At 65.2% G+C, this 57,137-nt stretch carries 51 protein-coding genes and 1 other RNA gene (2 of these 52 only partly in view); 24 read left to right on the plus strand and 28 right to left on the minus strand.

What is annotated here, in order from left to right; genetic code table 11:
- Both BM190_RS11610 and BM190_RS11615 read right to left on the minus strand, forming a co-directional pair.
- A protein-coding gene (locus BM190_RS11610; RefSeq protein ID WP_018318732.1) for a TauD/TfdA dioxygenase family protein crosses the window boundary here: on the minus strand, positions 1-403 show its beginning. 485 nt of this gene lie to the left of the window's left edge; the window shows 403 of its 888 coding nt (coding positions 1-403); it begins with the start codon at positions 401-403; its stop codon lies beyond the left edge, outside the window.
- 97 nt (positions 404-500) lie between these two features.
- Positions 501-1,280, minus strand: a complete 780-nt coding sequence (locus BM190_RS11615) for an SDR family NAD(P)-dependent oxidoreductase (RefSeq protein WP_177237035.1) — start codon at positions 1,278-1,280, stop codon at positions 501-503.
- Between the two features lie 97 nt (positions 1,281-1,377).
- Here BM190_RS11615 and BM190_RS11620 point away from each other — a divergent pair, with 97 nt between their 5' ends.
- Together BM190_RS11620 and BM190_RS11625 are read left to right on the plus strand one after the other, a co-directional pair.
- On the plus strand, positions 1,378-2,115 hold the full coding sequence (locus tag BM190_RS11620) for an SDR family NAD(P)-dependent oxidoreductase (RefSeq protein ID WP_026202063.1): 738 nt from the start codon (positions 1,378-1,380) through the stop codon (positions 2,113-2,115).
- A 131-nt stretch (positions 2,116-2,246) separates the two neighbouring features.
- Entirely contained in the window at positions 2,247-2,618 is a 372-nt protein-coding gene (locus BM190_RS11625) for a CsbD family protein (RefSeq protein WP_018318729.1), read from the plus strand.
- A gap of 190 nt (positions 2,619-2,808) precedes the next feature.
- Here BM190_RS11625 and BM190_RS11630 read toward each other — a convergent pair whose 3' ends face one another.
- Positions 2,809-4,524, minus strand: coding sequence for an SGNH/GDSL hydrolase family protein (locus BM190_RS11630; RefSeq protein WP_092254453.1), 1,716 nt, complete (start codon positions 4,522-4,524; stop codon positions 2,809-2,811).
- A gap of 171 nt (positions 4,525-4,695) precedes the next feature.
- Entirely contained in the window at positions 4,696-6,081 is a 1,386-nt protein-coding gene (locus tag BM190_RS11635; RefSeq protein ID WP_177237036.1) for a lytic murein transglycosylase, read from the minus strand.
- A gap of 219 nt (positions 6,082-6,300) precedes the next feature.
- Between BM190_RS11635 and galU the strand changes: the two genes are divergently transcribed.
- Positions 6,301-7,176, plus strand: coding sequence for a UTP--glucose-1-phosphate uridylyltransferase GalU (gene galU, locus BM190_RS11640; RefSeq protein WP_092254459.1), 876 nt, complete (start codon positions 6,301-6,303; stop codon positions 7,174-7,176).
- A 194-nt stretch (positions 7,177-7,370) separates the two neighbouring features.
- On the opposite strand, the gene BM190_RS11645 is transcribed toward galU, so the two are convergent.
- The gene (locus tag BM190_RS11645; protein WP_092254462.1) at positions 7,371-8,867 is read right to left on the minus strand and encodes a sensor domain-containing diguanylate cyclase; all 1,497 of its coding nucleotides are present in this window, start codon (positions 8,865-8,867) and stop codon (positions 7,371-7,373) included.
- A 156-nt stretch (positions 8,868-9,023) separates the two neighbouring features.
- Here BM190_RS11645 and BM190_RS11650 point away from each other — a divergent pair, with 156 nt between their 5' ends.
- Positions 9,024-9,287 (plus strand): DUF7662 domain-containing protein, encoded by a 264-nt coding sequence (locus BM190_RS11650; protein WP_026202061.1) that lies wholly within the window; start codon positions 9,024-9,026, stop codon positions 9,285-9,287.
- A 333-nt stretch (positions 9,288-9,620) separates the two neighbouring features.
- On the opposite strand, the gene BM190_RS11655 is transcribed toward BM190_RS11650, so the two are convergent.
- The gene (locus tag BM190_RS11655; protein WP_018318723.1) at positions 9,621-12,497 is read right to left on the minus strand and encodes an EAL domain-containing protein; all 2,877 of its coding nucleotides are present in this window, start codon (positions 12,495-12,497) and stop codon (positions 9,621-9,623) included.
- Between the two features lie 140 nt (positions 12,498-12,637).
- Positions 12,638-13,636, minus strand: a complete 999-nt coding sequence (locus tag BM190_RS11660; RefSeq protein ID WP_092254465.1) for an NAD(P)H-quinone oxidoreductase — start codon at positions 13,634-13,636, stop codon at positions 12,638-12,640.
- Positions 13,637-13,745: 109 nt separating this feature from the next.
- Here BM190_RS11660 and BM190_RS11665 point away from each other — a divergent pair, with 109 nt between their 5' ends.
- Positions 13,746-13,937 carry a DUF1192 domain-containing protein gene (locus BM190_RS11665; protein WP_018318721.1) on the plus strand — a complete coding sequence of 64 codons (192 nt, stop codon included), beginning with the start codon at positions 13,746-13,748 and terminating at the stop codon, positions 13,935-13,937.
- A 574-nt stretch (positions 13,938-14,511) separates the two neighbouring features.
- Entirely contained in the window at positions 14,512-15,021 is a 510-nt protein-coding gene (gene rcdA, locus BM190_RS11675; RefSeq protein WP_018318720.1) for a protease adaptor protein RcdA, read from the plus strand.
- 208 nt (positions 15,022-15,229) lie between these two features.
- On the opposite strand, the gene rpmE is transcribed toward rcdA, so the two are convergent.
- Entirely contained in the window at positions 15,230-15,457 is a 228-nt protein-coding gene (gene rpmE / locus BM190_RS11680) for a 50S ribosomal protein L31 (RefSeq protein ID WP_007599895.1), read from the minus strand.
- A gap of 197 nt (positions 15,458-15,654) precedes the next feature.
- On the opposite strand from rpmE, the gene BM190_RS11685 reads away from it, so the two are divergent.
- Positions 15,655-17,505 carry an ABC transporter ATP-binding protein/permease gene (locus tag BM190_RS11685; RefSeq protein WP_092254472.1) on the plus strand — a complete coding sequence of 617 codons (1,851 nt, stop codon included), beginning with the start codon at positions 15,655-15,657 and terminating at the stop codon, positions 17,503-17,505.
- Between the two features lie 93 nt (positions 17,506-17,598).
- On the opposite strand, the gene BM190_RS11690 is transcribed toward BM190_RS11685, so the two are convergent.
- The 4 genes from BM190_RS11690 to BM190_RS11705 all read right to left on the minus strand — a co-directional run bounded on the left by BM190_RS11690 (position 17,599) and on the right by BM190_RS11705 (position 20,546).
- Positions 17,599-17,814, minus strand: a complete 216-nt coding sequence (locus BM190_RS11690; protein ID WP_020508691.1) for a hypothetical protein — start codon at positions 17,812-17,814, stop codon at positions 17,599-17,601.
- An 88-nt stretch (positions 17,815-17,902) separates the two neighbouring features.
- Entirely contained in the window at positions 17,903-18,349 is a 447-nt protein-coding gene (locus tag BM190_RS11695) for a GNAT family N-acetyltransferase (RefSeq protein WP_018318717.1), read from the minus strand.
- Complete coding sequence (locus tag BM190_RS11700; RefSeq protein ID WP_092254910.1) at positions 18,349-19,377, minus strand: peptidoglycan -binding protein; 1,029 nt, start codon at positions 19,375-19,377, stop codon at positions 18,349-18,351. The genes BM190_RS11695 and BM190_RS11700 overlap by 1 nt, the downstream gene beginning before the upstream one ends.
- A gap of 146 nt (positions 19,378-19,523) precedes the next feature.
- The gene (locus BM190_RS11705; protein ID WP_177237037.1) at positions 19,524-20,546 is read right to left on the minus strand and encodes a flagellar motor protein MotA; all 1,023 of its coding nucleotides are present in this window, start codon (positions 20,544-20,546) and stop codon (positions 19,524-19,526) included.
- A 168-nt stretch (positions 20,547-20,714) separates the two neighbouring features.
- Here BM190_RS11705 and BM190_RS11710 point away from each other — a divergent pair, with 168 nt between their 5' ends.
- From BM190_RS11710 to BM190_RS11725, 4 genes are all read left to right on the plus strand, one after another.
- Positions 20,715-21,734 (plus strand): SAM-dependent methyltransferase, encoded by a 1,020-nt coding sequence (locus tag BM190_RS11710; protein ID WP_092254475.1) that lies wholly within the window; start codon positions 20,715-20,717, stop codon positions 21,732-21,734.
- A gap of 231 nt (positions 21,735-21,965) precedes the next feature.
- Positions 21,966-23,159, plus strand: coding sequence for an efflux RND transporter periplasmic adaptor subunit (locus BM190_RS11715; RefSeq protein WP_018318713.1), 1,194 nt, complete (start codon positions 21,966-21,968; stop codon positions 23,157-23,159).
- Positions 23,160-23,165: 6 nt separating this feature from the next.
- Positions 23,166-26,327 carry a multidrug efflux RND transporter permease subunit gene (locus BM190_RS11720; protein WP_092254478.1) on the plus strand — a complete coding sequence of 1,054 codons (3,162 nt, stop codon included), beginning with the start codon at positions 23,166-23,168 and terminating at the stop codon, positions 26,325-26,327.
- A gap of 158 nt (positions 26,328-26,485) precedes the next feature.
- The gene (locus tag BM190_RS11725) at positions 26,486-27,628 is read left to right on the plus strand and encodes an AAA family ATPase (protein WP_092254481.1); all 1,143 of its coding nucleotides are present in this window, start codon (positions 26,486-26,488) and stop codon (positions 27,626-27,628) included.
- A 25-nt stretch (positions 27,629-27,653) separates the two neighbouring features.
- On the opposite strand, the gene BM190_RS11730 is transcribed toward BM190_RS11725, so the two are convergent.
- The 8 genes from BM190_RS11730 to tkt form a co-directional block, all read right to left on the minus strand.
- Entirely contained in the window at positions 27,654-28,445 is a 792-nt protein-coding gene (locus tag BM190_RS11730; protein WP_092254484.1) for an inositol monophosphatase family protein, read from the minus strand.
- A gap of 97 nt (positions 28,446-28,542) precedes the next feature.
- Complete coding sequence (locus BM190_RS11735) at positions 28,543-29,619, minus strand: tetratricopeptide repeat protein (RefSeq protein WP_092254487.1); 1,077 nt, start codon at positions 29,617-29,619, stop codon at positions 28,543-28,545.
- A gap of 8 nt (positions 29,620-29,627) precedes the next feature.
- Positions 29,628-30,317 (minus strand): thiamine phosphate synthase, encoded by a 690-nt coding sequence (locus tag BM190_RS11740; protein ID WP_092254490.1) that lies wholly within the window; start codon positions 30,315-30,317, stop codon positions 29,628-29,630.
- Positions 30,318-30,320: 3 nt separating this feature from the next.
- Positions 30,321-31,346, minus strand: coding sequence for a class I fructose-bisphosphate aldolase (locus BM190_RS11745; RefSeq protein WP_092254493.1), 1,026 nt, complete (start codon positions 31,344-31,346; stop codon positions 30,321-30,323).
- 270 nt (positions 31,347-31,616) lie between these two features.
- Entirely contained in the window at positions 31,617-32,684 is a 1,068-nt protein-coding gene (fba, locus tag BM190_RS11750) for a class II fructose-bisphosphate aldolase (protein ID WP_018318707.1), read from the minus strand.
- Positions 32,685-32,740: 56 nt separating this feature from the next.
- Positions 32,741-33,937: a phosphoglycerate kinase gene (locus BM190_RS11755; protein ID WP_092254497.1), complete on the minus strand. Its 1,197-nt coding sequence runs from the start codon at positions 33,935-33,937 to the stop codon at positions 32,741-32,743.
- A 141-nt stretch (positions 33,938-34,078) separates the two neighbouring features.
- Positions 34,079-35,086 (minus strand): type I glyceraldehyde-3-phosphate dehydrogenase, encoded by a 1,008-nt coding sequence (gene gap / locus BM190_RS11760; protein ID WP_092254501.1) that lies wholly within the window; start codon positions 35,084-35,086, stop codon positions 34,079-34,081.
- A gap of 148 nt (positions 35,087-35,234) precedes the next feature.
- The gene (gene tkt, locus BM190_RS11765; protein WP_092254504.1) at positions 35,235-37,220 is read right to left on the minus strand and encodes a transketolase; all 1,986 of its coding nucleotides are present in this window, start codon (positions 37,218-37,220) and stop codon (positions 35,235-35,237) included.
- 383 nt (positions 37,221-37,603) lie between these two features.
- Between tkt and BM190_RS11770 the strand changes: the two genes are divergently transcribed.
- From BM190_RS11770 to BM190_RS11790, 5 genes are all read left to right on the plus strand, one after another.
- The gene (locus tag BM190_RS11770) at positions 37,604-37,924 is read left to right on the plus strand and encodes a DUF4164 domain-containing protein (protein ID WP_018318703.1); all 321 of its coding nucleotides are present in this window, start codon (positions 37,604-37,606) and stop codon (positions 37,922-37,924) included.
- Positions 37,921-38,304: a cell division protein ZapA gene (locus BM190_RS11775; protein WP_018318702.1), complete on the plus strand. Its 384-nt coding sequence runs from the start codon at positions 37,921-37,923 to the stop codon at positions 38,302-38,304. Before BM190_RS11770 ends, BM190_RS11775 begins: the two co-directional genes overlap by 4 nt.
- A 296-nt stretch (positions 38,305-38,600) precedes the next feature.
- Positions 38,601-38,761: non-coding RNA, 6S RNA (ssrS, locus tag BM190_RS11780), on the plus strand.
- A 192-nt stretch (positions 38,762-38,953) separates the two neighbouring features.
- Positions 38,954-39,550: a 5-formyltetrahydrofolate cyclo-ligase gene (locus BM190_RS11785; RefSeq protein WP_018318701.1), complete on the plus strand. Its 597-nt coding sequence runs from the start codon at positions 38,954-38,956 to the stop codon at positions 39,548-39,550.
- On the plus strand, positions 39,528-40,352 hold the full coding sequence (locus tag BM190_RS11790) for a TIGR00282 family metallophosphoesterase (protein ID WP_177237038.1): 825 nt from the start codon (positions 39,528-39,530) through the stop codon (positions 40,350-40,352). Before BM190_RS11785 ends, BM190_RS11790 begins: the two co-directional genes overlap by 23 nt.
- Before the next feature lie 208 nt (positions 40,353-40,560).
- On the opposite strand, the gene BM190_RS11795 is transcribed toward BM190_RS11790, so the two are convergent.
- The 6 genes from BM190_RS11795 to BM190_RS11820 form a co-directional block, all read right to left on the minus strand.
- Positions 40,561-41,904, minus strand: coding sequence for a c-type cytochrome (locus BM190_RS11795; protein ID WP_092254510.1), 1,344 nt, complete (start codon positions 41,902-41,904; stop codon positions 40,561-40,563).
- Positions 41,901-44,069: a xanthine dehydrogenase family protein molybdopterin-binding subunit gene (locus BM190_RS11800; protein ID WP_177237039.1), complete on the minus strand. Its 2,169-nt coding sequence runs from the start codon at positions 44,067-44,069 to the stop codon at positions 41,901-41,903. Before BM190_RS11800 ends, BM190_RS11795 begins: the two co-directional genes overlap by 4 nt.
- A gap of 8 nt (positions 44,070-44,077) precedes the next feature.
- Entirely contained in the window at positions 44,078-44,542 is a 465-nt protein-coding gene (locus tag BM190_RS11805; protein WP_028142020.1) for a (2Fe-2S)-binding protein, read from the minus strand.
- A gap of 182 nt (positions 44,543-44,724) precedes the next feature.
- Complete coding sequence (locus tag BM190_RS11810) at positions 44,725-44,967, minus strand: hypothetical protein (protein WP_092254516.1); 243 nt, start codon at positions 44,965-44,967, stop codon at positions 44,725-44,727.
- Between the two features lie 317 nt (positions 44,968-45,284).
- Positions 45,285-46,709, minus strand: coding sequence for a methyl-accepting chemotaxis protein (locus tag BM190_RS11815; protein ID WP_092254519.1), 1,425 nt, complete (start codon positions 46,707-46,709; stop codon positions 45,285-45,287).
- Positions 46,710-46,887: 178 nt separating this feature from the next.
- Positions 46,888-48,633 carry a methyl-accepting chemotaxis protein gene (locus BM190_RS11820; RefSeq protein ID WP_177237040.1) on the minus strand — a complete coding sequence of 582 codons (1,746 nt, stop codon included), beginning with the start codon at positions 48,631-48,633 and terminating at the stop codon, positions 46,888-46,890.
- A 210-nt stretch (positions 48,634-48,843) separates the two neighbouring features.
- Here BM190_RS11820 and BM190_RS11825 point away from each other — a divergent pair, with 210 nt between their 5' ends.
- The 7 genes from BM190_RS11825 to BM190_RS11855 all read left to right on the plus strand — a co-directional run bounded on the left by BM190_RS11825 (position 48,844) and on the right by BM190_RS11855 (position 54,277).
- Entirely contained in the window at positions 48,844-49,590 is a 747-nt protein-coding gene (locus BM190_RS11825) for a YebC/PmpR family DNA-binding transcriptional regulator (RefSeq protein ID WP_092254526.1), read from the plus strand.
- A gap of 230 nt (positions 49,591-49,820) precedes the next feature.
- Positions 49,821-50,348, plus strand: coding sequence for a crossover junction endodeoxyribonuclease RuvC (ruvC, locus tag BM190_RS11830; protein ID WP_092254529.1), 528 nt, complete (start codon positions 49,821-49,823; stop codon positions 50,346-50,348).
- Positions 50,345-50,962, plus strand: a complete 618-nt coding sequence (ruvA, locus tag BM190_RS11835; RefSeq protein ID WP_092254532.1) for a Holliday junction branch migration protein RuvA — start codon at positions 50,345-50,347, stop codon at positions 50,960-50,962. The genes ruvC and ruvA overlap by 4 nt, the downstream gene beginning before the upstream one ends.
- 151 nt (positions 50,963-51,113) lie before the next feature.
- Positions 51,114-52,148 (plus strand): Holliday junction branch migration DNA helicase RuvB, encoded by a 1,035-nt coding sequence (gene ruvB / locus BM190_RS11840; protein WP_177237050.1) that lies wholly within the window; start codon positions 51,114-51,116, stop codon positions 52,146-52,148.
- A gap of 129 nt (positions 52,149-52,277) precedes the next feature.
- Entirely contained in the window at positions 52,278-53,198 is a 921-nt protein-coding gene (locus BM190_RS11845; protein WP_092254535.1) for a metallophosphoesterase, read from the plus strand.
- 68 nt (positions 53,199-53,266) lie between these two features.
- Entirely contained in the window at positions 53,267-53,716 is a 450-nt protein-coding gene (gene ybgC, locus BM190_RS11850; protein ID WP_092254538.1) for a tol-pal system-associated acyl-CoA thioesterase, read from the plus strand.
- Positions 53,717-53,809: 93 nt separating this feature from the next.
- Complete coding sequence (locus tag BM190_RS11855) at positions 53,810-54,277, plus strand: nuclear transport factor 2 family protein (RefSeq protein ID WP_092254541.1); 468 nt, start codon at positions 53,810-53,812, stop codon at positions 54,275-54,277.
- Between the two features lie 403 nt (positions 54,278-54,680).
- Here BM190_RS11855 and BM190_RS11860 read toward each other — a convergent pair whose 3' ends face one another.
- Positions 54,681-55,388, minus strand: coding sequence for a type 1 glutamine amidotransferase (locus BM190_RS11860; RefSeq protein ID WP_092254544.1), 708 nt, complete (start codon positions 55,386-55,388; stop codon positions 54,681-54,683).
- A gap of 23 nt (positions 55,389-55,411) precedes the next feature.
- Positions 55,412-56,338, minus strand: coding sequence for a LysR family transcriptional regulator (locus BM190_RS11865; RefSeq protein WP_092254547.1), 927 nt, complete (start codon positions 56,336-56,338; stop codon positions 55,412-55,414).
- Positions 56,339-56,489: 151 nt separating this feature from the next.
- On the opposite strand from BM190_RS11865, the gene BM190_RS11870 reads away from it, so the two are divergent.
- Positions 56,490-57,137: the 5' portion of an N-carbamoyl-D-amino-acid hydrolase gene (locus BM190_RS11870; RefSeq protein WP_092254550.1), read on the plus strand. Its footprint extends 309 nt past the window's final position; 648 of the gene's 957 nt are visible here — the first part of the coding sequence; its start codon is at positions 56,490-56,492; its stop codon lies beyond the right edge, outside the window.

A 57,137-nucleotide genomic window follows, 5' to 3' on the forward strand; every position in this document is an offset into this window, starting at 1 on the left:
CCACGCGCGCCGACAAAAGCGAGAACTTTGCAGGGATAGGCCGGAACGAGCTGTCGGAGTGCCACAGGCAATTGCCGAGGTTGAACAGATTGGCGCGGCTGTCCTTCGGCAGCGGCTTGCCGTCCTTGCCGAGATTCGAAACATCGTTCAAGCCCGAGTTGAGGCGGTGTTCGCTGGCCTTGGTAATGTTGCCGCCACGCGCATCCTCACGCTGACCAAAGTTCAGCGCAAAAGCCATCTGCTGCTCGTCGGTGATGTCCTGGTCGTGGAAAACCAGCACGGCGTATTTGTCCATGGCGGCCTCGACCTCGCGCGCCTCGACCTCGGTGAGGGGCTTTCGCAAATCGAGGCCGGAAACCTCGCCGGCAAAGTGCTTCTGAAGCTGCCGGATGGCGATCGTCATGGCGTTTTCTCCCGCATGTGCGAGCGGTTGGTCCCGCTCTGTCGGCGAAAAAGCTACTCCCGCACTCGCCGTTGTCAACGCTCGGCGCGCATGGCTCTCACGCATTCCGTGCCATCAACCCGCCGTCGACCGGGATCACCGCGCCGGTGAGGAAGGATGCCGCCGGCAGGCACAGGCTCAGCGTCATATGCGCGACCTCTTCCGGATCGCCGTAGCGGCCAAGCGCGGTGCGACGCTTGGCATAGATCGTCTTGTGCTCCTCCGAGATGCGGTCGGTGATCCCAGTGCGGATCGGGCCCGGGCAGATGCAATTGACGGTGATGCCCTCGCGGCCGAGCTCGACGGCGAGCGAGCGGGTGAGGCTCGCCACGCCGCCCTTCGCCGCCGAATAGGGGCTGTGCAATGCGGTGGCGCCGAGCGCCTCGGTCGAGGCGATGTTGACGATGCGCGGGCTCTTCGATTTGCGCAGGTAAGGCAGTGCGGCGCGGATGATGCGCGGATGCGCCGTCAGCATCACGGCGATGCCCTTTGCCCAGGCGTCCTCATAGGCCTCGTCGTCGATCGCGACGCGCACGGAGATGCCGGCATTGTTGACGACGATATCGAGCCCGCCGAAATGTGCCGCGACATCATTCACCACGCGCCTGATCTCGGTGCCATTGGCAACGTCGAGCTTCCAGGCTTTTGCCGAACCGCCGCTCGCCGCGATCTGCTCCGCGACGGCGAGCGCGCCTTGCTCGTCATAGTCGGTGACGGCAACGTTCGCGCCCTCCGCGGCGAACAATTGGGCCGTGGCGCGTCCCATGCCGCTAGCCGCGCCGGTGACGAGAACGGTCAGGCCCTTCACGGACCGGCTGAGCCGTTTGAACTCGGACATGCTGTTTCCTCGCGCCCTGCTTGTTCTTGTTATGATTGACAAGGCTGGCATCGATCCGCAGACAGGTCAAACAAGCAAGACAAAAGGGGAGGCCGCGATGGCGAACGAGCTCGATTTCTCAGGCAGGCAGGTGCTGGTGGTCGGCGGTTCCAGCGGTATCGGCAACGGCATCGCGCAAGCGTTTCGCACGAGGGGCGCGCATGTCGCAGTCTGCGGCACGCGTGCGCAGCCAAAGGATTATTCGATCGAGGAAGGTTCTGATCTCACGGGCCTGTCTTACGCGCAGCTCGACGTCAGCAACCCCACTGCGATCGAAGCGTTCAAGCCGTCCTTCGATCGGCTCGACGTGCTCGTGCTGGCGCAAGGCGCGGTGCTCTATCGCCGCGGCGAGTTCGAGATGAGCGGTTTCCGCAAGGTGGTCGAGGTCAATTTGATGAGCCTGATGGCCTGTGCGACGCGATTTCATTCCATGTTGCGGGATTCGAAGGGGTCGCTGATCATGGTGTCCTCGACCGCGGCCTATCATTCCACCATGGGCAATCCCGCCTATAACGCCTCGAAGACCGGTGCGGTCGGATTGACGCGGACACTGGGCGAAGCCTGGGCGGAGGACGGCATCCGCGTCAACGGCATCGCGCCCGGACTCGTCGACACCAAGATGACCAAGGTGACGACCGACAATCCCAAGCGGCTCGAAGGTGCATTGTCACGCATTCCGCTGCGGCGGCTGGGCACGCCGGCCGACATGGCGGGCGCGGCTCTGTTCCTGGCTTCGCCGCTGTCGTCCTACATCGTCGGACAGACGCTGGTCGTCGATGGCGGGCTCATCCTTTAGCTGGCCCGTAGCCCGGATTACGCTGCGCTCCATCCGGGCTACACACTTTCGTAGGAGCTACACTTTCGCAAACACTTGGAACTGGGCCGCGCCTGATCGGTTACTTCGGCTGACCACCGAGGAGGATCATCATGGACACGGATCGGATTGTTGGATCGGCCAAGGAATATGCCGGACGCGCGGAAGGCGCGATCGGAGACATGGCAGGCGATGCGAAGACGCAGGCGTCGGGCAAGGCGCGGGAAGCCGCGGGCACGGTGCAGAATCTCTACGGCCAGGCCAAGGATGCCGTGCGCGAGGCCGGCGAGACTGCGGCTGACTACGCCAAGGACGCCTACGACAACAGCGGCGAGACTCTTCGCGACGGTACGCAAGCATTGTCGAAGAAGGTGCAGGACAATCCGCTCGGCGCGCTGCTGGTCGCCGGCGGCATCGGTTTCGCACTCGCGCTTCTGATGTCGCGTCCCGCACGCCGTCCGCCGCCGTCGCGCTGGCGCTATTAAGGCTAGTCGCCGAACGCCTATCACTCGTGCCCCGGACGCGATGCAGCCTAGGCGATACGTAGCATCGTCCGGAAACGCTGCATCGCTAAGCCGGGGCCCATCTTTTGTGAATGCCGCACGAATTGGGTCCCGGCTCTGCGCCTCCTCACCAAGAGGGCGCCGCGTCGCGTCCGGGACACGAGACCTTACCTTACCGGAACATCTCGGCCGAGCGGCCAACGTTACCCGGCGGACGCGGGACCCCGGGATTGGGATTCGGATTGCGCGGCCCGGGCGCCGGCGCCAGTTGACGCGGCGGCGGTGGCTGCGGAGAGCCGAAGCCGAAGAAATCGCGGAATGAGGGCGTAGCCTGTGCCGGTTGCTGCGGCGGGACCGGCGGCTTCTTCGGCGCAAGTTTCGGCGGGGCGATCGCGGCGGCGGCTCCTGGCGCGGCGGGATTGGCGACGCCGCCCTCAGGCGTTGTTGCGGCCATCGGCGTATCGCCCTTGGCCTGCTCGCGGCCGACTTCGCGGCGCGGCCAGGCATAATCGTCGGCGCGGCCGGCCGGAGCCGCCAGCGGCTCGCCCTTCACCATTGTCTTCGCAGCCAGCGCATCGACGGCGGCGGGACGCGAGCCCGGGCCGCCCAGCAACTGATCGGTCGAGATCGAGGCTGCAACCAGCGGCACGATCGGCCCCGCCAGCGGCCGCGGTGCCGGCTTGCCGGGCTCGGCGCTGGTGTCGGGCGTCGCCGGCTCGCTCGGCAGTGCGATCGGGCCGGAGCGTCCTGCCAGCAGACGCGTGATTTCGCGCTCGACATAATGCGCGAGCTTGCGCGCGCCGGGCTTTGTGAAGAAGACGCCGTCAGAGCTGCGGAGCTGACGGATCTGGCCTTCGAAGTCAGGACCCTTCTGGAGGAAGCGGCCGGCCTCGTCGACAAACCCGTCCCAGACGTCGACATAGGTAATGCCGGCCTTGGCCGCGCCTTCGCGATAGAGCGAGTCCAGGAACAGCATGTCCGCCGTGCCCTTCTGCCCGCGGATGGCGGGAAGGCCGACCCACAGCACCGGCACGCCCTTGGCCTTGAGGACGCTGGCGAGCTCCTCGATCTTCTTGCCGTAGAGCTCGACCCAGCGGTCGTCACGGAATTCGTAGAGGCCGTTCGGATTGCGGGCCGTCTTTTCGGGCGCCGCCGCCGGCGCGTCGGCGTTGTCGGCGTCGTCCTGCGGCAGATCGGCATCGGCAGGCTTGTCGTCGGGCTTGGCGGCGGTGTCATTGCCTGGCTTGGCGTCCCCCGGCTTCGCTGGCTGTTTGGCGCGCGCGCCCTTGTCGTTCTTCTTGTCCTTGTCTGCGGCGGCCTTGTCCGTCTTGTCGGCGACGGGCTCGCGGATCGCGCTGCGGTCGTTGAGGCCCAGCATGACGACGATCACGTCGGGCTTCTCGGTCTCGAGGATGCCCCTTGCAGCAGTCGTCCAATCCGCGGGCTCGCCGCGCGGCTGGTACTTGATCAGGCCGGACGTGGTCTTGTGCTTGCGGATCACGCCCATGTCGGGCTGCTCGGTGTAGGCGTCTTCCAGGCCATAGGCGAGCCAGTCGGCCATGGCGTCGCCGATCACGAGCACGTTCTTCTCAGGGATGGTGTCGCGCTTGGCTGGCGCCGGCGCGCGCGAAAAATCCTGGCGCGGCGCCTGCGGCTGTTGCTGCTGGAACGGCGCGAAGAAGTCGCCGCCGAACCAGCCGCCGCCTCCACCGCCGCCCCGTTGTGGCGGCGGAGCCGAACGCTGCGGCGGGCCGCCGAAGCCCGGGAAGTTGAAGAACTGCGCAGAGGCAGGCCCTGCGACCGAGACCAGAATCGCAAGCGCCGTCCCCAGCGCGATCAACGGGCCGGTCTCGGTCAGCGCCTTGAACAGGGACTTCGGCTTCGACATGCGATCTCGGGCCAGCGCAATGGGGATCGGAGGTAGCTCAATATAATAACGGAATCGGGCGCCAAACGGGCAAATTCCGTTGCAGATTCTTGGGCTCATACACCGGGGAACGGCCGCCTGCGTCAAGGCTGCCTGCCAAAATCCCAGTTCAGGGTTACTTTCGGCGCGATTTTACCGTCCGCGCAGCCGTTCCAGTGCGTCGGAGGAGGCAAAACCGTCCGCGGGCACTCCGATCGAGGCCTGGAAGTTGCGCAGGGCTTCCCGGGTCTGGCCGCCGAACTGGCCGTCCGGGGTGCCCTTGTAGAAGCCGCGCTGGGCCAGCAGTTGCTGCAGCTCCAGCCGCTCGGTGCGCGACAGCTCGCGTTCCTGCCGCGGCCAGGGTTGCACGAAGGGTTGGCCCCCACGCAGGCGGTCGGCGAAATGACCGATCGCCAGCGCATAGGCCTCGGCCGGGTTGTACTTCATGATGACCCGGTAATTCTGCAGCATCAGGAAGCCGGGCCCCTGCGCGCCGGCCGGCGCCAGCAGATAGGCTTTCTCCGCCGGATGCGGGAACGGCTGGCCCGTCGCCCGCTTGAGCCCGAGCTTCTCCCATTGCGCGATCGTCATCGCCTTGGCGCGGTCGGCCAGCATGTAGTTGAAGCCCTTGGGCACCACGACCTCAAAGCCCCAGGTCTGGCCGGCCTGCCAGCCGTCTTTCTTGAGGTTGTTGGCGGTCGATGCAATCAGGTCGGTCGGATTGTCGACGACGTCGCGCCGTCCGTCGCCATCGCCATCGACGGCAAAGCGCTTGAACGCAGTCGGCATGAACTGTGTCGGGCCGAACGCGCCGGCCCAGGAGCCGCGCATCTGCTCCGGCCTGAGGTCGCCGCGGTTGAGGATCTCTAGCGCGGAGAGGAACTCGTCCTTGAAATAGGCCTGGCGCCGGCCGATGCAGGCGAGCGTCGCGGTCGATTGCAGCACGCTGCGATCGCCCATCTGCGTCGAGTAATTGGACTCGATGCCCCAGATCGAGGCGACGATGTAGCGGTCGACGCCAGTGGCCTTTTCGGTGGCGTCGAACTGCGCCTTGTATTTGGCGAGGATCTCGCGGCCCTTGGCGAGGCGGTTGTCGTTCACCAGGATATCGAGATAGTCCCAGATCGATTTTGTGAACTCCGGCTGCGAGTCCATCAGGTCCATGATGCGCAGATCGGGTGAGAGCCCGGCCGTGAAGCGCTGGAAGTTTTCCTGGGTGATGTTGCGCCGTGCGGCATCGGGCCACATCGCCGCAACGCAAGTGCTGAAATTGCCGGCGGCCTCGCGGATCGCCGCGGCCGTCATCAGCGGATGGCCAGAAGCCCCGTCCTCGCCGCTCCAGGGCAAGGCGCCGCCGGGTCCCGGCGGGGCTTGCGAGGGCGCAGCATTGGGGCCGGAGAAGATGCCGCCGAACAGATTGGACAGGCCGTTCTGCGCCTGGGCGTGCGCGCTGACGGGCAGCAGCAGGACGGCCGCGATCATCGCCGCGCCGGTCACGGATCCCGCCCGTCTTGCCTGCCTAGCCACCAATCGCGTCATGTCCCACCCATCGGCCTTCCAAGAATCTGCCATCAGGAGGCCTGGTTACGGTTGCCAATAGCTTAACAAAGGTGAAATTTTGGTGACGGCCTTTTTCTTAACTCTGCGCGGATGAGGCCCCACATCCGCCTTTGTTGGCGGCTGCAAACAGGCTAGCAAGATGCCATTGCTCCGTTCCCAGCCTCGTTCCCATGTGCCCCCAGGTATTCGAACAATCACATGAAAATTCGCAAAGCCGTATTCCCCGTCGCCGGCCTCGGCACCCGTGTCCTGCCCGCCACCAAGGCGATGCCGAAGGAAATGCTGACCATCGTCGACAAGCCGCTGATCCAGTACGTCTATGACGAGGCAAGGGAGGCCGGCATCGAGCACTTCATCTTCGTCACCGGCCGCAACAAGAACGTCATCGAAGATCATTTCGACCGGATGTTCGAGCTCGACGCGACGCTCAGCCAGCGCGGCAAGAAGGCCGAGCAGGAGATTTTGGCGCAGAACCAGCCCGAAGCCGGCGCCGTCAGCTTCACCCGCCAACAGGCGCCGCTCGGCCTCGGTCACGCGGTCTGGTGCGCGCGCGACATCGTCGGCAACGAGCCGTTCGCCGTCGTGCTGCCCGACGAGCTCGTGCTCAACTCGCCCGGTTGCCTCAAGCAGATGATCGAGACGGCGTCCACGCTCGGCGAGAAATCCAACCTGGTCGCGGTCGAGGCGGTGCCCGACCATCTCACCCATCAATACGGCATCTGCGGCGTCGGCAAGCGCAGCGGCAAGATGTTCGAGGTCGACGGCATGGTCGAGAAGCCGGCCAAGGGCACCGCGCCCTCCAATCTCTCGATCACCGGCCGCTACATCCTGCAGCCTGAGATCTTCAAGATCCTCGAGACGCAGGAGCGCGGCGCCGGCGGCGAGATCCAGCTCACCGACGCCATGATCGGGCTCGCCAAATCGCAGAAATTCTACGGCGTCGAATTCGAGGGCGAGCGCCATGATTGCGGCTCCAAGCCCGGCTTCCTCCGCGCCAACATCGCCTACGGCCTGCAGCGCCCGGAGCTGCGTGACGGGCTGATCGCGGAGATGAAGAAGTATCTGGGGCAGTAGTCGCCACAAGCTCCGCCGTCGTCCCCGCGAACGCGGGGACCCATACCGCGTGATCTATCGACTGCGTTTTGCAGTAGTACCGAACGACAAGTCTTCGCCAAACCACTCCCTGTGGTTATGGGTCCCTGCGTTCGCAGGGACGACACCAATGGTGTGGTGGATTGCCTCGCTCGCAATGACGACGAGCGAACCCCTCACGCCACCAGCGACAGCTTCGGCAAGCTCGCAACCACCGACTGATTGCGTCCGCCCGCCTTCGCCGCATAGAGCGCCTTGTCGGCGGCGGCGACCAGGACCGGCCAGTCCATCCCGGCGGTGGGAACGAGGCTGGCGACGCCGCAGGACACCGTCAACATCACCTGCTCGTCGGACCAGCCCTGCACCTTGGTGCGGATCGCCTCGGCGACCTTGAAGGCGTCGATGGCTGAAGTATTCGGCAGCAGCACCGCGAATTCCTCGCCGCCATAGCGCGCGGCACAGTCGCCCGCGCGGCTCACCGAATCGGAAATGCAGATGGCGATGCCGACCAGCACCTGGTCGCCGGCCTGGTGGCCGAACGTGTCGTTGTAGGCCTTGAAGTGATCGGCATCGATCATCAAGAGAGCGACCGGCGCCTTCTGCCGCATTGCGCGCCGCCATTCGACGTCGATGACGGTATCGAACTTGCGGCGGTTCTTCAGGCCGGTGAGCGCGTCCGTCGTCGCCATCTCCTCGAGCTTGCGCTCGGCCTCGGCACGGCGGCCGATCTCGCGCGCGAGCACCAGCGTCGATCCCAGCACGAACAGCGCAAGCGCCAGCACCACGGCGCCGATGCGATACGCCTCCTTCTGCCAGAGCGCGAAGACCGCAGCCAGCGGCTTGCCCGCCACCACGAACAGCGGCCCGTTGTCGGCGCTGCGGACATAGAGCCGCGGCGTCGGATCGACCGGGCCCTTTCCCGAATAGGAGGCGCCGATCGGGAGATTGTCGGGCTTCCAGGCCCGCCGGTCGTTCAGGTTCGTACCGATGATGTCGAGATCGAACGGCCGACGCATCATGATGGTGCGGTCGCGCCTGAGCACGGTGATGGTGTCTTCGGGATCGAGGTTGAGCCGCTCGAACAATTCGTGGAAATAGCTGAAGCGGATCGAGCCGGCGACGACGCCGAGGAAACCGCCATCGGTATCGCTGATGCGACGGCTCAGCACGATCGCGTAGGCGCCGCGGAATAGCATCGGGCGGCTGATGAAGAGCCCGGCCTCGGGATTGTCGCGATGAACCCTGAAATACTCCTCCTCGCTCCGGTTCTCGGGGAGGGGATCGAGGGTGGAGGCGTCGATGGCAAGCCTGCCCTCGGCGTCGAACACCTGGATGGCGCCGAAATGCCTCGCCGTCGTCGCATGATCGAACAGGATCAGGTGACGGATCGGCGTCGACACGGTCGCGAGCTCGGGCAGCAGCATGTTGCTGGCGACCGCCTTCAGCGACAGGTCGTAGATCTCGACGTTGCGGCTGACGTCGGACTGGATGGTGGTCGCGAGGTTCTCCAGCGTCTGGCGGGCGAGAGCCTCCTCGCCCCGGCGCATGTCGAGCATGACGTTGACGCAAATGGCGGAAAAGCCGATCACCGTCACCACGGACGAGATGATCAGCAGCTTCGCCGAAATCTGCCACGGCCGGCGGGCCATGACTTCGCGCCATCCAGACAGCATCGTTTGCTCCCGATCCCTTAGTGGATGCGCCCGAAATCTTGAGTAGTGTTTAAGGTGGAACAGCGCTGCCGTAGTGAGTTAAGAATCGGTTTACGCCGCTCACGGTTTTGGGCAGATCTCCTGCGAGCAGACCCGGTTTCGGACAAGAGGACGGATGTGAACGACTACGACGCGTTGCGCGACTATCTGCTGCGGCAGAAGCAGGCAGAATTCGTCCTGAGCTTCGAACAGATCGAAGAGATCATCGGCGCGGCCCTGCCGCGCGCGGCCAATCGTGCCTCATGGTGGGACAGCCTGCGCAGCCCCGACATCCAGATGCCGCAACGCGAAGCCTGTCTTGCTGCCGGGTTCAAGGCGGTGCGGATGCCGGACGGCCAGAGCGTGCGGTTCACGAAGATGAAGAAGGACGGGCGGCGGTAGCGGCGAAGTACCCGGTCAGGTGGGTGAAGGTCTCTCCATATCCAATAGTATCGTAGGGTGGGCAAAGCGAAGCGTGCCCACGACTTCCGTCGCAGTGCTGGATGGATGGTGGGCACGGCGCAAGTGCGCCTTTGCCCACCCTACGACACTTGCTTCGCATTGGCGACGAGCGAGACGCACATTGATGTGCCCTTGCCCCTTGTGGGAGAGGGCAGCGACGCCAGTAGAAACAGGCTCGCTTGGGTGAGGGGTCTCTCTCCAAGGTTTCGAGAGGAGAGAGACCCCTCATCCGGCGCTTCGCGCCACCTTCTCCCACAAGGGGAGAAGGGAAGCCTAGCTCGCCGCTTCGAGCCGCACTTCGGTCAGCAGCCGCATCGCGGCGTCCGCGTCCATCGGCTCGCCGAAGGCAAAGCCTTGCGCGTATTCGCAGCCCATCTGGTAGAGCTCGACCGCGTCGGAATCGGTCTCGGCGCCTTCGGCCACAACGTCCATGCCGAGGTCGTGCGCGAGCGCGATGATCGACTTCAGGATCACCGGCCGCGTGCCGCGATTGGTCGTGCGCACGAAGGACTGGTCGATCTTGATGGTGTCGAACGGGAAGCGCTGGAGATAGGCCAGTGACGAATGACCGGTGCCGAAATCGTCGAGCGAGAGCCCGGTGCCGAGCTCGCGGATCCGCGTCAGCATCTGCGCTGCGTGCTCCGGATTCTCCATCACCAGCGATTCCGTCAATTCCAGCTTGAGCGTGCCGCGCGCCACCGAGGAGCGCGACAGCACGGTGCGGATGTCGTGGATCAGATCGTGGCGCAGCAACTGCCGCGAGGAGACGTTGACCGAGGCGAAGATCGGCTCGCGCGAGCGCATCGCGCGCTGCCAGATCGAGAGCTGCTTGGCGGTCTGGTCCAGCACGAACATGCCGAGGTCGACGATCAGGCCGGTCTCTTCGGCGATGGTGATGAATTCCGAGGGCGCCATGCGGCCGAGCTTCGGGTGATCCCAGCGCACCAGCGCTTCGAAGCCGGCGACCGAACGATCCTCCAGCCGCACGATCGGCTGGTACAGGATCGTGAGCTCCTGCCGCTCGATGGCGCGGCGCAGCTCGCTCTCCAGCGTCAGGCGATCGGTCTTCCGCGCGCGCATCGCGGGCTTGTAGACGTCGATGCGGTCGCCGCCGATGCGCTTGGAGTGATACATCGCAAGCTCGGCGTCCTTGATGATCTCGTCCGTAAGCTGAACCTGCGGATCAGAAAGCGCGAGACCGATCGACGCCGTGAGAAAAATCTCGCGGTCGTTGAAGGCGATCGGCGCGCGGATGGTCTTGCGGATGGTCTCGGCGAAGGCGGTGATGCGGGCGGGGTCCTGCTCCGAGAGCAGGATCAGGCCGAACTGGTCGCCGGCAAGCCGCGCCAGCGTGTCCTGCGGCTTCAGGATGCGGGTGAGGCGGCGGGCCAGCGTCAACAGGATAGAATCGCCGACCGCGATGCCGACGGAATCGTTGACCTGCTTGAAGCGGTCGAGGTCGATCACCATCAGCGTCGGACGCAGCGTCGGCATGGTCTTGGCGAAATGCGCGACCGCGCCCAGCCGGTCCATGAACAGTTTTCGATTGGGCAGGCCGGTGAGGTTGTCATGCACGGAATCGTGCAGGAGGCGTTCCTCGGCGTTGCGCAGCTCGGTGACGTCGGTGAGCGTGCCGACCACGCGCGAGACCTCGCCGTCCGAGCCGACCACCGGGCGCGCCTTCAGCGCGAACCACATGAAATGGCCGTCGGGGGTGCGCAGGCGGAAATCCTGCACCAGGCGGCCGCGGCGCTGGTCGAGCACGCTGTCGAGCGCGGCGCGGAAACGGTCCTGGTCGAGCGGATGCAGCACTTCGAGCCACGAGGCGGCCGGGCCTTCGAGCGTGCCGCGCTTGAGGCCGAGCAGGGCTTCGGTCTCGGGGCTCGTAAAAACCTTGTCGGCGGAAACGTCCCAGTCCCAGATCAGATCGCCGGAGCCGGCCAGCGCCAGGGCGCGCCGTTCGATGTCGGAGACGACGCCGGTGGTGGCGCCGCCGCCGGCAAAGGCGTGCTGCATCACTGTGAAGCCGATCAGCATCACGATCAGCACGAGGCCGCCGAGTAGCGCCGGGCCGACGATGTCGTTGGTCACGGAACCCGCGACCGTCATGCCGGCCGCGACCACCCAGACCACCAGCAGGAACCAGGTCGGGATCAAAAGCACCGCGCGGTCGAAGCCGTGGGTGGAGAGATAGACAATCAGCGCGAAGCCAGCGAAGGCGATCAGCACCAGCGAAATGCGCGCGATGCCGGAGGCCACCGCGGGGTCGAACAGCGCGAGCGCCACCAGCGAGCCCAGGAACGCGAGCCAGCCCACCGTGATGTGCGAATAGCGCACGTGCCATCGGCTGAGATTGAGATAGGCGAACAGAAACACCAAGAGCGTTGCCGCCAGGATCGCTTCACCCGCCGCGCGCCAGATGCGCTCGGCGTTGTTCGACATGTCGAGCACCTTGCCCCAGAAGCCGAAATCGACGCCGATATAGACCAGCACCGCCCAGGCCAGCGCCGCGGCGGCCGGGAACATGATGCTGCCCTTCACCACGAACAGAATGGTCAGCACCAGCGCCAGCAGGCCCGAGATGCCGATCACGATGCCCTGGTACAGCGTGAACGAGTTGACCTTGTCCTTGTAGGCTTCCGGCTCCCACAGATAGAGCTGCGGCAGCTTGTCGGTGCGCAGCTCCGCGACGAAAGTGATGACAGCGCCGGGGTCGAGCGTGACGCGGAAGACGTCGGCGGTCGGGCTTTCCTGTCGCTCCGGCCGGTCGCCGGTGGAGGGCGTGATGGTCGCAATGCGCGACAGGCCGAGGTCGGGCCACAAGAGCCCCGAGGAAACGATACGGTAATGCGGCGCGACGATCAGGCGGTCGAGCTGGTCGTCGGTGTTGTTGGCGAGCGCGAACACCACCCAGTTCTGGCCGCCCTCGCGGGCGCGCACCTCGATGCGGCGGACGATGCCGTCGGTGCCGGGTGCAGTGGAGACCTGGATGCGGTCCGCATCGCTGCGCTGATGCTCGAGCACACCGGTGAGGTCGATCGCGGGCGCGTCACTGCGGACGCTGACGGCGTCGAGCGCGCGCGCGGGATACGCGGCGACAAGAATCATGAGGCCCAGCGCGATGGGCGCGAGGCACCTGATCAGACGCAAGGCCAGTTCTCCGCGTTCGACGCAAACTCTTCAGTGAAGACGATTTCAAACCGAACGGAAGTGGTTCGGTGCGTCGCGATAGATGCCACGAAAGCGAGGAAAATCAAAGGGTTTCCGGCGTCTCCCGTGGGCCGTTTGGCCTAGACCTCCAACACAATTTTGCCAATATGTGCGCTCGTTTCCATGCGCCGGTGCGCATCGGCTGCCTTTTCCAGCGGGAAAGTGCTGTCCATCAGCGGTTTGACGCGGCCTTCGCGCAAAAGTGGCATCACTTTCTGCTCGATTGCGGCCACCATCGCCGCCTTGTCCGCATTACTACGGGGGCGCAGGGTCGAGCCGGTGTGGGTGAGGCGCTTGACCATCACCTTGGCGATGTTGACGCTGACCTTGGGGCCATTCAGCGTCGCAATCTGCACGATGCGGCCGTCGACCGCGGCGGCATCATAATTGCGGTCGACATATTCGCCGGCGACCATGTCGAGGATCAGGTTGACGCCTTGCTTGTTGGTCGCTTCCTTGACCACGGCGACGAAGTCCTCGGTCTTGTAATTGATGGCGCGGTCGGCGCCTAACTTGAGGCAGGCGTCGATCTTGTCCTGCGATCCGACGGTGACGAACACTTTCGCACCGAACGCCTTCGCCAGCTGGATCGCCATGGTGCCGATGCCGGAGGAGCCGCCATGGATCAGCAGCGTCTCGCCTGCCTTCAGGCCACCGCGCTCGAACACGTTGTGCCAGACCGTCATCAGGGTTTCCGGCAGCGCGCCGGCTTCCTTCATGGACAGCGCCGGCGGCACGCTCATCGCCTGGGCGTCCTGGGCGATGCAGTACTGCGCATAGCCGCCGCCGGCGACCAGCGACATCACCTTGTCGCCGATCTTGTGCCGCTTGGCATTGCTGCCGACGGCAACCACTTCGCCCGCGATCTCGAGACCGGGCAGGTCGCTGGCGCCGGGCGGCGGCGGATAGGCTCCCGAGCGCTGCGCAACGTCGGGCCGGTTGACGCCGGCGGCCTCCACCTTGACCAGGATCTCGTCGGGACCGGGCTGCGGAATGCTGCGTTGTTCCGGCACCAGCACTTCCGGTCCGCCGGGCTTGGATATGGCGACCACGGTCATTTGCGCGGGCAGCTTGTCCATGATGTGTCCTTGGGTGAAGGTGCGGGATGAACGAGGCCCTTGCTTAGCCAGCGTGATCCAAGCTGGCAACCGCCTCAGCATTGGGTGCGCGAACTTTGGAGGAACGAGGATGGCGACGGAAGACGACGACCGCCCGCGCAAGAAGATCAGCCATGAAATCGGGCAGGACCTCTCGCTCTTGTCGGTCGAGGAACTGACCGAGCGCGTCACGCTGCTCAAGACCGAGATCGCAAGGCTGGAAGAAGCCGCTACGAAGAAGCGCGCCTCACGCGATGCGGCGAACAGCTTTTTCAAGTCGTAGGATTTTCACGCCTCTCGTGTCCCGGATGCGGTGCGGCACGCAGTGACGCTCCGCAGAGCCGGGACCCACGTCTCGCGCAGCCGCACCTTCGCGTCCATTCCGGGACGGCGCGCAGCGCCGAGCCCGGAATCCATAACCCCAGGACGTCAAAACGGCGGGCAGAGTTTGTTCCACCCCCGCTCGGTCACTGGCCGACATGGCTAACGAACCCTCAAAAAATTCGCTCGTTTACGGTCGATTAAGCTTTCGGGTTTATGACTGGAACTGTCCTCGTTTGGACACCGAGTGGCTCCTGTCCACTCTGTTTGACGCCTCCCTGTTATCAACTTTCAAAGCCGCCGGTCTCCGGCGGCTCTTTTTTTGCGCACGGCGTCTCGAGTGGCGTGGCTACCGCTTCGCGTCAAGAATCCGCATCAAAACAAGAGTCTCCGCCCAGTTGCATTCCGAGGAATGACCCGCGGAAACCATAACCGTGCTTGTCACTGGACTCCGCGTCCCGCCCGCGCAATGATTTGTTCATCATAAGCCGGCGCCAAAGCCGGGCAGTCAAACAGTTGCGTAAGAGGCGTTAACCATGGAACGTTTGCAGGCCGACGGCGCTCTCGTTCAACTCAGCGAGCGGTTCACCAATTCTGCGGCGTTCGGCGTCCTGTTCCGCGAGGGCATGGACCTCGTCGAAGAGACCGCCGCCTATCTCGACGGCGCCGGCCGCACCGAGGCCAAGGCGCTCGACCGTGCCGTCAGCCTCACCTACGCGACCGAGAGCATGCGTCTCACCACCCGCCTGATGCAGCTCGCCTCGTGGCTGCTGCTGCACCGCGCGGTGAAGGAAGGCGAGATGACGTTGAGCCAGGCCAATCGGGAGAAGACCAAGGTCAAGCTCAGCGCTGCCGATCCCGGCCCCACCGACACCATCGAGAAGCTGCCCTCGCAGCTCCAGGACCTGATCCATCGCTCGATGAGCCTGCAGACCCGCGTCCGCCGCCTCGACACCACCATCCACACCCCGCCGGCCGAACACATCGCGATCGGCAATCCGCTGGTGCCGCACCTCAACGCGCTGAAGGCGGCGTTCGAGCGGTAGGGTGCCGTAGTTCACAGGTGCCGTAGGGTGGGCAAAGGCGCGCAGCGCCGTGCCCACCATCTCTCATTTGGGACTACAGCAGGGGTTTGGTGGGCACGCTTCGCTTTGCCCACCCTACGAAATCTCGGCTTTGGTCAGGCCCCTCCTAAAACAAAAACGCCCCCGGCTCTCCGGGGGCGTTTTTCGTCTCCAGCCATTTCGGGCCGGATCAATCCTTTTTGAGAAAGCCCGAAAACTTCTTCTGGAAGCGCGAGACGCGGCCGCCGCGATCCATCAGCTGGGCATTGCCGCCGGTCCAGGCCGGGTGCGACTTCGGGTCGATGTCGAGGTTCAGCGTGTCACCTTCCTTGCCCCAGGTCGAGCGGGTCAGGTACTCGGTTCCGTCGGTCATCACGACCTTAATCGTATGATAGTTCGGGTGAATTTCGGCTTTCATGGCAATTCCTCGGCGCCCCGGCGCCTTCTTGGGTGGCTATCGAATGACGGATTTGGGCGGCTCTATACCTCACGAAACCCGCTAAAACAAGCCACTCCGGGGCGGTGAACCGGGTTTGCCCCTAAGGGACTTCCCGGATTTGCCACTACCCTTGCACCGGCCTATTGGGAGCAAACGAATGCAATGGGTTGGATCTCATGAGCGCAGTGGAACGGCTTGATGACCAGTATGTCGATCGGCCCGGAATGAATGCCGCGGACACCCCGGCGATCGAGGCCGAGCTGATCGAAGAGCCGGCCAAGGGTCGCGCCAAGCTGCGGCCGCTGCTCGCGCTGGCGCCCTATGTCAGCCGCTATCGCGGCCGGGCGGCGCTGGCCTTCGTCGCACTCACGGTCGCGGCGCTGACCACGCTGCTGGTGCCGGTCGCGGTGCGCCGGATGATCGATTTCGGCCTGACGCCCGAGGGCATCGAGCTGATCAACAGCTACTTCTCGGTGATGCTCGCGGTGGTCGGCGTGCTCGCGCTCGCCAGCGCCGCGCGCTACTACCTCGTGATGACGATCGGCGAGCGCATCGTCGCCGATCTCAGGCGCGACGTCTTCGCCCATCTGCTCTCGCTGTCTCCCGCCTTCTTCGATTCCGCACGCAGCGGCGAATTGATCTCGCGGCTCACCGCCGACACCACCCAGCTCAAATCGGCCGTCGGCGCCTCAGTGTCGATCGCGCTGCGCAATTTGATGATGTTCCTGGGCGCCGCGGCGATGATGGTGATCACGAGCCCGAAGCTGTCGGGCTTCGTGCTGCTGGCGATTCCCTTGATCGTGCTGCCGCTGGTCGCCTTCGGGCGCTGGGTGCGGCGTCTGTCGCGCAATGCGCAGGACACGCTTGCCGACGCGTCGGCTTATGCGGGCGAGCTGGTCGGCGCGATCCGCACCGTGCAGGCTTACACCAGCGAGCAATTCGCCGAGAAGCGCTTCGGCGGCGAGGTCGAGCAGGCCTATGAGGCCGCGCGCACCTCGACCCAGGCGCGCGCCGTGCTCACCGCCATCATCATCTTCATCGTGTTCGCAAGCGTGGTCGCGATCCTCTGGATCGGCTCGCATGACGTGCTCACCGGCGCGATTTCGCCGGGCCGGCTCGGTCAGTTCGTGCTTTATGCGGTGTTCGCCGCAGCCGGCCTCGGCCAGCTCAGCGAGGTCTGGGGCGAGGTCTCGGCGGCATCAGGCGCGGCCGAACGGCTGTTCGAGATCCTGCATGTGCAGCCCGACATCAAGGCGCCCGCGTCTCCCCGCGCGCTGCCGGTGCCGGCACGCGGCGAAGTCGGCTTCGACCGGGTCAGCTTCGCCTATCCGGTGCGGCGCGACGTCAATGTGCTCGATGCCGTGTCATTCACGGTGCGCCCCGGCGAGAAGGTCGCGATCGTCGGTCCGTCCGGCGCCGGCAAGAGCACCATCTTTCACCTGTTGCTGCGCTTCTACGATCCACGCAGCGGCGTGATCTCGCTCGACGGCGTGCCGGTCAAGTCCGCAGATCCCCGCGATTTCCGCGCGCGCATCGCACTGGTGCCGCAGGAATCGAACGTGTTCGCCGCCAGCGCCCGCGAGAACATCCGCTTCGGCCGGCCCGATGCAACCGACGCCGAGGTCGAGCGCGCCGCCGAGCTCGCGCATGCCGCCGAATTTATCCGCCGCCTGCCCGAAGGTTTCGACACCCCGCTCGGCGAGCGCGGTGTGACGCTGTCCGGCGGCCAGCGCCAGCGCATCGCAATCGCACGCGCCATTCTGCGCGATGCGCCGCTGCTGCTTCTCGATGAAGCCACCTCCGCGCTCGATGCCGAAAGCGAAACGCTGGTGCAGACCGCTCTGGAGGAGCTGATGCGCCACCGCACCACGCTGGTGATCGCGCATCGCCTCGCCACCGTGCTGTCCTGCGACCGCATCCTGGTGATGGACCAGGGCAAGATCGTCGAGCAGGGCACGCATGCCGAGCTCGTGGCCGCGAACGGGCTCTATGCGCGGCTGGCGAGGTTGCAGTTCGAGGGGGCTTGAGGCCCTCAGGGCCGGTTCGTAAGCTATTGACTTTGCTTGCGCCGTTTACTGTGCATGGGGTTGCTTTCGACGTTTTGTCTTGGGCAGGCGGGTTTACCGGCACTTCGGCGACAGCGCAGGCACGTTTGGCCACTGCCAGTTCTTCCAGCTGCCGTCCTCCCCGACGCAGGCCGAGGCTGAGGCCGACTCTGTCCGTTCGGAGACCTTGGGCGCGGCAAAACGCTGGTCGACATAGGTCGTCGATAAATATCCGGCGACGATGACGCCCAGAAACACCGAGGAACCCTTGGCAAGATCGCGCAGCCGCATCGATCGCCTCCATTCGCTTGTCATCGCTGACACAACGAATAACCGACCTCGCAGGATCCCTGCGTGACAGGCCTCACGCCCGCCAGAATTACGCCCGCCAGGCCATCTTCAGCACCGGCCGGCCCGAGGTCGGGTTCACATCGTCGCCGGCATGCGCAAAGCCGTTGCGCTCGTAGAAGCGGATGGCGCGGGAATTGTCCTTGTTGACGAGCAGCGTGATGCCTGATGGCGACAGGCGCTTGGCCTCTTCCACCAGCAGCCGGGCTGCGTCCGAGCCCCAGTGATCAGGGTCGACCACGAGCTGGTCGAGATAGCCGTCGCCGTCGATGGTGACGAAGCCGGTGAGGGCACCATTCTGCTCGGCGACGACAATGGACGCCTTCGGCACCAGATCCCTCAGCCAGCGCTCGCGCCACCATTCGAGCCGTGCCGCGAAGTCGATCTGCGGATAGGCCTGCTGCCAGGTGCGATGCCAGAGATCGATCGCGGCGGCTTCGTCGGAGGCCGCGTAGGGGCGGAGGTGGATCGCGCTCACTACCGCTCCGTCAGCTTCAGCTCGATGCGGCGGTTGCGCTTGTAGGCCTCTTCCGTGTTGCCGGGATCGAGCGGCTGGAATTCGCCGAAGCCGGCCGCGACGAGGCGCTGGGCGGGTACGCCGAGCGAGACCAGATATTGCACCACCGAGATCGAACGTGCCGCGGACAGATCCCAGTTCGACTTGAAGTTCGGACCGTTGACCGGACGCACATCGGTGTGGCCGTCGACGCGCAGCACCCAGGGGATGTCGCTCGGGATCTTCTTGTCGAGCTCGATCAGCGCGGCTGCCAAGGTGTCGAGCTCGGCGCGGCCCTCGGGCAGAAGCACCGCCTGGCCAGTGTCGAAGAACACCTCGGACTGGAACACGAAGCGGTCGCCGACGATGCGGATGTCGGGCCGGTTGCCGAGGATGGTGCGCAGGCGGCCGAAGAATTCCGAGCGGTAGCGCGACAATTCCTGCACGCGCTGCGCCAGCGCCACGTTGAGGCGGGACCCGAGATCAGCGATGCGGTTCTGCGATTCCTTGTCGCGCTTCTCGCTCGCGTCGAGCGCCTCTTCCAGCGCCGCCAATTGCCGCCTGAGCGCGCTGATCTGCTGGTTCAGCACTTCGATCTGGGCCAATGCCCGCGCCGAGACCGCCTTCTCCGAATCCAGCGCCTTGCCGAGCTCGGAGGTCTTGCCTTGCGCATCGCTGCCGGCGGCAGCGAGGCCATCATAGAGGCCCTTGATGCGATCGCGCTCGGTCTCGGCCGAGGCGAGGCCGGCTTTCAATTGCGAGACCTGGTCGTCGAGCGTGAGCTTGCCGAGCTTCTCCAGCGACAACAGCTCGTTGAGCTGGGCGATCTTGGCGTTGAGCAGCTCCAGCGCCTTGTCCTTGCCGGTGACTTCCTGCGACAGGAAGAACTGCACCACCAGGAACACCGACAGCAGGAACACGATCGACAGCACCAGCGTCGACAGCGCGTCGACGAAGCCGGGCCAGTAGTTGAAGGCGCCTTCGCTGCGGCGGCCGCGCGCTAGAGCCATGTTGTCCGTCTCCACTTTCGTGTCCCGGACGCGATGCAGCGTGCAACGCTGCTTCGCAGAGCCGGGACCATATTGTCCCCGACGCTGGGCCCCGGCTCAGCGACGCATCATTTCATGCTGCGTCGCGTCCGGGGCACGAGATCGTCTCAGCTCTTTTCCGGCTGGCGGGCGATGCGCTCCAGCAGACGCCGGATCTCGCGGTTCTGCTCGCCCTGGCCGTCGGCCCATTCGCGGATCATCTGCTGCTCGGTGCGCATGTGCGAGACCAGCGCCTGGATGGCTTCGGCAAGGCTCGCCATCGCCGCCGTGGTGCCGCGGCTGGCGCTGCCTTCCTCCAGCACGGAGCGTAAGCGTTCGACCGCGGCCTGGAGCTCGCCACTGGCGACCCCGCCGCCGCTGCCGGAAGCGACCGCGACCTCGCCGCTGCCATATTCGCGCACCGTGGTGGCGAGCCAGTCTTCCAGGTCGGTGTAAAAACGGTTCTGCGCCTGGCTCGATTGCAAATCGAGGAAGCCGAGGATCAGCGATCCGGCGAGGCCGAACAGCGAGCTGGAGAACGAGATGCCCATGCCGCCGAGCGGGGCTGCGAGGCCCTCCTTCAGCGTGTCGAACAGCGCGCCGGAATCGCCGCCGACCTTGAGCCCGTCGATCACCTTGCCGACCGAGCCGACCGTCTCGATCAGGCCCCAGAAGGTGCCGAGCAGGCCGAGGAACACCAGGAGGCCGGTCATGTAGCGCGAGATGTCGCGGGCTTCATCCAGGCGCGTCGCGATCGAATCGAGCAAATGCCGCATGGTGGTCTGGGTGATCGACATTCGCCCGGAGCGCTCGCCGCCGAGGATCGCCGCCATCGGCGCCAGCAGTTTCGGGTGCCGGGCCGGCGCCAGGCCAGGATCGGCGATGCGGAAATTGTTGACCCAGGAGACCTCAGGGTAGAGTCGGATGACCTGGCGGAAGGCCAGGATGATGCCGATGAACAGCACGCCGCCGATCAGGGCATTGAGGCCGGGATTGGCGAAGAAGGCCTGGATGATCTGCTTGTAGAGCACCACGCTGACCAGCGTGCACAGCACCAGGAAGACCAGCATCCTCACCAGGAAGACGCTGGGTGAGGACAGCTTTGTGTACTCGATATCCATGGTGGAGCGGGGCGAGGCGCCTGACGGCATGGCCGGTATCATCCATTCCAAAAGCTTGCTTGCGGCGCGCACTATGGCACAGCGCCGGCCCAAAAAAAGCGCCGGATGCGCCGATTTCGGGGACAGCTCGGGGAACCCGGACCGGAAGCGGGGCTTTGATAAGCAGCTATCTGCAGAGATTCGCCATTCGGGGGGCGCATGAGTGTCGTTTCCGCGATCATCGGGACTGCCGAACGCGTGCCGCTGCCGGACGTCGTGATCCGCGCCGCGATCCAGCGCCTGTGCTCCCGCAGCGCAACCCGCCTCGCCGCGCATGACGCGGCCGCCGACGCCGCATTCGCCGGCCGGATGATGCTGCGGCCGATCGCCGAAAACGCTGAGGCCGGGCGTGAGGAGGTGCCCGCGGCGTTCTTCGCCGAAATGCTCGGCCCCAGCCGCAAATATTCCTGCTGCTTCTACAAGACCGATGCGACCACCTTGCAGGAGGCGGAGGAGGAGGCGCTGCGCCAGACGGTCGAGCATGCCGGCCTCGCCGACGGCCAGACCATCCTCGAGCTCGGCTGCGGCTGGGGCTCGCTGTCGCTGTGGATGGCACGGCAGTTTCCACACGCCAAGGTGACGGCGGTGTCGACCTCGCAGGCGCAGCGCGCTCACGTCGAGGAGGAGGCGCGGCGGCGCGGCTTGCTGAACCTGCGGGTGGTCACTGCGGACATGAACGTGTTCGCGCCCGACGGCCAGTTCGATCGCATCGTCTCGGTCGAGATGTTCGAGCAGATGATGAATTGGCGCAAGCTGATGTCGCGGCTGCGGGCATGGCTCGCGCCGGATGGGCGCTTCTTCATGCAGATCGTCACCCATCGCTCCGGCTCGCAGCTGTTCGACCGGCTCGATCGCGAGGACTGGATCGCGCAGCACGTCTTCACCGGCGGGCTGATGCCGAGCCATCACCTCGTCAGGCAATTCCACGACATCTTCACGGTCGAGAAGGAATGGTGCTGGAGCGGCACGCATTATCAGCGCACCACTAATGACTGGCTCGACAATTTCGACACGCATCGGGATGCGATCGAGGCGTCCCTGCGCCAGGTCTATGGCGAACAGACCTGTCTGTGGATGCGGCGCTGGCGCTGGTTCTTGCTCGCAACTTCGGGCCTGTTCGGCTATGCCGATGGAACCGAATGGGGGGTCAGTCACTACCGGATGAAGGCCGCCGAGTAATTGCGATGTTCCGCCGCACACGCGCCGGTGGAACCCCGACTCACAATCAAGTGACACGGCAAAAGCCTTCTTATTTCAATTACGTAAGCTGTGTGACAATGAGCCGCCCGCGCCATGCGTTGCATCGCAGCAGATGCATTCTATTTTGGCGATATCAGCCGCGTGTAAAGGGCCCAGAACGGGCCTCGCGCGAGCATGATTAGTTTCAACAATATCGGGGCACCCCATTTCATGTCAGGACTTCGCGCGCGATCGGCATGCGTTGCAATACTGCTCGCGGCCCTGGCGCCGCTGCTTGGTGCTTGCGACGAATCCAGCTCCGCCGTGTCTGCCGCCCCGCCCACCTATCCGGACGTCAGCATCGTCATTGTTAAGCCGCAGCCGCGCGCAGTGGTCCGGGAATTGCCGGGACGCATCGCGCCGACGCGTGTCTCGGACGTGCGGCCGCGCGTCTCCGGCATCGTGGTCGAGCGCCTGTTCCGCCAGGGCAGCGAGGTGAAGGCAGGCGATCCGCTCTACCGCATCGATCCGCGCCCGTTCGAGGTCGAGGTGCTGGCCAACGAGGCGGCGCTCGCCAAGGCCGAGGCCGCTGCGATGCAGGCGCACCAGCAGGCACGCCGCGTCGCTGCGCTTACCAAGGACCGCGCCGCCCCGGAAGCCGAGAACGAAAAGGCGATCGCGGCCGAGCGTCAGGCCCACGCCGAGGTCGAGGGACGCAAGGCCGAGCTCGCGCGGGCAAAGCTCAATCTCGATTATGCCACCGTGCGCGCGCCGATCGACGGCGTCGTCGGTGCGGCCCTCGTCAGCGAAGGCGCGCTCGCCGTGCAGAACGAGACCAATCTCGCCACCATCCAGCAGCTCGATCCGATCTATGCCGACTTCACCCAGTCGGTGACCGAGCTCAACCAGCTCCGCCGCGCCTTCGAGACCGGCGATCTCGAGCGTATCGCGTCCGACGCCGCCAAGGTGCGCCTCGTGCTCGACGACAACACGCTTTATTCGCTCGACGGCAAGCTGCTGTTCTCCGACGCCAAGGTCGACGCCCACACCGGGCAGGTGACGTTGCGCGGCGAGTTCCCCAATCCCAAGCGCGAGCTGCTGCCGGGCATGTATGTCCGCGTCCGCATCGACCAGGGTCTCGACAGCGACGCGATCGCGGTGCCGCAGCAGGCGATCCAGCGCAATGGCGGCGGCGGCAGCGAAGTGTTCGTCGTCAAGGACGACAACCACATCGCGGTGCAGCCGGTGCGCACGGGGTCGGTGCAGGACGGAATCTGGTTCGTCACCGAAGGCCTGAAGGCCGGCGACAAGGTCGTGGTTGAAGGCTTCCAGAAGTTCGCCGCCGGCGACAAGGTCAAGCCGCAATCCTGGTCGGAGGCGGACGCGACCGCGGACAACCGGCACGCCCTGAAGCTCACGCGGTAACGCGCCATGGCGAGTTTCTTTATCGACAGGCCAATCTTTGCCTGGGTGGTCGCGCTGTTCATCTGCTTGATCGGCGCAATTGCCGTGCCGCTGCTGCCGATCGCGCAATATCCGATCATCGCGCCGCCCTCGATCTCGATCTCGACCAGCTATCCTGGCGCCTCGCCCGAAAACCTCTACAACAGCGTCACGCGACTGATCGAGGAGGAGCTCAACGGCGCCTCCGGCATCCTCAATTTCGAATCGACCAGCGACTCGCTCGGCCAGGTCGAGATCATCGCCAATTTCGTGCCCGGCACCGATACCAGCGCGGCCTCGGTCGAGGTGCAGAACCGCATCAAGCGGGTCGAGGCGCGCCTGCCGCGCGCGGTGATTCAGCAGGGTATCCTGATCGAGGAAGCCTCGAGCGCGGTGCTCCAGATCATCACGCTGAATTCGACCGACGGCAGCCTCGACGAGGTCGGGCTCGGCGACTTCATGATCCGCAACGTGCTCGGTGAAGTCCGCCGCATCCCCGGCGTCGGCCGCGCCACGCTCTATTCGACCGAGCGCTCGCTTCGCGTCTGGGTCGATCCGGCCAAGCTCGTCGGCTATGGGCTCACCGCCGACGACGTCAACAAGGCCATTGCCGCGCAGAACGCGCAGGTTGCCTCGGGCAGCATCGGCGCCGAGCCGTCGACCTCGAGCCAGCGCACCTCCTCGCTGGTGCTGGTCAAGGGCCAGCTGTCTTCCCCGGATGAATTCGGCGCCATCATCCTGCGCGCCAATGCCGACGGCTCGACCGTGCGCCTGCGCGACGTTGCGCGCATCGAGGTCGGCGGCCTCAGCTACCAGTTCAACACGCGCCTGAATGGCAAGCCGACCGCCGGTCTCTCGGTGTTGATGTCGCCGACCGGCAATGCGTTGGCGACCGCGAGCGCGGTCGAAGAGAAGATGAAGGAGCTGTCGCGCTTCTTTCCGGCCAATATCACTTACGAGATTCCCTACAACATCACGCCGGTGGTCGAGGCTTCGATCAAGAAGGTGCTGACGACGCTGGTCGAAGCCGTGGTGCTGGTGTTCGTGGTGATGTTCCTGTTCCTGCAGAACATCCGCTACACCATCATCCCGACCATCGTTGTGCCGGTGGCGCTTCTGGGCGCCTGCACCACGCTGCTGCTCGCCGGCTATTCCATCAACATGCTCTCGATGTTCGGCATGGTGCTCGCGGTCGGCATCCTCGTCGACGACGCCATTGTCGTGGTCGAGAACGTCGAGCGCATCATGAGCGAGGAGGGGCTGCCGCCGAAGGAGGCGACGCGCAAGGCGATGTCGCAGATATCGGGCGCCATCATCGGCATCACGCTGGTGCTGATGGCGGTGTTCGTGCCGATGGCGTTCTTCCCGGGATCGGTCGGCATCATCTACCGCCAGTTCTCGGTCACCATGGTCGCGGCGATCGGCTTCTCCGCATTCCTCGCGCTGTCGCTGACGCCGGCGCTGTGCGCGACCTTGCTCAAGCCGGTTGCGGCCGGCCACGGTCATGCGAAGCGGGGCGTGTTCGGCTGGTTCAACCGCGTGCTCGAAGGCGGCAAGGAAGGCTATTCCCGCACCGTCGGCTTCTCGCTGAAGCGGACCGGCCGCCTGATGCTGGTCTATGTCGCGCTGCTCGTCGGCCTGTCCTGGGCCTTCGTCAGCCTGCCGGGCGGCTTCCTGCCGATCGACGACCAGGGCTTCGTCACCACCGACGTGCAAACGCCGTCGGATTCTTCTTATCCCCGCACCGAGGCCGTGATCGAGAAGGTCGAGAAATATCTCGCTGAACGGCCGGGCGTGAAGGATGTCACCTTCCTCACCGGCTTCAGCTTCTCCGGTCAGGGCATGAATACCGCGCAGGCCTTCATCACGCTGAAGGACTGGTCGGAGCGTGGACCGAAGGATTCGGCCGCGGCGATCGTCAACGACATCAACCGCGATCTGGGGGCGTCGATCCGCGACGCCAAAATCTCCGCGCTGCAGCCGCCTCCGATCGACAATCTCGGCAACTCGTCGGGCTTCTCGTTCCGCCTCCAGGACCGCGGACAGAAGGGCTATCCGGCCTTGATGCGCGCCGCCGATCAGTTGATCGCGGAAGCCAACGCCAGTCCCGTGCTTCAGAAGGTCTATGTCGAAGGCCTGCCCGAGGCCGGGGTGGTCAATCTCATGATCGACCGCGAGAAGGCCGGTGCCTTCGGCGTCACCTTCGAGGACATCAACAACACGATTTCGACCAATCTCGGGTCGAACTACATCAACGACTTCCCGAACCGCGGCCGCATGCAGCGCGTCGTGGTGCAGGCCGACGCCCGCGACCGCATGCGGACCGAGGACATCCTCAACTACAACGTCAAGAACAGCCGCGGCCAGCTGGTGCCGTTCTCGTCCTTTGCCACGGTGGAATGGGCGCGAGGCCCGACCCAGATCGCAGGCTTCAACTATTATCCGGCGGTGCGCATCTCCGGCGAGGCCAAGCCCGGCTTCACCTCGGGTGACGCGATCGCCGAGATGGAGCGTCTTGCCGGCCGTCTGCCGCGCGGCTTCGGCTACGAATGGACCGGGCAGTCGCTCCAGGAGAAGCTGTCGGGCTCGCAGGCGCCGTTCCTGCTCGGTCTGTCGGTGTTCGTGGTGTTCCTGTGCCTCGCGGCGCTCTACGAGAGCTGGACCATTCCGCTCGCGGTGCTGCTCACGGTGCCGCTCGGCATCGTCGGCGCGGTGATCGCGGCCATGCTGCGCGGCCTGCCCAACGACGTCTATTTCACCGTCGGCCTGATCACCATCATCGGCCTTGCGGCAAAGGACGCGATCCTGATCATCGAATTCGCGAAGGATCTGCGGAAAGAAGGCAAGCCGCTCGTCGAAGCCACCATCGAGGCCTGCCGCCTGCGCTTCCGCCCCATCCTGATGACGGGCCTCGCCTTCATCTGCGGCGTGCTGCCGATGGCCATCGCCCACGGCGCCGGCGGCGCCAGCCAGCAGGCGCTCGGCAGCATCGTGATGGGCGGCATGATCGCGGTGGTGATCCTGGCGCTCTTGATGGTGCCGGTATTCTTCGTCTCGGTGCAGCGCGTGCTGGCTGGGGACAGGGAGCCGCGGGCGGCGAGGGAGGGCGAAGCTTACGGCCCGCCGGCGCCGGTGCATACCGGCCACTGAACGCCGGATCGGTCCTTATTGCTTTAGGTTTGGATGTCTGCCGCGCGACAATGGGCGTTCGGCTTGCTTTCGCGCGAGCGCCGATCCAGACTACATCCCTGGATTGTGCATTCGCACGGCATCTCAAATGCACACGGCCCGCCGATTGAAAGTACGTGATGCGTCTGACAGACATCGCGATCTTGAACTATCGCTCGATCCGACGGCTCTCCATCCCAATCCATCCCCTGTCCGTCTTTGTGGGCGAGAATGGTGTCGGCAAATCCAACCTCTACAAGTCCTTGTCGCTGTTGCGCGACGCGGCGACCGGGGTGATCACGCGGACGATCGCCGACGAAGGCGGATTGAACTCGGTCTGCTGGTCGGGCATCCGCAAACGCGGGGAGGATGGACGACTAAGATTGTCGGCCAGATTCGATCGTCTGAAATATTCCATTGAGATCGGATTTCCCAGCCCGGTGGCGGCGGCGTTCGCCGGCGAGCCGATGATCAAGGCCGAGAGCATCGAGGCGACGGAGGGCAGGCGCACGGTTCTGTTGATGGAGCGGAAGAATTCGCTCGTCAGCGTCCGCGGCGAGACCGGCGCTTGGAGCAGCCACAAGGATGCGGTGCTGCCGTCGGAGCCGGCGCTCGCGGGCTTTTCTGACGGCAAGGAATGTCCCGAAATCGATCTGATCAGAAACGCGATGCTGGGTTGGCGTTTCTATCACGACTTTCGCACCGATCCGGCGTCACCGATACGAAAGCCCTGTCTGGCGATCACGACGCCCTCGCTGAGCGCTGATGGCAGCGACCTCGCGGCTGCCCTGGCGACCCTCTATACCATTCGAGGCGACGCGACCGACCTGCATGAAGCCATTCAGGACGCATTCCCGGGCGCTGAGCTCCGCGCATGGGAGCAGGGCGGCTTGTGCGAATTCGATCTGCAGCTCGAGGATATGCCCCGGCCGTTCAGGGCTCATGAACTGTCCGATGGGACGCTGAAATACATCTGCCTGCTCGCGGTATTCATGGGCTACCGGCTTCCGCCGTTCATCGCGCTGAACGAACCCGAGACCAGCCTGCATCCATCTTTGCTGGCACCATTGGCCCGTCTGATCGCCAAGGCATCGCGCCGCGCCGACATCTGGATCGTCACCCATTCGGAGCAGCTGATGGAGGCCTTGCGAAGCGAGAGCTCTGTCCCGCTTCGCCGTGTCATCAAGGCGAAAGGCGCCACGGCGATCGAGGGCCTGACGCTCGGTGGCGAATATCGCGACGCTGAATCGGAAGACGACGAGTCGGAAGACGACGATTCCTAACCGCGGCAGATCGAGGCGTCGACTGCTACGCCGGCTTCCGCAAAATCTTCACCAATTCCCCGTGCACGTACTCATTCCCGCACACCACATCCCCGGTCACCAGCGCATCGCCGGGCGTGTTGATGTCACTCACCGTGCCGCCCGCTTCGCGCACCATCAGCATGCCGGCGGCGATGTCCCAGGATTGCAGATTGCGCTCCCAATAGCCGTCGAGGCGGCCGGCGGCGACGAAGGCGAGGTCGAGGGAGGCGGCGCCGAAACGGCGCAGGCCTGCGACGCGGTCCTGGATCGCGGTCATCTCGCGGCGGAATTCCTCGTGATCGCCGCGGCCGATGTGGGGCAGGCCGCAGGCCACCACGCATTCGTTGAGCTGGCGGCGGCCGGCGACGCGCAGGCGCTGGTCGTTGAGGAAGACGCCCTTGCCGCGCTCGGCGATGTAGAGCTCGTCATTGGCGGGATTGTAGATCACGCCCGCGATGATCGTGCCCTCGCGCACGAGGCCGATCGAGATCGCGAATTGCGGGATGCCGTGCAGGAAGTTGGTGGTGCCGTCGAGCGGGTCGACGATCCAGGTGTGGCTCTTGTCGGAGCCCTCGCGCGTGCCGCCCTCCTCGCCGATGAAGCCGTAGCCGGGCCGCGCCTTGGCGAGGTCCTGGTAGAGGATCTCCTCGGCGCGCTTGTCGGCGAGCGAAACGAAATTGGCTGGCCCCTTCAGCGAGACCTGGAGATGCTCGATCTCGCCGAGATCGCGCTTGAGGCTGCGGCCGGCGCGGCGCGCGGCTTTGACCATGACGTTGATAGTGGCGGAATACAGCATGAGCTCTGGTCTTGATCGGGGGAAATGGCGGGAAATCACGCCTGTTTGGGGGACTGGGTGCCCTGCAAGGGCCCTCAGGTCAAGTCATTGCGTCAAGTCATTTGGTCCCGAGCCATTTTCTGGCGGCGGCCTCCGCCTTGGCCCGGTCCTCGGCCGGCAGGTCGGATAATTGCTTGTCGAGCTCCGGGTCTCCTTTGCCGGCGGTTTTGGCCACCAGGTGCCATTTGAAGCCCTCGACCTTGTCTACGGACGTGCCCACGCCGTTGATCAGCACCCACGCCAGCCGGTTCTGCGCGATCGCGCTGCCCTGGCGGGAGGCCTTGCGGAGCAGGGCGACGGCAGCCGGCTGGTTCTTCGGCGTGCCGGTGCCGTTGAACATGGCGATGGCATATTCGACCTCGGCGTCGACATTGTCGGCGAGGGAGGCGGCCTGGAGCAGCCGCACCGAGCGTTCCGGGTCCTTCGGCACGCCGGTGCCTTCCTTGTAGAAGGTCGCCAGCGCGTATTGCGCCTCGGGCAGGCCTGCATCGGCGGCCTGGCGCAGCAGCTCGGCGGAGCGCTTCACGTCCTGCGGCAGGGTCTGGCCGTCGAGATAGAGCAGAGCGAGGTTATAGGCCGCCCTGGGCTCGCCGAGCTTGGCGGCGGACGCCATCAGCTTGACCGCCTCGCTCTTGTCGATCGGGCCGCCGCGGCCCGAAATGCGCAGCATGGAGAGCGCGAACATCGCCTCGCGGTCGCCGGCATCGGCCGCGCGCTTGTACCATTCGGCTGCCTTGGCGTAGTCGCGCCGCATGCCCATGGCATTGGAATAGAGCTCGCCGAGCATGGTCATCGCCTTGGGATCGCCGGCTTGCGCGCGGGCAGTGGCGAGGTCGAAGGCGGTCTTGTACTGGCCGCGCTGATAGGCGCCGAACACCAGATCGACGTTGGAATTTTCGGTCGGCGGCGCCGGGATCACGGTGGCGGCCGGCTTGGGGGAAGGGGACGGCTTGGGTGAGGCGGAAGGCTTGGGCGCCGGCGCGGCCTCTTTCTTCTTGGTGAGCGCGTGCGGCTTGGACTTTTGCTTCTCAGGCGCCGCGCTCGGCGTTGTCGCCGGCGGGGTAATCTGGAGCTGCGCGGCCGCGGGCACTGTGAGCAGCAGCGTAGCCAGCAAGGTGATGCAGGGGAGCTTCATGTCGGGCGCTAGCCGTGCTCCTGGCCCGCAGGATCTTGGCCCGCAAGCGCCATCGCATGGGCCTTCTTGATCGCAGCATCGACCTCAATCAGCGCAGCCTTGGGCTCGCGCGGATCGGCCCAGATGAAGTCGCCGACCAGCACGAAATCGGCGCCGCTGGCAGCGAAATCGTGGGCTTCCTGCAGCGACATGGCAAAGCCGACGCAGGGTGGCTCGAATAGCTCCGCCCACCAGTCCAGCCGCTCCGCGATGGCTTGCGCCGAAGGACGCTGGCCTTTCGCATCGGGCTCACCGAACAGCACGTAATCCGCGCCCATCTCGCCCGCATCCATGGAATGGTGCCGCGTCGTCAGCCCGCCAACACCGGCGATGCGATCGGGCTTGAGCGATGGCAGCGCCTCTTTCAGTGCGGCGATGCCGGGCAGGTGCGCACCATCGGCGCCGCCGCGCGCGACCAGCTCGGCATGGCCCTCGACGAGTAGCGCGGCGCCTGCTTTCTGCGCCGGCGGCGCAAGCGCCTTGATGCGCGAGATCATGGTGCGCTGGTCGGTCTCCTTCAGCCGCAGCAGCACGGCCGCGACGTCGGCGGCGGCCAGCAGGCCCGGCAGCTCGGCCACAAGCGAAGCGGGATCATCGACGACAGGCGTCGCGAGATAGAGGCGCGGCGCCGGGCGCGGCGGAGGCGGTTTGTTCGACAAGATCTAGGCTGCCTTCTTTTCCAGGCTACTTTGCCATTCGCCCTTGGAGGCGAGGCCGTTCATTCGCGCGCGATGGCTGAAGGCGGTTTGGCCGGCCGCGACGTTCTCGGCCTTGCCGGACCAGGCTTTCTGCGGCGCGGCCTGCAGGGCGCGGCCGTAGGAGAAGGTCAGGCCCCAGGGCAGCGGGCCGAGCTTGTGCATGGCGTTGAGATGCGCGGTCGCCTCCTCGTCGGACTGGCCGCCGGAGAGGAAGGCGATGCCGGGCACGGCCGCGGGCACGCAGGCCCTGAGCAGCCGGATCGTCTTCTCGGCGACCTCCTCGACGGAGGCCTGCTTTGCGCATTTCTTGCCTGATATCGCCATGTTGGGTTTCAGCACCATGCCTTCGAGAGCGACGCGCTGCACGCGCAATTCCTGGAACGTCTTGTTGAGCACGCGGGTCGTTACCTCATAGCAGCGGTCGATGTCGTGATCGCCGTCCATCAGCACCTCGGGCTCGACGATCGGCACGATCTGCGCGGCCTGGCACAGCGCGGCATAGCGCGCGAGTGCATGGGCGTTGACGCTGATCGCGGTCATCGAGGGGATGCCGCTGCCAATGTCGATCACAGCGCGCCATTTGGCAAAGCGCGCGCCGCGCTCATAATATTTCTTCAGCCGTTCGGCGAGCTTGTCGAGCCCGACGGTGACCAGTTCGCCCGGGCACATCGGCAGGGCTTGCGTCCCCTCGTCGACCTTGATGCCGGGAATGGCACCACTCTGCTCGATCAGCCTGATCAGCGGCGTGCCGTCCTTGGCATCCTGCCAGATCGTCTCGTCATAGAGGATCACGCCGGAAATATACTGGCTCATGGCCTCCCTGGAGCGGAACAGCATCTCGCGATAGTCGCGGCGGTTGTCTTCGGTCGAGTCCACGCCGATCGCGTCAAAGCGCTTCTTGATGGTGCCGGAGGATTCGTCGGCGGCGAGGATACCCTTGCCTGATACGACCATGGCGGTCGCGATCCTGTTGAGCTCAGTCAGATTCATCGAGAGGTCCTCCCAAAACGATTCTGCCCTTGCCCGTGAAAATAGACCGTTCTCGGGCAATTGCCGAGTTAACGTTCGTCGCAGGGTAAAGGGGGGAGGCTGGGTTCTTCGCCTCTCCCCGCTTGCGGGGAGAGGCCGACGCGCACCAGCGCGGCGGGTGAGGGGGACTCTCGGCGAGTCCATTTGTCACCAATTACGCGGAAACAGCCCCTCACCCCGCCCTCTCCCCGCAAGAGCGGGGCGAGGGGGACGAGAGAGCGTTTGCGGCCCTTACGCTACCTTCGGGTCCAGCTCGCCCTTGGCGTAGCGCTTGGCCATCTCGGCGGTGGTCAGGACCTTCTTGATCTTGGAGGCCTGGCCTGCGGTGTTGAACTCCTGGAGGCGCTGCTTGCACAGCTTGGTCATCGCCTCCATCGCGGGCTTCAGGTACTTGCGCGGATCGAATTCTTCCGGATTGTCCTTGAGCACTTTCCGGATCTGGCCGGTCATGGCCATGCGGTTGTCGGTGTCGATGTTGATCTTGCGCACGCCGTTCTTGATGCCGCGCTGGATCTCGGACACAGGCACGCCCCAGGTCGGCTTCATCTTGCCGCCATTGGCGTTGATGATCTCCTGCAGGTCCTGCGGCACCGAGGAGGAGCCGTGCATCACCAGATGCGTGTTCGGCAGCTTGCGGTGGATCTCCTCGATCACGTTCATGGCGAGAATGTCGCCGTCCGGCTTGCGGGTGAACTTGTAGGCGCCGTGCGAGGTCCCCATCGCGATCGCGAGCGCGTCGACCCTGGTCTCTTGGACGAACTTCACGGCCTCGTCCGGATTGGTCAGGAGCTGGTCGTGGCTGAGCTTGCCCTCGGCGCCGTGGCCGTCTTCCTTGTCGCCCATGCCGGTTTCGAGCGAGCCGAGCACGCCGAGTTCGCCTTCCACCGAGATGCCGCCGAGATGGGCCATGTCGGTCACGGTCTTGGTGACGCCGACATTGTAGCCCCAATCGCCGGGGGTCTTGCCGTCGGCCTTGAGCGAGCCGTCCATCATCACCGAGGTAAAGCCGGCCTGGATCGCGGTCATGCAGGTCGCCGGCTCGTTGCCGTGGTCGAGATGCACGCAGACCGGGATGTGCGGATAGATCTCGGTCACCGCGTCCATCATGTGCTTGAGCATGACGTCGTTGGCGTAGGAGCGCGCACCGCGCGAGGCCTGGATGATGACGGGCGCGTCGACCTGGTTGGCCGCGTCCATGATCGCCAGCGCCTGCTCCATATTGTTGATGTTGAAGGCCGGTACGCCGTAATCGTTCTCCGCCGCGTGGTCGAGCAATTGACGTAACGTGATCCGAGCCATCTGTCTTTTTCTCCCGTTGGGGCCTTGCGGGGCCGCTGATTACTCGCCGATCTGGCTTACTTGACGCGCAAAACCTCGACGCCGGGCAGGGGCTTGCCTTCCATCCATTCGAGGAACGCGCCACCGGCGGTCGAGACATAGGTGAAGTCACCGGCCACATGGGCCTGGTTGAGCGCCGCGACGGTGTCGCCGCCGCCTGCGATCGAGATCAGCTTCTTGGCCTTGGTGCGCTCGGCGGCGTGCCTGGCGGCCGCGACCGTGCCGCGGTCGAACGGCTGCATCTCGAAGGCGCCGAGCGGTCCGTTCCAGACCAAGGTTGCCGCATCGTCGATCGCGGCGTGGACGCGGGCGATCGATTGCGGGCCGACGTCGAGGATCATGCCGTCGGCCGGGATCGCATCGAGCCCATAGGCGTGCGAGGGCGCGTTGGCAGCGAAATGATAGGCAACGGTGGCGTCGACGGGGAGGATGATGGCGCAGTTGGCCGCTTCCGCCTTCTCCATGATGCGCAGCGCGGTGGCGCTAAGATCCTTCTCGGCCAGCGACTTGCCGACCGCGACGCCCTGGGCGTGCAGGAAGGTGTTGGCCATGCCGCCGCCGATCACGAGCGCATCGACCTTGCTGACGAGGTTTTCGAGCAGGTCGATCTTGGTCGAGACTTTTGCGCCGCCGATGATCGCGATGACAGGCTTGGTCGGCGAGCCCAGTGCCTTCTCCAGCGCATCGAGCTCGGCCTGCATGGTGCGGCCGGCATAGGCCGGCAGCTTGTGGCCGAGGCCTTCGGTCGTGGCGTGGGCGCGGTGCGCCGCCGAGAACGCGTCATTGACCCAGATGTCGCCGAGCTTTGCCAGCTCCGCGACGAAGGCCGGATCGTTCTTTTCCTCTTCCTTGTGGAAGCGGGTATTTTCCAGACAGAGGATGTCGCCGTCGTTCAGGCTGGCGACGGCCTTGGCCGCGGGCTCGCCGATGCAGTCGTCGGCGAAGGCGACCGGCTTTTTCACCACCTTCGACACCGCTTCAGCGACGGGCTTGAGCGAGTCCTTGGCGTCTCGCCCCTTCGGCCGGCCGAAATGCGCGAGCAGGATGACCTTGCCGCCCTTGTCCGAGATTTCGGTGATGGTCGGCGCGACGCGCTCGATCCGGGTCGTGTCGCTGACGCGGCCATTGTCCATGGGCACGTTGAGATCGACGCGCAGCAGCACGCGCTTGCCCTTCACGTCGACGTCGTCGAGGGTACGGAATTTGGCGGACATCGGGACACTCTCTTGTCCCGGGCGCTGCGCTGGCCGCGGAGCGGTGCGCTGCAGAACCGGGACCTACGCTGGAGGGACATGGGTCCCGGATCTACGATGCAGCGTTTCACGCTGCACCGCGCCCGGGACACGAGAGCGGAGTTAGATCACCTTCGCGATCGCAGCGGCGGTGTCCGCCATGCGGTTCGAGAAGCCCCACTCATTGTCGTACCAGGACATCACGCGCACCAGCGTGCCGTTCTGCACCTTGGTCTGGTCCTCGTGGAAGGTCGAGGAATGCGGGTCGTGGTTGAAGTCGATCGAGACGTTCGGCGCATTGGTGTAGCCGAGGATGCCCTTGAGCTGCTGCTCGCTGGCGCGCTTCATCGCCGCGTTGATCTCCTTGGCGTCGGTGGCGCGCTTGGCGACGATCTTGAGGTCGACGACCGAGACGTTCGGGGTCGGCACGCGGATCGCGACGCCGTCGAGCTTGCCCTTGAGCTCCGGCAGCACGAGGCCGATCGCCTTCGCAGCACCGGTCGAGGTCGGGATCATCGACATCGCAGCCGCGCGGCCGCGATAGAGATCCTTATGCATCGTATCGAGCGTCGGCTGGTCGCCGGTATAGGCGTGGATCGTGGTCATGAAGCCGGTCTCGATGCCGACGAGATCGTTCAGCACCTTGGCAACCGGCGCCAGGCAGTTGGTGGTGCAGGAGCCGTTGGAGATGACCAGGTGCTCCTTGGTCAGCGTCTCATGGTTGACGCCGTAGACGATGGTGGCGTCGGCGCCGTCGGCGGGCGCGGAGACCAGCACGCGCTTGGCGCCGGCGGTCAGATGCGCGGACGCCTTGTCCTTCGAGGTGAAGATGCCGGTGCATTCCATCGCGATGTCGACGCCGAGATCCTTCCACGGCAGCTTCGAGGGATCGCGCTCGGCGGTCACCTTGATCTTGCCGCTGCCGAGATTGATCGTATCGCCGTCGACGGTGACGGTGCCGGGGAAACGGCCATGGACGCTGTCGAAGCGGAGCAGATGGGCGTTGGTCTCGACCGGACCGAGATCATTGATGCCGACGACCTCGATGTCCTTGCGGCCGGACTCGGCGATAGCCCGCAGGATGTTGCGGCCGATGCGGCCAAAACCGTTAATTCCAACGCGGACTGCCATGTTTCGTCTCCTTCAATGACCGTTGTCATCCCGCACAACGCGCTTTGCGCGCCTGCGAGGGTTTTTTAGGGGCGGGCGCCCGGTTCGGCCGGGCGGTGCTTGATCATATGGAAGACTAGGTAGTCCTTTTTTGCGGCAAGCTCAACTCTCAGCTAACGCGCTTCAGCACAGCGTTAACTGCAGCCTCGGCGGTAATGCCGAAATGCTTGTAAAGCTCCTTTGCAGGGCCGCTTTCGCCGAACGAATGCATGCCGATAAATTCGCCATCCTGGCCGATCACGGCATCCCAGCCCCAGCGCACGGCGGCCTCGATCGCAATCTTGACCGGCGCATTGCCGATGATCGCGGCGCGCTTGGCCTCTGGTTGCGCTAACAACAGCTCGAGCGAGGGAACGGAGACAACGCGCGACGCGATGCCGCGTTCCGCGAGCTGCTTCTGGGCGGCGACCGCGATCTCGACCTCGGAGCCGGAGGCGAACAGCGTCACCTTGGCTTCGCCCTGGGCGGCGACCAGCTCGTAGGCACCCTGTGCGCAGGGATTGTCGTTCGGCGCGGTGGTCCGGAGCTGCGGCAGATTCTGGCGCGTCAGCGCCAACACTGTCGGTCCGTCCACGCGATTGAGCGCGAGCTCCCAGCACTCGGCGACCTCCATGGCGTCGCACGGGCGGAACACGCGCATGTTCGGAATGGCGCGAAGTGCGGCGAGATGCTCGACCGGCTGATGGGTCGGGCCGTCTTCGCCGAGGCCGATGGAATCGTGCGTCATCACATAGACGACGCCGGAGCCCATCAGCGCGGCAAGGCGCATCGCAGGACGAGCGTAGTCGGTGAACACCAGGAAGGTCGCGCCGTTCGGCGCGAAGCCGCCGTGCAGGAAGATGCCGTTCATCGCCGCGGCCATGCCGTGCTCGCGGATGCCGTAATGGATGAAGCGGCCCTTCGGCGTCTTGGCCGAGAACGCGGTCGCCGACTTCGCCTTGTTGTTGTTGGAGCCGGTGAGGTCGGCCGAGCCGGCGAGGAATTCCATCGGCATCGCGCCGGCGATGACTTCGATCACGGCTTCCGAGGATTTGCGGGTCGCCGCGGTCATCGGCTTTTCCAGCAATTCCTTCTTGTATGCGCGCACGGCCTTTGCGAGCGCGGCGGGACGCTCGTGGCGCAGGCGGCGCTCGAATTCTGCGCGCTTGCGGCTGCCGAGCTCACCGAGCCGGCCCTCCCATTCCCGGCGCGCCGCAGCGCCGCGGCTGCCGGCTGCACGCCACGCCTTCAGCGCGTCGTCGGCGACCGCGAACGGCTCGAGCGAGATGCCGAGATTTTCCTTGGCGGCCTTGAGCTCCTCAGCCCCCAACGCCTCGCCATGCACCTTCGACGTCCCGGCCTTGTGCGGGGCGCCGAAACCGATGGTGGTGCGGCAGGCGATCAGCGTCGGCTTGTTGGATTTCTTCGCGCGCGTGATGGCGTCGGCAATCGCCGCCTGATCGTGGCCGTCGATCTTCTCGGCGGCCCAGCCCGCCGACTTGAAGCGCTTCACCTGGTCGACGGAATCGGAGATCGAGGTCGGGCCGTCGATCGAGATGCCGTTGTCGTCGTAGAGCACGATCATCTTGTTGAGCTTCCAGTGCCCGGCCATCGCGATCGCTTCCTGCGACACGCCTTCCATCAGGTCGCCGTCGGAGGCGAGCACATAGGTATGGTGATCGACGATCTTCTTGCCGAATTCGGCGGCAAGCATCTTCTCGGCGAGCGCCATGCCGACCGCGGTCGAGATGCCCTGGCCGAGCGGGCCGGTCGTGGTCTCGATGCCGTTGGTACGGAAGTTCTCGGGGTGTCCCGGGGTGAGCGAGTCGACCTGGCGGAACTGCTTGATCTGGTCCAGCGTCATCTCGGAGTTGCCGGTCAAATAAAGCAGCGAATAGAGCAGCATCGAACCGTGGCCGGCCGAGAGCACGAAGCGGTCGCGGTCGGGCCAGGTGGGCGCGGTGGCGTCGAATTTCAGGAATTGCGTGAACAGCACCGTGGCGATGTCGGCGGCACCCATCGGCAGGCCGGGATGACCCGATTTCGCCTTCTCGACGGCGTCCATCGAAAGGCCGCGGATCGCGTTGGCCATACGGGTGTGATCGACCTGCGTCATGTCTGAAATCCGTCTGAAATGAGGCGCTTGGAGGCGGTGTACGCCCGCGCGGGAGGAGCCTGGCGGCCACTGAAGGTCGGGGCTGGGATAGCACCTCGGTTCCGGGAGTCCAAGGCAGTCAAACGCCGATTCGGCCGTAAAAGTTGCCTGCGGCACGCTTCGAAGGGGGGCTCCGTTTCGGAGCTGATCGCGCCGGCAGGAACCCATGGATCGGGATGATCGCTCCTGATCTAGCAGTGCATAGTTTCGCGGCGGCGTTGCGCTTGGCTAGCTTGCCACGTAAATTTCTGCTTCTAACCGCTTGCCGAACCGAGTCTTTTGCCGGACGGCACGCCCCAGGAAAAGGCCACTGGGCAAAGGCCACAGGTTCCGCCGCTGACTACATGAACGATCGCGTGTCCAACAGTGCCGCCATGACGGAGTCCTCCGCGGTCGAGATCGAGATCGCGACCCGCAGGCTGATGGCGGCGCTCGACGCGCTCGAAAGCGCGGTCGAGCGGCGGCGCGATGCTGATCGCGACGAGAACGAGCTTGCGGCACGAATCCAGGCACTGGGCGCGGATCGCTCGCGGCTCGCCGACGAGCTCGACGGCGCGCTGGTGAAGGCGCGCAAGCTCGAGCGCACCAATCGCGAGATTTCCGACCGGCTGGATTCCGCGATCGTCACGATACGCTCGGTGCTCGATACCGGAGAGGACGGATGAGCCACATCAACGTCACCATCAATGGCCGGCAATACCGCATGGCCTGCGAGGAGGGCCAGGAGGTGCGGCTGCTCAAGCTCGCGGAAAGCTTGGAGACGCGGATCCAGTCGCTGCGCGGAAAATTCGGCGAGATCGGCGATGCGCGCCTCACCGTGATGGCGGCGCTGACCGTCTGCGACGAGCTTGTCGATGCCGGCAACCGTGTCCGCACCATGGAGCAGGAGCTGACCGAGCTCAGGGACTTCCGCAACGCCGCCGTCGAGCGCGCCCGGATGACGCAGACCGCCGTGGTGAATGCCCTGAACGCTGCGGCCGAACGCATCGAGAAGTCGACCCAGGTCCTGAACCGGACCGTCGGCAATGGGATTGCGATCGGGTAGCGTCCGCGGATCGCAGCTGGTTCGCTCAATGTGTCCGCGCGCGTACCCTCCCCTGGAGGGTCCGGGACGAGCGAAGCTCGCCCGTGGGTCGATCGCGCGCAGCGCGAGCGGGGTGGGGTGATCTCTCCACACGAACACTGTTGGAGGGTGGAGGGACCGTCACCCCACCCCGTCTCACATTTCGCTGCGCTCAATGTGAGCCGACCTCCCCCTCCAGGGAGGGTAAGAAGCGCGCGGCGGAAGCGAGGCTGCTCGTCGGGCTGGCGATTCGTCAGTATCGTTGTTACATTGCGCGGGCGAGGCTGCGACGCGCGTCAGGAGCCATATATCCCCGGGGCCTTATCGATCCTTTAGGGAACTGTCCCTGGCCGGGCCCGTGGGCCCGGACATATGGTGCCCACCTACTTTCGTAGGGAACTCCGGGATCGAGTGCTTCAACGGCGTACGCGGCTTCGCACTTTTGTTTGCTTGGTTTGTGCTTGTTGAAACGATTGCGGCCCAGTTCAACAGGTGTCATGCCCTGCCCAGTGCGCAATTGTGCATGGGGACCGGAGCATCCAGTACGCCGCGGCCTTTGTGTGAATCACCACCGCCTCTGGAATACTGGATCGTCCGCATTCGCGGGTGATGACGTGGGGGACCAAAGCGCATGCCCAACTCCAAAGCCGAACTCCGTGCCAAGGCCCTGGCGGCACGCGACGCGCTCAGCGAGAAGAAGCGCAGCGCCGCCGCCGCAAAGCTCGCCAAGCGCGGACTGCCGTTCCAGCTTCTGCCCGGCAGCATCGTCTCCGGCTATTCGCCGATCCGCAGCGAGATCGATCCGATGCCGCTGCTGAAGAAGCTCGCCGAAGAGGGCGCAAAGCTGGCGCTGCCTTGCGTCACCGCGCGCGGCCAGTCGCTGATCTTCCGCATCTTCCACCCGAACGATCGCCTGATGCTCGGCCCGCTCGGCATTCCCGAGCCGTCGCCAGCCGCAAGCGAAGTCATTCCGGATATCATGCTGACGCCGCTGGCGGCGTTCGACCGTCTCGGCCATCGCATCGGCTATGGCGCGGGGCATTACGACTTCACCTTCGCGCATTTGCGCAAGGCCAAGAATATCGTCGGCATCGGGCTCGCTTTTGCAGCGCAGGAGATCAAGGCGGTTCCGGCACTATCCCACGACGTCGCGCTGGATTATGTGCTAACGGAATCGGACGTGTTCGATTTCCGGAGTTCTGAAGTTGCGCATTCTCTTCGTGGGTGACGTCGTCGGCCGTGCAGGACGCACGGCCATCGCCGACTATCTGCCCGGCATGGTCAAGGACTGGTCGCTCGATTTCGTCGTCGTCAACGGCGAGAATTCCGCCGGCGGCTTCGGCATCACGGAAGCGATCTATCAGGAGTTTCTCGATGCCGGCGCCGACGCGGTGACGCTCGGCAACCATTCCTGGGACCAGCGTGAAGCGCTTGTGTTCATCGAGCGTGCCGAGCGCCTGGTGCGTCCGGCGAACTATCCGCGCGGCACGCCCGGCCGCGGCGCAGCCCTGGTCGAGACCAAGAATGGCAAGCATGCGCTCGTCGTCAACGCTTTGGGCCGCGTCTTCATGACCCCGTTCGATGATCCCTTCGCCGCGCTGGAGCGCGAGTTAGGGGCCTGTCCGCTCGGCGTTGCCGCCGATGCCGTCGTCGTCGACTTCCATTGCGAGGCGAGCAGCGAGAAGCAGGGCATCGGCTTCTTCTGCGACGGCCGCGCCAGCCTCGTCGTCGGCACGCACACCCATGTGCCGACTGCCGACCATCAGATCTTGTCGGGCGGCACCGCCTACATGACCGATGCCGGCATGACCGGCGATTACGATTCCATCATCGGCATGCAGAAGGAAGAGCCGCTGCGCAGGTTCACCTTGGGGATTCCGTCGGGGAGATTCGAGCCGGCCGCGGGCGCTGCAACGCTGAGCGGTGTCGCGGTGGAGACGGATGATGCAACGGGCCTCGCGCTCAAGATCGCACCGGTGCGCGTCGGCGGAAGGCTGGAGCCGACGACGCCGAAGTTCTGGTTGAGTTAGCAGAGCCGCGTCAACCTCGGTGTCGTCCCCGCGAACGCGGGGACCCATAACCCCAGGGAGTAATATGGGGCAAAGCTCCCAGCCGAGTCATCGTCAAACTACTCCCTGTGGGTATGGGTCCCGGATCTGCGCTTCGCTTGTCCGGGACGACGGCCGAGATTGACGCGCGCGATTGCGCATCAATCTCGCCGCAAGTAACGCCGGCTGCCTACTCCGCCGTCTGCCCCCGCAGCTCCGCGATATCCTTTGCCGTCAGCTTCGAGCCCTTCGTCCCGAACCGCGCCGTGACGTAGTTCGCCACCGCCGCGATCTCGTCGTCGGTATACGCATTGCCGAACGCCGGCATCGAAAGTGCGCCATCCGGCGTGTGCCGCTTCGTACCTGACAGCACGATCTGCGCGACGTTGGTGGCGGCGGGGTCGTTGACGGCCCAGGTGCCGGTGAGCGTTGCCATCGGGGACACCGGGCTCTCGCCGCTCCAGCCGTGACAGCTGGCGCAGGCGCTGGCGAACACCTTCTTGCCGCGTGCGTCCGCCGTGACGCCGTCCTTGTGCGAGGCGGGCGCGACCGGCGCCGTGGTCGCGGGCAGATCGGGCGAGGGCTGCGGCGGCACGCTGCGCAGATAAGCAACGATGGAGCGGATGTCTTCGGGGGCGAACTGGCTAAAACTATGGTCGACCGCTTCACCCATCGGCCCCGAGGCCGAGCCGTGGCCCGGCGCATGGCCGAGCGACAGATAGGAGATCAGATCCTGGTCGCTCCAATTGCCAAGACCCGTCGCCTTGTCGGAGGAGATGTTGAAGGCGCGCCAGCCCGCCGTGATCGCGCCGGCGAACTTCCTGCGGTTATCCAGCGCAAAACCGAGATTGCGCGGGGTGTGGCATTCGCCGCAATGCGCCAGCGCTTCGACAAGATACGCGCCTCTGTTCCAATCCGGGCTCTTCGAAGTATCGGGTGCAAAGCGCGTGTCCGGATTGAACACGGCAGACCAGGCAATCATCGCCCAACGCTGGTTGAACGGGAACGACAGCGTATTGTCCGGCGCCTTCGCGCGCACCGGCGGCAGGCTGAACAGATAGGCCTTCACCGCCAGCACGTCCTCATCCGTCATGAACGTGTAGGACGTGTACGGCATCGCCGGATAGAGCCGCGCGCCGTCGCGACGCTTGCCGTGCTGGACCGCGTTCAGAAATTCCTGGTCGCTGTAATTGCCGATGCCGGTGTCCTTGTCCGGCGTGATGTTGGTGGAATAGAGCGTGCCGAACGGCAGCTTGAACGCGAGCCCGCCGGAATAGTCCTTCTCGCCCGGCTTGGTGTGGCAGACCATGCAGTCCGCCGCCTTGGCGAGATATTCGCCGCGCTCGACCAGGCTTGCCTTCTCCAGCTTGGCGGGCACGCCGGTCGGCTTGCCGGCGCGATAATCCGCCAGCGCCACCTTCGTGCCGCCGGCGAAGTCGAGCGGACCGGGCCCGCGAATGATCCAGACGCCGAGCCCTGCTGCGACGATGGCGATCGCAGCGACGCTTGTGAGGATACGCATCTTGCCGCTCATGCCTTCTTCCCCGCAGCCAGCAGTTTTCGGTCAATGGGCAGGCGCCGCAGCGCCACGCCGGTTGCGGCAAGAATCGCGTTGCGCAGCGCCGGCGGCCCGGCGTTGACGCCGGCCTCGCCGATGCCGCCGGGCGCCTCGCCGCTCTTGACGACGATCACGTCGATCTTCGGCGTCTCGTTGATGCGCATCATGCGGTAGTCATGGAAGTTCGATTGCTGCACGCGGCCCTTGTCGATGGTGATCTCGCCATAGAGCGCGGCGGTGAGGCCGAAGATCAGCCCGCCCTCGATCTGCGCCTTCACCGTGTCGGGGTTGACTGCAATGCCGGTGTCGACCACCGAGGTGATGCGGCGGAGCACGATCTCGCCGATATCGTCGATCTCGGCCTCCACCACGGTCGCGATGAAGCTCGCGAATGACGGCTGCACGCAGACGCCGCGGCCGACGCGCGGAGGCAGCGGCTCGCCCCAGTCGGATTCCTCCGCGACCTGGCCCAGCACCGCGAGCATGCGCGGGTTCTTGGTCAGCATGGACTTTCGGAACTCGATCGGGTCCTTGCCCGCCTTGCGCGCGAGCTCGTCCATCGCGCATTCGACCGCGAACACGTTGTTGTTGGGGCCGACGCCGCGCCAGAAGCCTGTCGGCACCGACAGCGGTTCGGCGCGGACATATTCGACGTGGAAATTGGCGAAGTCGTAGGGCGCATCGACCGCGGCATCGATCGCGTCGATGTCGATGCCCTTCTGGAACGCCGGCGGCAACCAGCGCGCCAGAACCGCGGAGCCGGCGACCTTGTACTTCCACCCCGCGACCTTGCCGTCGACCAGCGACGCCGTGATCTGGTCGCGATAGACCGGACGATAGACATCGTGCTGGATGTCCTCCTCGCGGGTCCACACCACCTTCACGGGGTAGTCGACCTGTTTTGCGATCTTCACCGCCGCGATCACCATGTCGGGCTCGAGCTTGCGGCCGAAACCGCCGCCGAGCAGATGATTGTTGACGATGACCTTGTCGACCGGAAGCCCAGCGGCCTTCGCCGCCTCCGACTGCACGCGCGTCATGATCTGCGTGCCGGTCCAGATCTCGCAGGAATCGGGTTTGACATGGACGGTGGCGTTGATCGGCTCCATCGAGGCATGCGCCAGGAACGGCAGCTCGTAAGCCGCCTCGAACTTGTCGCCGCTCGCCAGCGCCTTGGCGATGTCGCCGTCGGATTTGGCGACCGCGCCGTCCTTCTGGCTGGCCTTGCGCAGATCGTCCCAGACATCCTTCGTGGTGATCGCAGCGTTGGGTCCCTCGTTCCACTCGATCTTGAGCGCTTCGAGGCCCTTCTTGGCCGCCCACATGTGATCGCCGATCACGGCGACCATGTCGTCGAGCACCACGACCTTGCGCACGCCGGGGAGCTTCACCGCGGCGCTGTCGTCGACCTTGCCGACCTTGCCGCCGAACACGGGGCAGGCGGCGACGGTCGCGAACTTCATGCCGGGCAGGATCGCGTCGATGCCGTAGACGGCCTTGCCGTTGACCTTGTCGGGCGTGTCGAGCCGCTTCAGCGGCTGGCCGATGATGACGAAGTCCTTGGGGTCCTTCAGCGCAACATCCTTCGGCGGGGTCTGGCCTTGCGCAGCGAGCGCCAGCGCGCCGTAAGCGAGCTTGCGGCCGCTCGCTTCATGCGCGACCTCGCCCTTCGATGCCGTGCAGCTCGCGGGCTCGACGCCCCATTGGGCGGCCGCGGCCTGCACCAGCATCGCGCGGGCGGTGGCACCAGCCTTGCGCAGCGGCAGCCACCAAGCCCGGATCGAGTTGGAGTTGCCGGTGACCTGCAGGCCGAAGGTCGGATTGCCGTAGAGCTTGTCGTTCGGCGGAGCATGTTGCACCTCGACCCTGCTCCAGTCGGCATCAAGCTCCTCGGCGAGCACGGCGGAGATCGAGGTGTAGGTGCCCTGGCCCATCTCGACCTGCGGCATCATCAGCACGGTGTGGCCGGTCTCGTCGATGCGGATGAAGGCATTGGGCGCGAACTTGCCCTCGGTCGCATCGCGCGGCTGCACCGGTTCGTTGACGGCGGCGCGCAGCGGCAGATGGAAGGCGAGCAGGAAACCGGTGGCGAGACCGCCGGTCAGCAGCGCGCGGCGGGAGACGCTGTCATGTGCATTCATGGCGAACCTCAGGACTGGCGGCCGTTGGCGGCCTGCTTGACGGCCTCGCGGATGCGGACATAGGTGCCGCAGCGGCAGATGTTGCCGGCCATCGCGGCGTCGATATCGGAATCGTCAGGATTGGGCGTAGCTGCCAGCAATGCGGCGGCCGACATGATCTGGCCGGACTGGCAATAGCCGCACTGGATCACTTCGAGGTCGAGCCAGGCCTTCTGCACCTTCGCGCCCGCAGGCGTGCTGCCGACATGTTCGATCGTGGTGATGGCGCGGTTCTCGACCGCGCTGACCGGCAGGACGCAGGAGCGCACCGCCTTGCCGTCGACATGCACCGTGCAGGCGCCGCATTGCGCGATGCCGCAGCCGAACTTGGTGCCGGTCATTCCGAGGATGTCGCGCAGCACCCACAGCAGCGGCATTTCAGGCGGCGCATCGAACGATTTCGTTTCGCCGTTGATGGTGAGAACAGTTGCCATATGCATCCCCTTGCTCGCTCGATCGCTTGCGGCGATCTAGTCAGCGAATTCGCGCGCGACAATAATCATACCGATACGAAACGATGAAGCGTCGCAATCTCCGGCAATGCATATTTGCGCTGCTGACGCGTCAGCCCATGACGTTCACGAATTTGTGCGGCGCTCGCTGCCAGCGTTTTGGGCTAATTGATATGATAATCGTCATGTTTTGACGCATTTTCGGCGCGCGCGATCGTCGATCGCCGCAGATTGTCGTGCGGATGCGCAAAATCATGCGATGACGAAAGTCGTGCGATTGGGAAAGTCGGGTGATTGGGAGAGCCGTGCGGCGGCGCGCACGGGATCAATCGCAACGGCTGGCGGCCGGAGAGTTGCGCGATGACGACATTATTCTCCTGTTTTGCCCGACGGAGCGTCGGCGTCATCAGGCGTGTGGAGCAGAATGACTGTTTGTTGAATCGGTCGAGCCGCGGGCTCGCTTAACCTCTCCCGCTTGCGGGAGAGGTCGGCGCGAAGCGCCGGGGGAGGGCTTTCTCCACATTGGGAGTGTTCGTTGTGGAGACACCCCCAACCCCAGCCCTCCCCCGCAAGCGGGAGAGGGAGCGCACCTTTTCCATGGCAACCAGCCAGCTCAATTTCAGCCGACTGTAAGCCATTGATTTCGCACGCCCCGGCTACTGTGCATGGGGTTGTTTTCGAGTTTTTTGTTTTGGGGAGCCCCGGAACGCCGTCGCGACGCGCGTCAGCTCTGCCGGAAACCCATCCGGAAGGCGCCCCAGTGCTTGCCGCGGATCACGATCGGCGAGGACAGGTCCTTCATCAGCACGAACTGTCCGCCGCCCATGTCACGGCGATAGGTCTGGAGCAGGAACGGCTTGGTGTTCGCCGCGACCTTCTTCACTGCGCGATCGGTGAACAGGCGGCGGTTGCGGCAATTGGCGTTGTTCCAGACCGAGTCCTTGCCCTGCGGCAGGCGGTAGTTGGGGTTGTGGGTCGGCAGATAGCCGCCCTTGGCCCAGGCGACGCAGAACACGATGCGGGGATCGGATTTCTGGATCGGATCCTGGATCGCCGGCAGCAGGCGGTCGGTGAAGTCGACGTAGTTGGTGAGGTACTGCTTTGGATCGGTGCCGGGAATTTCGCGATACGTCTCGTCCATGAGCTGGTCGAGCGTGATGTCGCCGCGATCGATCGCGGCCTCGAATTCGGTCGAGATCCGCTTCGCGGTCTCGACGACGACCCGGATCAGCGGTGCGTCGGATGTTTCCACGCCGCTGTCGGCGATCAGCGCGATCAGGCCTTCGGAGGTGTCGAGCAGCTTGGTCACGCGCTGGTCGGCGCTCTTGAGATCGCGCGAGGAGAGGTCGACGCCCTTGGCGAGTTCGTTCAGCTCGCTGATGACGGTGTCGCAATGTCCGAGATTGGAGGTCGCCGCGCGCGTGACGCTGCCGATCTCCGCCTCCACGGAGGCGAAGCCCTGCTGGACCCGCGAGATGATGCCGGAGATCTGCTGGGCGCCTTCGCCTGCGGTCTTCGCGCGCTGCGAAGCGTCGCTGCTCTCGCCGATCAGGCCTTCGATCTGGCCGTCGAGATCGCGCACGGTGTCGGAGATCTGGTGCGTGGCCTGGCGGGTGGCTTCCGCGAGGTTCTTCACCTCGCTTGCGACCACCGCAAAGCCGCGGCCGGCGTTGCCGGCGCGGGCGGCTTCGATGGTTGCGTTCAGCGCCAGCAGATTGGTCTGCTTCGCGATCGCCTCGATCGAGCCGGAGACTTTCGCGACCTGCGCCAGCGCCGAGCCGACGGCACTGAGGCGCGCCTCGATGCGCTCCACCGCTGCGACGAGCTCGGAGATGTGGCTGACCGCGGTGTCGACGGCGCTGCGTGATTGCGCGATCTCACCGACCGCCGCGGACGTGGTGGTTTGCACGGCCTGCGAGGCGTTGGCGATATCGTGGTTGGCCGAGACCATCGTCTCGGCGGTCTTCTGAAGATGGTGGAACCGTTCCGACTGGTTGGCGACGCGGTTTGCGACTTCCTGGACGTTGCCGGCGATATCGGCGAGTTCCACGCCGAGGCCGCCAATGCGATCGGCAAGCTGATCGATCAGCCGCTCGGCCAGCGTGCGATTGGAGCCGGTGTCCATGACTGCAAGTTGTACGACGGACATATTCGATGAGTCCTCCAGTCAGAGCCGCAACCCGGCTCACGGCGGCATTCCCATTCCAATTCAGTTTAAAAGGATGATTCGCGGCCGGCGTCTTGCCTGAGCGTGCACTCAGGCGCAATTCGCGCCCTGTTTCTCGATTCCGCTCGAAAGACTGCGGGACATTTTTTCGGGCCAGGCTCTAGAGCTTGTAGGCCGTGCGGAATCCACCCCAGTGCCGGCCCTGCACGCGGATCGGAACGTCGATCTCGCGCATCATCACCGTATTCCCGTTGCCCATGTCGCGCGCATAGCTCTGCACCAGGTACGAGCGCAGGTTGCGTGCGGCCGCCAACCCCGCCGGATCGTTGAATATCCTGCGGTTGCGACTATTGGCTGTGTTCCAGGCGACGTCGCCCGGTCGCTGCGGGTGCGAATAGATCTTGTTGTGCACCGGCAGGAAGCCGTTGCGGTCGACCATGGCGCAGAACGCCATGCGCTGGTCCTTGGCCAGAAAGACCTCCTGGAACGGCGGCAGCGCGCGGTCGGCCCAGTCGAGATATTTCGTGCGGTATTGCTGCGGATTGGTTCCGGCGATTTCGGCGTAGTCGGTGTCGAAGAGATCGTCGATCCCCACTTCGCCGCGGGCAAGGGCCTGCTCGAAGATCTTGGTCAGCGCGTTGCCCGCTTCCATGGCGCGGGTGACGAACTCCGTGTTCTCTTCGTGGATCGCCCAGAGCCTGTCCTCGATCTTTTCGCTGAGCTCGGCATTGGGACCGACGAATTGCGCGCGGGCCCCGGCCTTGGATTGCTCGATCACGCGCAGGCGGCAGGCGCCGACGGCTTCGAGGGTGCCTTCGATCATCGCTTGCGGTGCAAGCCGGCCCGCATCCGCGCCACCGATCAGCACGCCCTCCATCGAGATTTCATAGACCGGCATCACGCCGCGCGCGGTTTCGAGCTTCAGATGGCAGGGCAGCCGTTCGGTCTTGCGGCGGTCGTCATGCTCGCTCTGGCGGAGCAGCACGGCGCAGCGCGATTTCAGCTTCTGTGCGAAGGTGGTGACGGCCTTGCCGGCACTGGCGACGTTCTCGCCATGGCTCTCGGCCGCCTTGGTCGCGGCATCGATCTCGGCTGCGCTCTCGCCGACCGAGACGATGAACTCCGAGGCGCTGGCGGCGTTGCCGGAGACTTCGCTGGTCGTGGCGTTCTGTTCGGCGACCGCGCCGTTGACGGTCTCGAAGACCGGGCGGATCGCCTCGATCGCCTGCGAAATGCGGTGCACGGCATCGGCGGAGCCGGCGGCGTCGCGCTGCAGCGCGTCGATCTTCTTCGTAATCTCTTCCGTCGCCCCTTGCGTCTGCACCGCGAGGGCCTTGACCTCGGTTGCGACGACCGCAAAGCCTTTTCCCGCAGCGCCCGCGCGTGCGGCCTCGATCGTCGAGTTGAGCGCGAGCAGCGTCGTCTGCCGCGCGATCTGTGCGATCAGGTTGACGACATTGCCGATGGCGGCGGAGGATTCGCGCAGGCGATCGACATTGGCACGGGCTTCCTGCGCCGCGGCGCTGGCCTCGTCGGCGAGCTTGCCGGCCTCGCGAACCTGCGCCCCGATCCCTAGCGCGGACTGGGTGAACTTGTCCGCGGCATGGGCGAAGGTGGAGGCGGTCGATTGCGCGGCATTGGTCCGGCCGGTCAGGGCGTCGGTGCGGTCGCGGATGGCGGCAAGCGTCGATGCGGTCGCTTCGGCGCCGCCCGCCACCGAATTGGCGGCGCGCTCGAGCTGGCGGATCATCGCGCCGAGCTCGAGTTCCAGCAATTCCAGGATTTCCCGCGCCGAATCACCTTCGGCCGGGGCGGGCTCGGACTGGGCCACCGGCGGTGCGGCCTCTGCGGCTGCCACGGGCGCGGCCATATCCGGCAGACGCTTCCGAAATAGTCCGAATGCCATCAGGTCTCTCTTGTCGGGGGACGCTCGGAGGTTATTTTCGCAGGCTGGAATGAAGTCAGGGTTAACGATGCCTCACCTCTGGGCAGGGGCCTGTACGGTGTTACCTTAAAGTATCCGAGACCCTTTCATTCCGGTGGGTTGGCGGCCTATAAGGCCGCGTTTCCCACCCTCATTGGCGTACGATTCCAAGAGATCCCCGAGAGACCACGCATGGCCGGACATTCCCAATTCAAGAACATCATGCACCGCAAGGGGCGGCAGGATGCCCAGAAGTCGAAGCTGTTCGGCAAGCTGGCGCGGGAAATCACCGTCGCGGCCAAGCTGGGCACGCCCGACCCCAACATGAACCCCCGCCTCCGCGCCGCCGTAATCGCCGCGCGGCAGGAGAACATGCCGAAGGACAATATCGAGCGCGCCATCAAGAAGGCACTCGGCAGCGACGGCGAGAACTATGACGAGATCCGCTACGAGGGTTATGGCCCCGGCGGCGTTGCCGTCATCGTCGAGGCGCTGACCGACAACCGTAACCGCGCCGCCTCCGACATCCGCTCCTTCTTCACCAAATCGGGCGGCAATCTCGGCGAAACCGGCTCGGTGTCCTTCATGTTCGATCGCACCGGAATCATCGAATACGACCGCAGCGTCGCCTCCGACGACGCCGTGCTCGATGCCGCGATCGAGGCCGGCGCCGACGACGTCGTCTCCGGCGAAGCCGGTCACGAGATCTACGCCTCGACCGAAGGCTATCGCGACGTCGCCAAGGCGCTGGAAGCCAAGTTCGGCGAGCCGCGCAGGGCCGCGCTGATCTGGAAGCCGCAAAACACGGTCGCGGTCGACGACGAGACCGGCGAGAAGCTGCTCAAGCTGATGGACCTGCTCAACGAGCACGACGATGTCCAGCACGTCTACGCCAATTTCGAGGTGTCGGACGCGCTGGTGGCGAAGATGGGCGGGTAGAGCCTCACCTCACCCTCCGCTGTCGTCGTCCGGCTTGACCGGGCGACCCAGTATTCCAGAGACAGCAATGGGAATACGGAGAAGCCGCGGCGTACTGGATACCCCGCCTTCGCGGGGTATGACGCCCGGAGTCTGTGGTGGGCGGTGCGGCTCACTAACGCCCCCACTTCCCCTGTTACTTCCGTTCTGTTTCTGTTTCCCCCACGGCAGCCAGCCGCTATCACTGGCCCATGACTGCGCTCCCGATTCGTGGCCCCGTTCGCATCATCGGCATCGACCCCGGCCTGCGCCGCACCGGCTGGGGCGTGATCGAGGCTGAGGGCAATCGCCTGATCTACGTCGCCTGCGGTTCGGTGGAACCGCCGGACGATTTGCCGCTGGCGCGCCGGCTGCTCGCGATCCATGAAGGGCTCGCGGCCGTGCTCTCGAACCATCAGCCGATGGAAGCCGCGGTCGAGCAGACCTTCGTCAACAAGGACGGCGTTGCGACACTGAAGCTCGGCCAGGCCCGAGGCGTCGCCATGCTGGCGCCCGCAATGTTCGGCATCTCGGTCGCCGAATACGCGCCGAACCAGGTCAAGAAAACCGTGGTCGGCGCCGGCCATGCCGACAAGCAACAGATCGCGATGATGCTGAAGATATTGCTGCCCAAGGCCGAGCCGCCGTCCGCCGACGCCGCCGACGCGCTCGCCATCGCCATCACCCACGCCCATCACCGCCAGAGCACCGCGCTGCGGCTGAAGGTGGCGGGGTTATGATCGGCAAACTCAAGGGCCTGATCGATTCCTACGGCGAGGATTTCGTGATTCTTGACGTCGGCGGCGTCGGCTATCAGGTGCATTGCTCGACGCGCACGTTGCAGCATCTGCCCAAGCCGGGCGAAGCTGCCGTGCTGTCGATCGAGACCTATGTCCGCGAGGACCAGATCAAACTGTTCGGCTTCCGCACCGACCAGGAGCGCGAATGGTTTCGCCTGCTCCAGACCGTGCAGGGCGTCGGCGCCAAGGTCGCGCTCGCCGTGCTCGGCACGCTGGCGCCGGCCGATCTCGCCAATGCCATTGCGCTCCGCGACAAGGCCGCGGTGGCGCGCACGCCCGGCGTTGGTCCCAAGGTCGCCGAACGCATCGTCACCGAGTTGAAGGACAAGGCGCCGGCTTTCGCCAATGTCGATCCGGCCGTCGTGCATCTTGCCGGTGCGGTCGACGACCAGCGCGCGCCGCGGCCCGTCGCCGATGCGATCTCCGCGCTGGTCAATCTCGGCTACGGCCAGCCGCAGGCCGCCGCCGCGATTGCGTCGGCCTCGCGCAGTGCGGGTGAGAACGCCGAGACGGCGCAGCTCATTCGCCTCGGCCTGAAGGAACTGGCGAAGTGAGCGCGGCAATGGTCAGTCTCGTAGGGTGGGCAAAGCGCAGCGTGCCCACCACTCTTAGGGCGATCGGAGAGATATCGTGGGCACGGCGCGAAGAGTGCCTTTGCCCACCCTACGGGGAGTTCGCCAAGTGAGCGATCCCAAGGCCTCCCGCATGGTCTCGCCCGAGCGCCGCAGCGACGATGTCGGCGACACCGCGCTGCGCCCGCAGTCGCTGTCCGATTTCGTCGGCCAGCAGCAGGCGCGCAAGAACCTCTCGATCTTCATCGAGGCGGCGCGCAAGCGCGGCGAGGCGCTGGATCACGTGCTGTTCGTAGGTCCCCCCGGCCTCGGCAAGACCACGCTGGCGCAGATCGTGGCCAAGGAATTGGGCGTCGGCTTTCGCGCGACATCGGGTCCCGTGATCGCCAAGGCCGGCGATCTCGCAGCTCTCCTCACCAATCTCGAAGAGCGCGACGTACTCTTCATCGACGAGATCCATCGTCTTAGCCCGGCGGTGGAAGAGGTGCTCTATCCCGCGATGGAGGACTTTCAGCTCGACCTCATCATCGGCGAGGGCCCGGCGGCGCGCTCGGTGAAGATCGAGCTGTCGAAATTCACCCTCGTCGGCGCCACCACGCGTGCCGGCCTGCTCACCAATCCCTTGCGCGATCGTTTCGGCATTCCGGTCCGGCTCAATTTCTACACGATCGAGGAGCTCGAAAGCATCGTCAGCCGCGGCGCGCGCGTGCTCAATGTCGGCATGAGCGCGGATGGCGCCAACGAAATCGCCCGCCGCGCCCGCGGCACGCCGCGTATCGCCGGCCGCCTGCTCCGCCGCGTGCGCGATTTCGCCTCGGCGGCCGATGCCGACAAGATCGACCGCAAGATCGCCGACCACGCCCTGAGCGCGCTCGAGGTCGATGCCGCGGGCCTCGACGCGATGGACCGTCGCTACCTCACGACCATCGCGATGAACTATGGCGGCGGCCCGGTTGGCGTCGAGACCATGGCCGCCGCGTTGTCCGAGCCGCGCGATGCGATCGAGGACATCATCGAGCCCTATCTGATCCAGTGCGGCTATCTCCAGCGCACCCCGCGCGGCCGTCTGCTCACCTCGCACGCCTTCCGTCATCTCGGCATCGCCGAGCCCTCGCGCGATGCGGCGGCACAATTCGGCCTGTTCGGCACGGACGAGAGCGACGACTGAGCTGCGCCAATGCAGCGCGCTCCTTCTGTCATGAATTTCTGGTAATCTCGTGCAGACGGTCTGCATGAACGCACCCCAATTCCGCTCCAATCAGACCGCATCAACAAGGCGCATCTCGATCGGGCTTCCATGATTACGCGCCGTCATTTCATCCGTTCCATCGGCGGTCTGTCCGCCCTCGGCATCTCGACCGCCGCCTACGGCGTCGGCGTCGAGCCGGTGCTGCGGCTTCGCGTCACCCGCTATCATCCGAAGCCGCGGCAATGGCCGGCGGATTTTTCGCTGAAGATCGCGGCCATCGCCGACATCCACGCCTGCGATCCCTGGATGTCGCTGGAGCGGATCGAGGGCATCGTCGACCGTGCCAATGCGCTGAAGCCTGATATCATCGTGCTGCTCGGCGACTATGTCGCCGGCCTTCACCACGTCACGCGCCTCATCTCGTCGCGCGAATGGGCGAGGGTGCTGGCCGGACTCAAGGCACCGCTCGGCGTCCATGCCGTCATGGGCAATCACGATTATTGGGACGACAGGACCGTGCAGCAGGCGGGGCACGGACCGACCATCGCGCATCGGGCGCTGGAGGCGGCCGGCATCCCCGTCTACGAGAACGACGTCGTGCGCCTCACCAAGGACGGCCGTCCGTTCTGGCTCGCCGGGCTCGGCGATCAGCTGGCCTACTACCCCTCAAAGCGCTATGGCCGCGCGCATCGGCTCGGCGCCGACGATCTCGCCGGCACGCTGGCGAAGGTCACCGACGATGCGCCGGTCATCCTGCTCGCGCACGAGCCCAACATCGCGCCGCTCGTACCCGGGCGCGTCGCGCTGCAACTGTCCGGCCATACCCATGGCGGCCAGGTTCGTCTGCTCGGCTGGTCACCGGCGGTTTCGCCCAAGAACGGCGTGCGCCTCGCTTATGGCCACTTCCGCCTCAAATGCGACCTCATTGTCTCCGGCGGCCTCGGTTGCAGCATCATGCCGGTCCGTGTCGGTGTGCCGCCCGAGATCGTCGAGGTGACGCTGGGAAGGACAGGGCTCGCTGTGTCCTAGCAACGCTTGCGCGTCCGGCCGTTTTTGCGCAAAACGGACCTATAGCGACAAGCGAAGAGGCTCGCGACGTGACAGCTCATCTCGACGGCGAGATCCGCGACGGCCGCCACCACATGCAGGTCCGCGTCTATTACGAGGACACGGACTTCTCCGGCATCGTCTATCACGCCAATTATCTGCGCTACATGGAGCGCGGCCGCACCAATCACCTCCGGCTGATGGGTGCCGAGCAGCAGGCGCTGTTCGATCAGGTGGAGACGGAAGGCGCGGGCTTCGCCTTCGTCGTGCGCTCGATGCATCTGGATTTCCTGAAACCCGCGCGGATGGACGACGTGCTCGATGTCGTGACCTGGCCGGTCGCGGTGAAGGGAGCCTCGATCATGCTGGCGCAGGAAGTGCGTCGCGGCGGGGAAGTTCTGGTGAAGGCCGAGGTCCGCGTCGCCTTCATCAGCGGCGGCCGCGCGCAGCCGATCCCGAAATCGATCCGCGCGTTGATGAAGGCCGATCTGATTTCGTGATCGCCCGATAAGTGATCGCCCGATTTGTGATGGCCTATCGACTCCAGCAGTTGGGGCGATAGATTGCGGCCCCGACCAACCGATGAGGCCATCATGTCGCGCCCGCCGCTTCCGCCCTTCACCCGTGAGACCGCCGCGCAAAAGGCCCGCATGGCCGAGGACGCCTGGAATTCACGCGACCCGGTGCGCGTCTCGCTCGCCTATACCGAGGACAGCCGCTGGCGCAATCGCTCCGAGGTCTTTCAGGGCCGCGAGGCCATCGTCGCCTTCCTCACCCGCAAATGGGAGAAGGAGCTGGACTACCGCCTGATCAAGGACCTCTGGGCCTTCGACGAGAACCGCATTGCCGTGCGCTTCCAGTACGAATGGCACGACGCGGGCGGACAGTGGTATCGCTCCTACGGCAACGAGCAGTGGGAGTTCGACGAGCACGGCTTGATGAAGCGGCGCGAGGCGTCGATCAATGATATCGCGATTGCGGAGAAGGATCGCCGGTTTCACTGGACCGCGCCCGGGCCGCGACCCGCGGATGTGCCGGGGCTGGGGACGGATCCCTTCTGATGTTCGCGAGATAGCGCGGCGGGCGCGCTGCACCCTCTCCCCTATGGGAGACGGTGGCTCGCCGCATGGCGGCGATACGGTGAGGGGTCTTTCTCAGCGAGTCCGGAATCGTAGGGTGGGCAAAGGCGCACTTGCGCCGTGCCCACGTCGTCTCGCCAAACAGGCAGGACGTGGGCACGCTTCGCTTTGCCCACCCTACCGCACTGAGTTTATCGAAGCCGGTGCTGCTTCACCCTCTCCCCTTGTGGGAGAGGGTGGCTCGCCGCGCAGCGGCGAGACGGGTGAGGGGTATCTCTCCGCTCGTGAACATCTTGCTTGTGGAGAGATACCCCTCATCCGGCGCTTCGCGCCACCTTCTCCCACAAGGGGAGAAGGGAAGAATCTACGTGGCGACGATTGCGAACTACGTGCGCCTTGCCAGAAACCGCGTAATCGCCCCACCGAGCTTCGCATTGTCCATCGGCTCGGCCAGCGATGCTCTTGCCGTCGCCACCACGTCATCCGGCGCCTTGCCGTCGCGCAGATCGCAGCACACTTGCGCAGACGCCACGTCGAACTCCGGGTGCGGCTGCACGGTCAGCGTGGTGCCATTGGCGTAGAGCAGGCCGGCATGCGGGGTGAACTCCGACGACAGGATCGTGAGCGCGTCGTTGGGTGGCTCGATCACCTGGTCCTGGTGCGAGGCGGCGATGGCGACGGCTTCGCCCTCGACGACGCCGTTCTCCGGCAGCACCCGATAGACATGCCGGCCGATGCCCCAGCCCTTCTCGGATTTGCGCACGGTGCCGCCGAGCGCCTGCGCGATCAGCTGATGGCCGAAGCAGATGCCGACCATCGGCGTCTTGTTGGCGTAAGCGGTGCGGACGAAATCTTCCAGCGGCGCGATCCAGTCGAGCCCGTCATAGACGCCGGCCGCCGCGCCGGTGATCAGCACGGCCTCGAGCTTGCCCGGATCAGGAAGCGCGTCGCCATTCGGGATGCTGACGACGTCCACCGTAGCCGTCGGGTCCTCGGTGCGGACCATGCGTTCGAACATGTCCGGGAACGAGCCGTGCTGCTCCCGATATTTTTGCGGGACCTGTCCGGTCTCGATGATGGTGATGCGTGCCATGTGCCCCCGGAAGGTTGCGAAGCTCAGTCGCTTTCTGCCTGATATTGCTGGTGTGACGCTGTACGCTCCAGCAGTGCGCTTTCCTTGCGGACCTCGTTGAGAAAGGCCTTGGCGAGGCGCGACAGCGGCTCGGCCTCCGACCATAGCATATAGGCGACCGCGTGCGTCGTCGGCGTGAACGGGCGGACGACGAGGCCGCTGCCGCCGTTCTGCCGCGGCGAGTAGGGATCGACCACGGCGGCGCCGACGCCGGCGGCAGCCAGCACGCAGGCCGTGTTGCAGTAGCGCACCTCGACGGTCGGCTGAAACGGCGCGCCGGCGCGGGCAAAACTGTCGCGCACGGCTTCACCCAGCCGCGTGCCGCGTTCGAGCCCGATGAAAGGCAGGCCGGACAGATCCGAAGCCGAGATCACGGGTCTGTCGGCGAGCGGGTGCTGCGGCGGCAATACGCATACCATCTCGCCGGTATGCACCACCTCATGCGCGATGCCGGGATGATGCGTCAGCCCGAGCGCGAAGCCGAGCTCGGCGACGCGGCTGAGCACGCCCTCGATGATGCCCTCGTAGCGGCGCACGTCGAAGAACACGCGCGTTTCCGGGCGTCGTCGCAGGAATCCCGACAGCGCTGAGGGAATGATGCTGTAGGCGAGCGGCGGCGTCGCCACGATGGCAAGATGCCCGGAGCGGTTCTCGCGCAGATCGCGCACGCGGTTCTCGAGTTTCGCGTGCAGCGCGAAGATCGCCTCGCTCTCCTTGTACAGCGCCATCGCTTCCGCGGTCGGAAACAGCCGGTTGTTGACGCGCTCGAACAAGGCGAAGCCCGCCTGCGCCTCCATCGTCTTGAGCGCATTACTGACTGCGGGTTGCGACAGCGCCAGCTCGTCCGCGGCGGCGACCGTGGTGCGATGGCGGATGACGGCGCGCAGGATTTCGAGCTGACGCAGGTTCATATCACTGCCGATTATACTCAGGGCCAAAACATCATAGCAGAACGAATTGATTTTGCAGCCCCGCTCGCCCGTAATGGCAGCGGATTTGCACGTCGCATCAAAGGGTTCATTCGCCCATTGAGGCAGCACTGCGCACAGATTGGAGGCAAACTTGGTTCGTGTCCTTCGCGCCGCCGCAGCTCAAATGGGGCCGACGCAAAAAGCCGATACGCGCGAGCATACGCTGTCGCGGATGCTTGCATTGCTGGAGGAGGCGGCCGGCCGCGGCGCGAGCCTCGTGGTGTTCCCCGAGCTTGCCTTCACCACCTTCTTCCCGCGCTGGCTGCTCGAAGGCGAGGCGCTCGACCGCTATTTCGAGCGCGGAATGCCGAACCCTGCGGTGGCAAAATTGTTCGATCGTGCGCGGGCGCTGCGCGTCGGCTTCTATGTCGGTTATGCCGAGCAAACCGCGGACGGCCGCCGCTACAATTGCGCGATCCTGGTCGATCGCGACGGCGAGATCTTGGGCCGCTATCGCAAGGTTCACCTGCCGGGTTCGGTGGAGCCGCGGCCGGGCGCACGCTACCAGCAGCTCGAGAAACGTTATTTCGAATATGGCGATCTCGGCTTTCCCGCTTTCCGCGCCGGATCGGCCTGGGCCCACGCCATCATGGGCATGATGATCTGCAACGATCGGCGCTGGCCGGAATCCTGGCGCGTGCTCGGTCTGCAGGGCGTCGAACTCGTCTGCATCGGCTACAATTCGGCGGCCTACGATCCCAATGGCGGCACCACCGAAGACGGCGCCTTGCGCACCTTC

It is taken from the genome of Bradyrhizobium sp. Rc3b (assembly GCF_900114915.1).
In the GTDB taxonomy this organism is placed as follows: Bacteria; Pseudomonadota; Alphaproteobacteria; order Rhizobiales; family Xanthobacteraceae; genus Bradyrhizobium.

Excerpts from the sequence above, each read along its gene's own strand:
- BM190_RS11615 (WP_177237035.1), bottom strand. The coding sequence starts at position 1,280 with ATGTCCGAGTTCAAACGGCTCAGCCGGTCCGTGAAGGGCCTGACCGTT.
- BM190_RS11620 (WP_026202063.1), top strand. The coding sequence starts at position 1,378 with ATGGCGAACGAGCTCGATTTCTCAGGCAGGCAGGTGCTGGTGGTCGGC.
- BM190_RS11625 (WP_018318729.1), top strand. The coding sequence starts at position 2,247 with ATGGACACGGATCGGATTGTTGGATCGGCCAAGGAATATGCCGGACGC.
- BM190_RS11630 (WP_092254453.1), bottom strand. The coding sequence starts at position 4,524 with ATGTCGAAGCCGAAGTCCCTGTTCAAGGCGCTGACCGAGACCGGCCCG.
- BM190_RS11635 (WP_177237036.1), bottom strand. The coding sequence starts at position 6,081 with ATGACGCGATTGGTGGCTAGGCAGGCAAGACGGGCGGGATCCGTGACC.
- galU (WP_092254459.1), top strand. The coding sequence starts at position 6,301 with ATGAAAATTCGCAAAGCCGTATTCCCCGTCGCCGGCCTCGGCACCCGT.
- BM190_RS11645 (WP_092254462.1), bottom strand. The coding sequence starts at position 8,867 with ATGCTGTCTGGATGGCGCGAAGTCATGGCCCGCCGGCCGTGGCAGATT.
- BM190_RS11660 (WP_092254465.1), bottom strand. The coding sequence starts at position 13,636 with ATGGACAAGCTGCCCGCGCAAATGACCGTGGTCGCCATATCCAAGCCC.
- BM190_RS11665 (WP_018318721.1), top strand. The coding sequence starts at position 13,746 with ATGGCGACGGAAGACGACGACCGCCCGCGCAAGAAGATCAGCCATGAA.
- rcdA (WP_018318720.1), top strand. The coding sequence starts at position 14,512 with ATGGAACGTTTGCAGGCCGACGGCGCTCTCGTTCAACTCAGCGAGCGG.
- rpmE (WP_007599895.1), bottom strand. The coding sequence starts at position 15,457 with ATGAAAGCCGAAATTCACCCGAACTATCATACGATTAAGGTCGTGATG.
- BM190_RS11685 (WP_092254472.1), top strand. The coding sequence starts at position 15,655 with ATGAGCGCAGTGGAACGGCTTGATGACCAGTATGTCGATCGGCCCGGA.
- BM190_RS11690 (WP_020508691.1), bottom strand. The coding sequence starts at position 17,814 with ATGCGGCTGCGCGATCTTGCCAAGGGTTCCTCGGTGTTTCTGGGCGTC.
- BM190_RS11700 (WP_092254910.1), bottom strand. The coding sequence starts at position 19,377 with ATGGCTCTAGCGCGCGGCCGCCGCAGCGAAGGCGCCTTCAACTACTGG.
- BM190_RS11705 (WP_177237037.1), bottom strand. The coding sequence starts at position 20,546 with ATGCCGTCAGGCGCCTCGCCCCGCTCCACCATGGATATCGAGTACACA.
- BM190_RS11710 (WP_092254475.1), top strand. The coding sequence starts at position 20,715 with ATGAGTGTCGTTTCCGCGATCATCGGGACTGCCGAACGCGTGCCGCTG.
- BM190_RS11715 (WP_018318713.1), top strand. The coding sequence starts at position 21,966 with ATGTCAGGACTTCGCGCGCGATCGGCATGCGTTGCAATACTGCTCGCG.
- BM190_RS11720 (WP_092254478.1), top strand. The coding sequence starts at position 23,166 with ATGGCGAGTTTCTTTATCGACAGGCCAATCTTTGCCTGGGTGGTCGCG.
- BM190_RS11725 (WP_092254481.1), top strand. The coding sequence starts at position 26,486 with ATGCGTCTGACAGACATCGCGATCTTGAACTATCGCTCGATCCGACGG.
- BM190_RS11730 (WP_092254484.1), bottom strand. The coding sequence starts at position 28,445 with ATGCTGTATTCCGCCACTATCAACGTCATGGTCAAAGCCGCGCGCCGC.
- BM190_RS11735 (WP_092254487.1), bottom strand. The coding sequence starts at position 29,619 with ATGAAGCTCCCCTGCATCACCTTGCTGGCTACGCTGCTGCTCACAGTG.
- BM190_RS11745 (WP_092254493.1), bottom strand. The coding sequence starts at position 31,346 with ATGAATCTGACTGAGCTCAACAGGATCGCGACCGCCATGGTCGTATCA.
- fba (WP_018318707.1), bottom strand. The coding sequence starts at position 32,684 with ATGGCTCGGATCACGTTACGTCAATTGCTCGACCACGCGGCGGAGAAC.
- BM190_RS11755 (WP_092254497.1), bottom strand. The coding sequence starts at position 33,937 with ATGTCCGCCAAATTCCGTACCCTCGACGACGTCGACGTGAAGGGCAAG.
- gap (WP_092254501.1), bottom strand. The coding sequence starts at position 35,086 with ATGGCAGTCCGCGTTGGAATTAACGGTTTTGGCCGCATCGGCCGCAAC.
- tkt (WP_092254504.1), bottom strand. The coding sequence starts at position 37,220 with ATGACGCAGGTCGATCACACCCGTATGGCCAACGCGATCCGCGGCCTT.
- BM190_RS11770 (WP_018318703.1), top strand. The coding sequence starts at position 37,604 with ATGAACGATCGCGTGTCCAACAGTGCCGCCATGACGGAGTCCTCCGCG.
- BM190_RS11775 (WP_018318702.1), top strand. The coding sequence starts at position 37,921 with ATGAGCCACATCAACGTCACCATCAATGGCCGGCAATACCGCATGGCC.
- BM190_RS11785 (WP_018318701.1), top strand. The coding sequence starts at position 38,954 with ATGCCCAACTCCAAAGCCGAACTCCGTGCCAAGGCCCTGGCGGCACGC.
- BM190_RS11795 (WP_092254510.1), bottom strand. The coding sequence starts at position 41,904 with ATGAGCGGCAAGATGCGTATCCTCACAAGCGTCGCTGCGATCGCCATC.
- BM190_RS11800 (WP_177237039.1), bottom strand. The coding sequence starts at position 44,069 with ATGAATGCACATGACAGCGTCTCCCGCCGCGCGCTGCTGACCGGCGGT.
- BM190_RS11805 (WP_028142020.1), bottom strand. The coding sequence starts at position 44,542 with ATGGCAACTGTTCTCACCATCAACGGCGAAACGAAATCGTTCGATGCG.
- BM190_RS11810 (WP_092254516.1), bottom strand. The coding sequence starts at position 44,967 with ATGACGCCGACGCTCCGTCGGGCAAAACAGGAGAATAATGTCGTCATC.
- BM190_RS11815 (WP_092254519.1), bottom strand. The coding sequence starts at position 46,709 with ATGTCCGTCGTACAACTTGCAGTCATGGACACCGGCTCCAATCGCACG.
- BM190_RS11820 (WP_177237040.1), bottom strand. The coding sequence starts at position 48,633 with ATGGCATTCGGACTATTTCGGAAGCGTCTGCCGGATATGGCCGCGCCC.
- BM190_RS11825 (WP_092254526.1), top strand. The coding sequence starts at position 48,844 with ATGGCCGGACATTCCCAATTCAAGAACATCATGCACCGCAAGGGGCGG.
- ruvC (WP_092254529.1), top strand. The coding sequence starts at position 49,821 with ATGACTGCGCTCCCGATTCGTGGCCCCGTTCGCATCATCGGCATCGAC.
- ruvA (WP_092254532.1), top strand. The coding sequence starts at position 50,345 with ATGATCGGCAAACTCAAGGGCCTGATCGATTCCTACGGCGAGGATTTC.
- ruvB (WP_177237050.1), top strand. The coding sequence starts at position 51,114 with ATGGTCTCGCCCGAGCGCCGCAGCGACGATGTCGGCGACACCGCGCTG.
- BM190_RS11845 (WP_092254535.1), top strand. The coding sequence starts at position 52,278 with ATGATTACGCGCCGTCATTTCATCCGTTCCATCGGCGGTCTGTCCGCC.
- BM190_RS11855 (WP_092254541.1), top strand. The coding sequence starts at position 53,810 with ATGTCGCGCCCGCCGCTTCCGCCCTTCACCCGTGAGACCGCCGCGCAA.
- BM190_RS11860 (WP_092254544.1), bottom strand. The coding sequence starts at position 55,388 with ATGGCACGCATCACCATCATCGAGACCGGACAGGTCCCGCAAAAATAT.
- BM190_RS11865 (WP_092254547.1), bottom strand. The coding sequence starts at position 56,338 with ATGAACCTGCGTCAGCTCGAAATCCTGCGCGCCGTCATCCGCCATCGC.